We start from the raw sequence: 57,671 nt of genomic DNA on the forward strand, positions 1-57,671 counted from the left end.
AATTGTTGGAGGGTCGAAATTTATATTGAGATAATCAGGAATTAGTTAACGAGAAAAAGCACTATTGCACTGGTAATTTTTATTAAAGAATTTAGAAAATCATTTCTTAAAATTTTTACATATTTTTTATTTTAAGCACATACATAAAACTTTAACTATTAAAGAAGTAGTAGAAATAAAAATAGAATACATACTATATACTAAACTATATTTTTATTCGTTCGTCAATATATTGAAGTAAGTGATTATTTCTTAAACTATTGAGATTGATTTTTTAAAAATCATCTAAGTTATCAAACACTTATACTTTTATTTTAGTATTTTTATAAAAAATAATAGTTTTTTATATATCAAAAAACATCATTGTAAAAAAACATCTATCTAAACTGATATATTATTTATGTAAACTTTAGTTAATAGCTCTCTATTGGAGTATAAAACTTTTAAATTTATTCAGACTATAAATATACAAAATTACATAAACATAATTTTAAAAAATATAATTATCAATACTCTTGTTTACAATTAATAGTAGTTCATAAAATGAGCAATATCTGTTATTTAAGTGATTTTAATCTTGATTAGGAGTATCAACTTCTAACGACAACTTATAAATTTGACGACGGTTTAAAGAAATTAATTCTGCTAAGTGACAACTCGCTTGTGACCGCGTCATTCCCATAGCTAACAATTGTTTTAATTCCTTCTTTAATTGTTCTTCAGTTAATGTTAATTCAGACATTGTATGGCATCCGGCTACGATTAGGGTAAATTCTCCTTTAAGGTATTTTGAATCTTGAAAATAGTTAATTGCTTCTCCCAGGGTTCCTCTCCATAATTCTTCATATAATTTCGTTAGTTCTCTAGCTACTGTAATTAAACGGTTTTTTCCGAAAAAATTTCCTAAGTCGTTTAAAGTTTGTAACAAACGATGGGGGGACTCATAAAAGATTATGGTACGAGTTTCCGTCTTCAAAAATGTTAAACGATTAACCCTGCTTTTATCTTTTGTGGAAAGAAATCCTTCAAAAACAAAGCGATTTGTGGGTAAACCAGAAACTGATAGCGCCATGATGGCAGCATTTGCTCCAGAAATAGGAATAGTAGCAATACTTTTATCAATACAAGCTTTAATCAATTCATACCCCGGATCAGATATACCTGGCATTCCTGCGTCAGTGACCAAAGCAATAATTTTTCCTTGTTGTAGATAACCAATTAACTCATCTTGACGAGACAATCGATTATGGTGGTGATAACTTATCTGAGGGGTGTTAACGTGAAAGTAGTGTAGGAGTTTTTTCGTGTGACGGGTATCTTCTGCAGCGATCAAATTCACTGATTTTAGAATATGGATCGCCCTTAATGTCATATCTTCCAAATTGCCAATGGGAGTCCCGACAACATAAAGAGTACCTGTTTGTAGAATTTCATTGCTCATTTTTACGACTCATGAATGGATTATTTATCGGTTTAACAACTCTGGACTTAATTTATCTTACCGAGCACTTTCCCCATAGTAATGAAAAAATTGTAGCTATTGATGAAACGATTTCTGTAGGGGGCCCAGCAACGAATGCGGCTATCACTTTTAAACATTTTAGTGATCAAGCAACTTTATTAAGTGTGATTGGTAATCATCCTATTAGTCAATTAATTTATGCTGAATTAAACGATTATTCTATAAATGTTTTTGACTTAAATCCTCATCACAAAAAACCTTTGCCTACTTCTTCAATTATTGTTAATACAATGACAGGTGAACGGGCTGTTGTTTCTATTAATGCTACTAAATCTAAAGCGATTATCAATAATGGACTTTCTGCGAGAATTTTGCAAAATGTTGACATTATTTTAGTCGATGGGCATCAAATATCTACAAGCATTATGATAGCTAAAGAAGCGCAACGGTTAAAAATACCTGTTGTTTTAGATGGAGGAAGCTGGAAACCTGGACTATCTAAAATTCTTCCTTATGTAAATTATGCGATTTGCTCTGAAAATTTTTATCCTCCTAACTGTCTTAATTCTCTCGATGTGTTCCATTACTTAAAAGATATTAAAATTCCTTATATTGCTATTACTAAGGGAGCAAAGCCAATTCAATATTGGACTAAAGAAGAATCAGGAAATGTTGAAGTTTCAAAAATAAAAGCGATAGACACATTAGGAGCAGGAGATATCTTTCATGGAGCTTTTTGCTATTTTATTCTTCAATACAATTTTAAGGATTCTATAATAAAAGCTTCTCAAGTTGCGTCTATTGCTTGTCAGTATTTTGGAACTCATCAATGGATGTCTAAAATAGTTAATGGTTAATGATTATTAAATTAGGATTTAAACTGCTCTCTTTATTTATTTTTTTACAGACAATAAAGTTTTTTGACAGTTATCATTTTTTGTTGCATCTTATGGCTATAATTTTATCTTTATGGTGTAAGATAAAAAATCCTTCTAGAGTTGAAGAAAGAGAAACAAAGGGGTGTTTACCCAACTTTAGAGGGAATTGCCATGAAGAGAATTATCAATATATTGATGGGCATGATAGCTCTAGTTTGCGTAACTACCATAGTCAACGCTCAAACCATTCGTCAATCGAACTTAGAAGAGAGAGCTGCTAATCTAAACTTGGGGTACAATGAACCCTATCAATCGGGTACTATTGTCGGAATTATTTCAGGACCTTATGGCAGTGTTTTATTCGTGAAACTTGAAGATAATACAAAATTGAGATTTCACCATCCAGGAACGTCAATTGATAGAGGTGATAGTGTTTTTGTGTTTAAGAAAAATGGCAAATATTTTCTACTTGAATCAGCGATTCCAGAATAAATAAGAGATGAGCTAGAACGCATTCAAGAATACGTTTTAGCTAAAAATATATTCAACATACTATTTATTGAAGGATATTAATCAGCCTATTGAAGCTTTGTATGGTGAATATTGCTTAATTTGGAGTAACGTCTTAGTCTTTTTAAGACTATCAGACTAAAGATCATAGTGAATATATTTTTGAAATATTGAATTTGTCGTTTCTTAAAAAGATGATAACAAAAGACATAAAATTCACAGCAAAGTCCATAAGAATAGATTTTTATAAATACAAAAAATGGTAGGATGAGTGGTTTCATTAATTATCACTCTAATGATATATTTATTTAATTTTTGAACAGGTTAACCTCTAGTAGTCGCTTTTTTAACTATTTTTCCATTTTGCATTGAATTTAAAATTTTTACACATACATTTTAACTTATTTAAATAAGTATTTAGAGCAAAATGTTTTGTAAGATTGATTATTCGTAAATAACTCGCTGACTATTAGGCTCATTCTCTGTTTGTATAATTATACTTTAATCAATGCCAAATATTTTCTGTATTGGTTAGTCATAAAACTTATGGCACTAATACAAACAAAACTAACTGCACTAGTTTAAACTAATAAAACTTAAAAATTTATAAGCTAAATAGTTAAAAAACATCTAATTATTTAGAAAAAGTTATATTTTTACAGCTACTTTGTCAATAAAATTAACTATAAAGAATTTATTATTTATTTTTATTAAAACAATTATTAATCAAGTTAGAAGGTTAATTTAAATTCTATTTTTATACCTATTAACCTGAATCTTAGTATCTTTCTTGTTAGGTATGTTGGTAATATAACTATATATAGTAAAAAACTACCACAGGCTAATATTTATAGAATAGAGACGAAAAGAACAAAATGGTTACTCTATAAGGCTTTTGAATTTTGTTAAACATCAATGCCTAGCCTTATCTTAGGAACTCCTAAAATATTTATATGGAATCATCAATGAGTTCATACAATATCTTTTCTAAAAAATACTGAAGATTAGTTCAATCTCTATTCTGGAGATAACATTCTCTTTTATCCTCAATACACTTTTAATCTATTTATAGATTTTTATCTCTCAATAATACCGCCGCCTAAGACAATCTCTCCATCATATAAAACTGCCGCTTGGCCTGGAGTAACCCCAAATTGAGGATCATCAAAAATTAATTTGATACGATGATTACCCAAAGGGATAACATTAACTGAAACTGCAGGAGAACGATAGCGAATTTGGGCTTCTACCTGAATAGGAGAAGAAGGTTCAGGGATTGAAATCCAATTCATTCTATTTACATGACAATCAGAACACCTTGCATTATTACGATTAGCAACAATAACCTGGTTCATTACGGGATCAAGTTTTATTACATATAATGGTTCAGTTGCCGCAATGCCTAGTCCTTTACGTTGTCCAATAGTATAGTGGTGAACTCCTTGATGTTTCCCTAATACTTTGCCGTCGATACTAACAATATTCCCTTCTTTTTGAGAGATATGCTGATCCAGAAATGTTTTCATAGATCCATGAACTTCAATTAAACATAAATCTTGACTTTCAGGTTTACTTGCGGTTTTCAAATTCAGTTCACTAGCAGTTTTTCGAGTTTCTTCCTTAGTTTGATTTCCCAAAGGAAAAAGAACTCCCGCTAACATTTCTTGGGAAAGATTATAAAGAAAATAAGATTGATCTTTATGACAATCAACTGCTCGCAATAATTGATAGCGTTGATTAACTTCATCGTAGCGAACACGTGCATAATGTCCCGTTGCTATATGATTGCACTTTAATTCCTGTTTAGCATACTTTAACATAGGACCAAATTTGATCACCTTATTACATTGGGAACAAGGAAGAGGTGTTACACCTGACTCATAACCTGAAACTAAATAATCAATAATATTAGCTTGAAATAGATCACGAATATCAACAATATGGTGAGGAATTCCTAACTGCTCGCAAATCAAAGCTGCATCCACCATTCCCTCTGAACAACATTGCCCTTTCCCTTTCATTAACCATAAGGTTAAACCAATCACTTCATAACCTTGATGCTGAAGACTAGCAGCTGCAACAGAACTGTCAACCCCCCCTGACAAACCAACTAAAACTTTGCTCATTATACTTTCGTTTCTCGTAACTTTATTTCATTCAGGATAACTCATCATATATAGTCATTGGCTTATGACTATTGGTGTTATTCGATAAGCCTAGCTTTAATAGTGAATATTTTAAATCAGGTATCAGACATGAAGTCTTTACAGAAAGAGTCTTAATTCTAATAATAATAGCTCTTCTAGACCGAGTCTAAAAATGAGTAGGGAGTAAAACTTAAAATTTATGTTGTGACTATATTTTATGCATATAAAAACAAAATTATAAACTTTACTTTATATAAATAAAATAATTTTTTTTGATTCTGTTAACACTGTTAAATCTAATAATCAAAAGAGAAAAGTAAAAATATTAATTAATTACAAGTAGTTATAAAACTGAGATTCTTTATAGTAAAAAATAAAACAATAATTATGCTTGATATATATTTTTATATGTTATTATGTTTCATAAATAAGTGGTATATTTTTATATAAATGCAGCCAATTATCATACTAGCAAACAAAAACAACCACAGAAGTAACTTTAAAAGTTATTTAAAGTTACTTCTGTGGATTTAAAGATTGAATATTTTTCAAGTAAATTGTTGTTAGTTTATTTTAAAAAACTAATTTAATCCGTCTTATTTAAATCCTAATATTAAAAAATTAAATTACATAAACAAACTTAACTAACAAAGCTTACTAATAAATATAATTTTATTGGTAATATAACTTAAATATTTGTTCCTACAAAAAGTAGATAGATTTACTAAATAATAGATGCTTTTTAACTACTTTATTAAAAAATCCTAGAGAATATACATTCGAAAATCAAGTTAATTAAAAAACAGGCGTATAGATAAATTGACTTTAGTGCTCTTACAGAAAAAGTTCTATTCATTTTATATTTTCTAGGTTGGCTATGCTAGCCCAAAATTTAGAATAGTAGATTTATAAAACAAATAAATTTCAAATATTTGGTAAACAACCTAAATATTTGAAATTTGTCACCATTTTTAATAAATAATTAGAAACAAATAGCTCGCATTTCAGTATTTACTAAATAGTGTGATCCCTAAAAGCACACTGAAAGTGAACGCAACCTTAAAGACTAGCCCGAAATTCCCTCTGTCCATTATGATCCAAAGGGATAAGGCCGGATGAAATTGCCGGATATTTCCTTAAGCTTAAATTCTTAGGTGTTTTTTCTCCCATAACTCTATGGATTTTTCTAGTAACATTGCCAGTCAACTGAATGCTGAAACAATTCTGCCAGAAGGAATTGTGATTATTACTCTCCTCTTTATTTTGGTAGGAGACCTCATATTTGGCCGTAGTTCGAAAACCTGGCTACCTTATGCTGCCATGCTTGGGTTGTTTGCTTCGCTGATCGCTCTTTGTTTGGCTTGGGATACTGCTACTCCCATCGGTTTCTTAGGTTCATTTAACGGAGATAACCTCAGTATTATTTTTCGGGCTATTATCGCCCTGTCTACTTTAGTAACTATTCTGATGTCAGTCCGTTATGTAGAACAAACAAGGACATCTTTGGCTGAATTTATAGCCATCATGTTAACGTCTACCCTAGGAGGAATGTTCTTATGTGGGGCTAACGAGTTGGTGATGATTTTTATTTCCCTAGAAATGTTAAGTATTTCCTCTTACTTAATGACAGGGTATATGAAACGGGACCCTCGTTCCAATGAAGCAGCTTTGAAATACCTTTTAATTGGGGCTTCTAGTTCAGCTATTTTCCTATATGGGGTTTCTCTTCTCTATGGTTTATCTGGAGGAGAAACTAACCTAAATGAGATTGCCACTAACATTACGAATGTAAGTGGAGGACAGTCTTTAGGAATACTCATTGCCTTAGTTTTTGTTATTGCAGGAATTGCCTTTAAAATTTCTGCAGTTCCTTTTCATCAATGGACTCCTGATGTTTATGAAGGTTCCCCCACTCCCGTTGTTGCTTTTCTCTCTGTGGGTTCTAAAGCTGCAGGATTTGCCCTCGCAATTCGTCTATTAGTGACTTCTTTTACTGCAGTTGAAGAACAATGGCATCTTATTTTCACTGCTTTAGCCATACTCAGTATGTTGTTGGGAAATATAGTAGCCTTAACTCAAACTAGCATGAAGCGGATGTTAGCCTATTCTTCTATTGGCCAAGCCGGTTTTGTCATGATTGGTTTAGTGTCAGGTACTAATGAAGGGTACTCTAGTATGGTGTTTTATTTACTAATCTATCTGTTCATGAACTTGGGGGCATTTACGGGAGTTACTCTCTTTTCCCTACGGACTGGAACTGATAAAATTAGCGAATATGCCGGACTTTATCAAAAAGACCCCTTACTTACTTTAGGATTAAGTATTTGTTTACTTTCTTTAGGTGGTATTCCTCCGTTAGCTGGCTTTTTTGGCAAAATTTATATTTTCTGGGCAGGTTGGCAAGCGGAACTTTATGGGCTAGTTATCCTTGCCTTAGTCGCTAGTGTGATTTCTATCTATTATTACATCCGCGTAGTAAAAATGATGGTGGTGAAAGAGCCTCAAGAAATGTCAGATGCTGTAAAAAATTATCCCGAAATTTGTTGGAATTTATCGGGAATGCGTCCACTACAAGTGGGCTTAGTTTTGAGCATGATTGCTACTTCTTTGGCTGGAATTTTAGCGAATCCTTTGTTGACTTTGGTTGATAACTCGGTCACTAGTACCCCAATTTTACAATCAGTTATTATCCATGACCAAATATCTCAACTTAAGACTACAGCCGATTTGGCTAACCAATGATTAATTGTCAATAGTAGGTGGGGTGGGCATTGCCCACCTTATCTTTACAGCTGTCCAACTCATCCTTTATATTGAAGCGTAGCCTCCAGTTTTGTTTTTCTTAATATCTTTATGTTATTCCCAAAGATCTTTAAGCTGGTAATAAGTTTTTTGAAAAAAATTCTAGGTAGTATTTTCCAGTACTAAAACTACAATTAATACTGTTTGACAGACTTCCCTATTTTAGTATTACAAACTAAGTTTGCTAGTAAAATTATTTCTCTATAGTAACTTTAACTTGATAGAAGATTTAAGAAGACGAAAATTACTATATATCGTGATAGCCTAGTACATAAATAATAAATAATTGAAGGTCCAATATTCGTGAATTATTTGATATAATTAATCATATCAAACAGATTTGTATAATTTATAAAATACATTTTTTATATCGTATAAGTTACAAGCTATTGAGAAACTTGAGTGAATTAAAAAGTGCTAGTTGCTTGTCTTTCTGTAGTTTACTCAATGTATCGATTCAAGGTTTCTAAGTCGAAGTATAGCCTTTCTCTCTTTTGTGAGGTAGACTCTAATGTGTTTCTCCATATCTATTCCCTCAGAATAAATAATAATCTTAAATCCGTAGGATTACTATTATTGGAGCAAGCAACAGATAATAAGCAAAAAACAGTTAATTAGAATTTCAATAAACTGTACTTGGTCAAAATTAAGAGAAATCTTTACACTAAAATACTATAGCTAAAAACAACTTAACGACTACTAATAAGGATAAACAACGAATGGAAAAGCTTTATGAAGGAAAAGCCAAGATTATTTATGCTACTGATGATTCGGAAATCCTTACTACTCAATTTAAAGATGATTTGACAGCCTTTAATTCTTTAAAAAAAGGAATGGCACAGGGGAAAGGAGCTATTAACTGTCATATTTCCTCAGTTTTATTTAAATTGCTAGAATCTAAGGATATAGCTACTCATTTTATTGATCAAATTGCTGATTGTGAAATGCGCGTCCGTGCTGTTAAAATTATCCCGCTCGAAGTAGTAATTAGAAATATTGCTGCGGGTAGCCTATGCCGACAAACAGGCTTAATTGAAGGTAAAATTTTACCTTTTCCTTTGGTAGAATTTTATTTAAAAAATGACGAGCTTGGAGATCCATTATTAACACGTGATCGTCTACTAATACTGGAATTAGCTTCCCCAAAACAACTTGAACAACTCCAGTCTATAGCATTGAAAATCAATAAATGTTTAACAGAGTTTTTTGCCAGCTGCCAGATTACTTTAGTAGATTTCAAACTAGAATTTGGTTTAGATTCTCAAGGAAATCTCCTCCTAGCCGATGAAATTAGTCCTGATACTTGTCGGTTATGGGATCAACAAACAAAAAATTTACGAGATAGAGTTTTGGATAAAGATCGATTTCGACACGATTTAGGAGAAGTAGAAACGGCTTATCAACAGGTTCAACAAAGGATTTTAGAAAAATTAGGTATTAGACAAAGACCCTGACATTGGAACCTTTATAAGTAGCCCTGGTCACTAGATTCGATAATTTAGCTCGGTTGCTTAGGCACTCTGGCAGCTATTATGAGTCAATAACAAAAACATAAATAAAATAAACAACACTGTAGCTTGATTGGGTGTGTGGAAGTGTCAAACGAGATTAAAAAATTACGGTTATCTCCTATGGTGGTAGTTCCTGTCGTGACTGCCACTATGTTAAACTTAACCCAGTCTATTAGGGGAGAGACTATAGCCCCTTTAACTGAAACAAGTGTTAAAGAGAAGAATCTAAAAACTATCGTAAGTGTGGCAAAATTACAGTCCACCATGCTGGGGGACCCTAAACTAGTAGAACTAACATCTATTCCTATATTGGAAGACTCAACTGAAGGCAATTTAACCTTGCCGACGGACTTAAAAGCTAGTCAATTAGCTGTTTCCCAAGAGAATCAGCGATTAATAATACCTGTAACCCCAAAAGATTTAAATTTTCAAACTTTGTCGGCTTTAGAACAGGGGACTACATTAGTTTCTAAGTTAAAAAAGTTGATCTCAGCAGATTTAACTTCTTCGGTGGATACTCAAGGGCAAACTGAAGTATCTGGAACAGGATTGCCTAAAAAGGAAGACTCACCAGCCTTAAAAGAAATTAACACCCCTATCATACCGTCCCCGTCAGATGATTCTTTAATTGAAGAATCATCCGGGAAAGAACCCAGAGTTTTGGTAGTAGAAGTCGTAGTTAGTGGGGTTGATGAGGACCTAGAAAATCTAGTCTACAACACTATTCAAACTAGTCCAGGGCGAACAGCAACTCGCTCTCAATTGCAAGAAGATGTCAATGCAATTTATGCCACTGGATTCTTTTCTAATGTTAGAGTCACCCCTGCCGACACACCTTTAGGGGTACGCATTACTTTCGGTGTGAAACCTAATCCAACATTGAGTGAAGTGGTCGTAGAAACAGGCACAGATAAGGAAGCTCGAGCATTACCGCCCAAAGTTGTTAAAAATATTTTTGAGGATCAGTATGGGGCAATTCTTAACCTACGAGAATTACAAAACGGTATTCAAAAACTTAATGAATGGTATTCTAAACAAGGCTATGATCTAGCACAAGTTATTGGTTCTCCTGAGGTTGGGGATAATGGAATTGTAACGCTGGTGGTCTCTGAAGGGGTAATTCAAGATATAAAAGTAAGATTTTTCGATGCAGAAGATGAACCCATCAATGGTCGGACACGCGCTTTTATTGTGACTCGTGAAATGCAACTTGAAGCAGGGAATGTTTTCAACCGCAGAATCGCTCAAACTGATCTGCAAAGAGTCTTTGGTTTAGGGTTGTTTGAAGACGTCAGAATTTCTTTTAGTCCTGGGGAAGATCCGCGAGAGGTTATTGTTAACGTAGATGTAGTGGAAGGAAATACAGGCTCTCTAGCTGCGGGAGCTGGGATTAGTTCTACTAGTGGACTGTTTGGAACAATCAGTTATCAAGAACAAAACTTGGGGGGAAACAACCAAACTATTGGGGGTGAGGTTCAAGTTGGAGAACGGGAACTACTCTTTGATGTCAATTTTACCGATCCATGGATTGCCGGCGATCCTTTTCGTACTGCTTATACGGTTAATGGATTTCGTAGACGGACTATTTCTTTAGTGTTTGACGGAGATGATTCTTCGATTAGGACCCTTAACGATTTTGATAGTCCACGGGTGGTTCGGACTGGAGGTGGGGTGACTTTTGTACGCCCTTTAGCAGATGATCCCTTCAGCGTACCTGATTGGCGAACCTCTCTAGGCTTTAACTATCAACGGGTTCAAGTGGAAAATGCAGACGGTGATATTGCACCTTGGTCAGCTCCTCTTAATGGGTTTCCCTCTCAGCCGTTGGCCTTTAGTGATGAGGGAAAGGATGACTTGTTTACTATCAGTTTTGGAGCTTCTCAAGACTTCCGTAATAATCCCTTACGTCCTACAAGTGGTCATCTGTTGCGCTTAGGAGTTGAACAAACTATACCTTTAGGTTCAGGCAGTATTTTCTTTACTCGACTACGAGGAAGCTATAGTCACTATATCCCGGTAGATTTTATTGATTTAGGTTTTATTGAGGAGGATCAACCAAGACCTCAAGCATTGGCCTTTAATTTTCAAGCGGGCACAGCTTTCGAAGATTTACCTCCTTATGAAGCCTTTGTAATTGGGGGTAGTAACTCAGTACGGGGTTATGATGAAGGAGAATTAGGAAATGGACGTAGTTATTTCCAAGCAACAGCCGAATACCGCTTTCCTATCATTCCAGCAGTTGGAGCAGCTCTCTTTGTTGACTATGGGACAACGATTAAGTCTCAACGTTCAGTCAGAGGCTTTCCAGGTACGATTCGAGGACTACCTAGTGATGGTTACGGTTACGGTCTTGGTGTTCGCATTCAATCACCAGTTGGACCGATTCGGGTTGATTATGGGGTTAATAATGAGGGGGATTCTCGTCTCCACTTTGGCATTGGAGAAAGGTTTTAATGAAAAATTAGGTTTTGATTTTATTGTTTTTCTTATATTTTCCTCAATTCTTAAAATAATTTTAATTAGAGGACAAAATCATCGTTTTTGTTCGATAGAAGTTAAACAACTTAATTTTTAAATCAATGTAGTTTTTATCTAAAAATACCCAATAAAAATCTCATAATCTATTTCTATAAAGTCCAATTTATAACGAAAATATATTATACAGATAGTTGATTATTTGCTAATTTTTTTTGCTTAGTAAAATGAATAAATATAATAATTAACAAAGAAATATAATCTATTCTAGAATTAGTATAAAAAATAAGTCTTTAATAACAAAAGTAACACTATAAGATATTAGAGTGTTGCTTTTGCTAATTTGAACTTCTTATAAATTATTAATCAATTTAATATTGAGTTTACTAAAATTCTGTTACTTATAAGTCAAAATAAGCAGGTGATTAACAGCGTACGTCAGCTTATTTACCAAAAGATTTGAGATAAAACTCAATCAAGTTCAAGGTATTTTTCAACTGATAGACAAATTTTTTTAGAAATCACCCTGCTTTACTTGCATAGAGGGAATGCCATCTTTGGTATAGATGCATTAAAGTGAAATTCAGTCCTTTAAGATATCCATTGAGAAAAACTACTAGAAGCAGTTTTAGGGGCTAAGAAGGCTTCTAGTCTCCATATTATTACGATCAAGATTAACGGTCTGATAAGTGGCTGAGGCATTAGAATTAGATATGAAGACTGGATATGAAGTAAGTAAGAGAGATATAAATCAATAATAATTGATAATAGCCTATTTTTTACCTTTAGATAGTAGTGGGGATAATTATGAGTTCTACGCTTAGAGAAATTGTTACAGTATCGGGAATCGGGCTACATTCTGGAGTAGAAACTCAGGTAAGTATTTTACCTGCACAATCGGGAGAAGGTCGCTATTTTGTAAGGGTAGATTTACCTGGAAATCCTATAATTCCTGCCGAGGTAGCTTCAGTTAGCGAGACGACTTTATCAACGAAATTAAGTCGAGGAAATGTAGCTATTCGTACGGTCGAACATCTTCTCTCCACGTTAATCGCCATTGGGGTCAAAGACGCTCGTATTGAAGTTGATGGGACAGAAATACCGCTATTGGATGGATCTGCGCAAGAATGGCTTAAAGCGATAATTTGTGGGGGTGTTACTCCTTCTTCATGGTCCACAAATTCTACTTTATTAGAACCGATTTGGGTTAGGGATGGAGATGCTTTTGTGGCTGCTATCCCCGCGTTTGAGACTCGCTTCACCTATGGAATTGATTTTCCTTACCCTGCTATTGGCAATCAGTGGCATAGTTGGAATCCTAATATAGACTCCTTTGAAAAAGATATTGCTCCTGCTAGAACTTTTGGTTTTGCTGATCAAATTGAAAAACTACAAAAAATGGGTTTAATTCAAGGAGGAAGTTTAAAAAATGCCTTAGTGTGTGATCACGAAAAATGGTTAAATCTTCCTTTGAGATTTGAGAATGAGCCAGCCCGTCATAAATTATTAGATTTAATTGGGGATTTAAGTTTGTTAGGAACCATTCCTCAAGGACATTTTTTGGCCTATAAAGCAAGTCATAAGCTTCATATTCAATTAGCTATGGCGATCAAAAAAAAATTAAATACTTAAGAGTAAAAATAAATCGACCTGATAAATAACCACAGCTGCGATTTAGATTCAAACTCTAATATGACTTAACTATTTTCTAGGAAAGCAAAAAAGTTTTCCATGAGGGGAAAGCAGAGTTATCATTAGACATAAGTTTGTTCCTACTAAAACTAGTGCTCTGTATTGCCAAACTATGGTCCATTATCATACAGTTCGCATCAATCATCGTCAAGAAGGAAAAGAATATACCCTGGAAGTACCCGATGATCGCTACATTCTTCATAGTGCGGAAGAACAAGGTAATCAATTACCTTTCTTGTGTAGAAACGGGGCTTGTACTACTTGTGCTGTGCGTATTTTGTCAGGAGAGGTCTATCAACCCGAAGCTATCGGGTTATCTTCAGAATTAAAAGACAGAGGTTATGCTTTATTGTGTGTTAGTTACGCTCGATCTAGCTTAGAGTTAGAAACTCAAAACGAGGATGAAGTTTATGATCTTCAATTTGGACAAAATTTTGGGAGGGGAAAAAAAATTAAGAATTTTTATAGATAATGATTCAATAACTGAAGAAGAATAGCCATATCTATCCTCAATTATTGAAAAGAAACAAAATTGTACACAATAGCTTAAAAGCTTCTCTTTAGAAAAAAACTTATCCATCGTTAAATTATCAACAGCTTATTATTAACTGCTAATTATGCACAAACAAGTCCAACATGAACTGGAAATACTCTTAGAAGTTGCTACGGAAGCAGTAATGACCGCTGGAGTAGTTTTGCAAGATCTTTGGGGTAAATTAGAAACAATTGAAGAAAAAGATCGTTCTGGAGATTTAGTTACCGAAGCCGATAAAACGGCAGAAGCAGCTATTTTAAAAATTCTACGTCGTCGAGTCCCTCAACATCAAATTCTAGCTGAGGAGTCTGGTCTTTTAGGAATAGATGAAAGTAATTATCTTTGGGTAGTTGATCCCCTTGATGGAACTACAAACTATGCCCATGGTTATCCTATTTCCGCTGTATCTGTTGGGTTACTGGTAGAAGGAATTCCCCAAGTGGGGGCTATCTACGATCCTTTTAGAAAAGAGCTATTTAGAGCAGCTAAAGGATTAGGAGCTACCCTTAATTATCGTCCTATTCAAGTTTCTAAAACTACAGAATTAAGTAATAGTTTGTTAGTAACAGGATTTGCTTATGATCGCCGAGACACTCAAGATACTAACTATCCTGAATTTTGTTACCTAACTCATATCACTCAAGGGGTACGCCGTACAGGATCAGCAGCCCTTGATTTAGCTAATGTAGCTTGTGGCCGCTTCGATGGGTATTGGGAAAAAGGGTTAAGTCCTTGGGACATTAGTGCAGGAGTTATTATCTTGGAAGAAGCAGGGGGAAAAATATCCGCTTATGATGGGAGTACTTTAATTCTTAAGTCGGGGAAGTTATTAGCTACCAACGGGCATATTCATCATGTTTTGAGTCAAGCTTTGAATGAAGCGCTTCCTTGGCTACGAAATTTTTATCAGGCAAAATCACTATAGTCGAATAATAGGTAGTCCTAGCTATATGGACTTAGAATTTTGTATGAGCTTTCCTATGAAATGAGGACTGTTTGAATGTGCTATCATCAATCGACAACACAATATAATGTTCGACTTTCCAACAAATGTAGATATCAAGCAAATTAACTTTACTTAAAAGTCACCTTTTGTGTGTATTCTAATAGCTACAAAAATCAAATAGAAAACATTAAGCAACTAAAGATGAATAGAGAAATATTGTGATGAATAACCGTTAATCTCAGCTCAAATACTCTGTATTTAGGCGAAGGAGATAAGGTTACAACTATCCAAAATACTAACTTAATTTATCTAAACTAAAAGTTAATTAAATACTTAATTGCTGAACAGTACCAGGCTTAGAGTTAACATTTTTATAAAAATTGCCCAACTTAATGAATACGTCCAAGGAAAAACTATGGTTGAATCTTTATACTGAACTGCCTAAATCTTAGTCTGGTTTAGATAATCATTAACAACCGCTGGAGATTTAAAAACTCATGTTTCTACTGTTGATTCTGTTAATCGTAATTCTATAATGACTTGGGACATTATAGAATTACGAGAGGCTCTTAAAACTGAACCAAATAATTACGTATTCCGTTCGCCATAATTAAGGTCCACGGCGATCAAGCTTCACCAAGAAACTCTAAACATCTGGTAGTTATTTAAACGAAACAATCCTTTAATCAACTGATGAACAATTAATTGAGGGAGAACTTTTTGACTCTTCATTTTGTTCAAAAAAGTAGTTTATACTTAGCTGGTAAAAGATAATCCTACGCTAGGCTAAAAGACGGGACTTTAACCTCCCTGTTTAGAGGAAACAATACAAGGTAATAAGCATAAAAAACTATGATTCATCAACCACCTGCTGGAGCAAGGGACTTACTTCCCCTCGAAGTTGTACAAAAGGCTTGGATTAATGATCATCTTCAAAAAGTCTTTGGACAATGGGGATACCAACGTGTCGTTACCTCGACTATTGAATGGTTAGAAACGTTGACGGCTGGAGGAGCTATCGATCCTTCAACAGTCATTCAACTGCAGGATAGTTCTACAGGGCAATTAGGATTGCGGCCGGAACTAACTGCCTCAATCGCCAGGACTGTCGTTACTCGCATGGCTGACACTGCTTATCCCCAACGCCTTTGTTATCGTGCTAATGTTTTTCGAGATCCTCCGGTAGGTCATCACGGAAGACAGTTAGAATTTTATCAAGCCGGGGTAGAATTACTTTTCTCGGGGGGAGTGTTAGCGGATGCGGAAATTTTATTATTAGTCGCTGATTGTCTTGAACAGTTAAAAATTCCCTATTGGCATCTCATTTTAGGAGAAGCTAGTCTCACTAGATCGCTTCTTAAACCCTTTCCAGGTTCCCTCAAGAATCAGGTTCGTCAATGTTTGGCCCAACTTGACTATGTTACTTTGGAAAATCTTGATTACCCTTCTATTGACTTACAAGAACGAGGAAAATTATTATTTGATTTGCGGGGAACTCCTACTCAGGTGCTCCAAAAAGTTGTTCAATTAGAGTTAGATAAAGAGGGACAAAAAAGTGTTAATAATCTGAAGTCCCTAGTCGAACTAATTGAAACGAGTTGGTCAAAACCATTTCCATTTACCTTGGATTTAAGTTTAATTCAAACCTTTGACTACTATACAGGAATAGTATTTAAGGCTGTTGGACAAAATAATAGCCAATTGAAAATTTTAGGTCAAGGAGGACGTTATGATGAACTTCTTGGGGTTTACCATCCTCGAAGGATGTCAGCCCCAGGTATCGGATTTTCTTTCAATCTTGAAGACATATATACCTGTTTATTAACCACTACTATTTTGCCGCAAACTCCTCCTCTAATTGATTACCTAGTAATTGCTCAAACTTCTCAAGCTCAACCAATGGCCTTGAATTATGCTCAAAAACTTAGACAGTCCTCAGAAAAACTAAGAATAGCCCTAGAATTGGGGGGACGTTCTCCTGAAGAAATCCGTAATTATGCGCTGCGAAGTTACATTAAAAGTCTCGTTTGGATAACTGACAAAGAAGAAGTAAAAATTGAAGTTTTGAATAATTAGACCGAAAATCAACTCTGATTTCAGTGATTACTTTTCAAGTCTATTATTTAGAAATAAACTACATATCTATCTAGAAAACTCATCAAAATGTTAGCTAAACGAATTTTGCCTTGTCTCGACGTTAGTGCCGGTCGCGTAGTCAAAGGTGTTAACTTTATTAACCTTCAAGATGCTGGAGATCCTGTAGAATTAGCTAAAATGTACAATGATGCAGGAGCTGATGAATTAGTTTTTCTTGATATTACTGCCACTCATGAGGGACGAGATACTATTATTGATGTTGTTTATCGTACAGCTGAAGCTGTTTTCATCCCTTTAACCGTTGGAGGTGGCATTCAAACCTTAGAAAACATCAAAAATCTGTTGAGGGCTGGAGCTGATAAAATTAGCATCAACTCCGCCGCTGTTCGTAAACCAGATTTTATCAACCGTGCTAGTGATCGCTTTGGTAAACAATGTATTGTAATTGCTATTGATGCTAGGCGACGTAGATATCCTGGTAACGAGGGCTGGGAAGTTTATGTGAGAGGAGGACGAGAGAATACGGGGATAGATGCTATAGAGTGGGCACAAGAAATAGAAAGACGGGGCGCAGGAGAATTATTGGTAACTAGTATGGATGCGGATGGAACCCAGGCTGGATATGATTTGGAATTAACTAGAACTATCGCTGAACGGGTAGAAATTCCAGTAATAGCCTCTGGGGGAGCAGGAAATTGCCAACATATCTATGAATCTTTCTCTAAAGGTCGTGCTGAAGCCGCTTTATTAGCTTCTTTGCTTCATTGCGGTCAATTGACTATTAGTAATATAAAAGAATACTTACGTGATCGTCAAGTTCCCGTTAGAGATATGTAAATACTACTCAACTTAAACAAAATTATTTTTTGAACTCAACTGAGTGTTAAAAACTTAGATTTGGATGATAAGAGTAAATAACTATTTTTTTGTTAAGGAAAATAAAAATATCGTAGTAGCTCAAGGAGCTAACCTCAAAAAAAAAGCTCTGCAAAACCGGATTGACCTCCAAAATTAAAGAGTTTTCCATTTAGTTTTGGAGGCTATGGTTAATGTATGACTTGTATCATAGAAACTGTTGAAAGGATAAAACAGTTTGCCGCCATAAACAGGTTGTGAACAATGCGTACTTAAGAACAAGCCAGACAACCACAGCTTATATGACCAAACTGTGGTTAGTGCAGCAGTTAAACTTAAAACCAAACCTTGTTCATTCCCTTTAAGCGTACTCCTTATGCCGACAAAGATGCACAGAGAGAGGTTATTATGGGGAAATATAGGAAACAAATGTTAACTGCTAACTAACAGAATACTTTTGAATCGATGAGCTGGTTTATGATTCCTTCAAAATACCAGAACAAGACAATTATAAATGCCTATTACTATAGTTCACAAGAGTATCGTTAAAAACGATACTCTTGTGAACTATTAATATCTTTCCACTGTTAAACACGATTGCAAGACCATACCAGTCCCCACAAAGAAATAAAATAACTGAATAAAAGTGGTCAATTTCTATTTAAGGATATAAAATAAGGGAATTCATATAAGTTAATAATTATAATTTCATATTTGCTATTATATCCGTCTTGATTTTTGCGGTGTTTCTACTAATTACCCATACACAAACTATATTGAGTATTTAAAATTTTAGTAGACATTTCACTGTGAAATATTCTTATTCTACATAACTAACTTCAAGACGTTCCAACATTGCTTTCCTAGCTAGTTCAGTGAGAGAATCGTCAATAGGATCTAAGGTAATTTCAACTTGATATTTCTTTTGTAAAGCTGTTTGAATTAACCAGTCAGCAATAAAAGGATTTTTAGGTAACAAAGGTCCGTGACAATAAGTAGCGATAACATGACGATAAAAAGCTCCCTCATAACCATCTTCCCCGTTATTTCCATATCCTTTAATCACTTTCCCTAATGGTTCGACTTTTCCTAAATAGGTTCGTCCTCCATGATTTTCAAAGCCGATGATAATCGGAGGTTTTCCTAATTGTTTTCTCAAAGCTTCTGCTAGGGGACTAGGAGTGACTTCAAACACAACATCACCAACACAACGAGGCATATCCGCTCCGGGGTGTTTACTAACTAAATCCAGCAATCCTAGTCCATCAATGCGCCGTCCTACAGCAGGTTCATAGTAATGACCTAAAAGTTGAGGTGAACCACAGGTAAATACCCCAGGGATTCCTTCTTCAATTATGTCCTTAAAAACTTCTGCCTTAGCACCTTGTAAGTCCCGCATCACAATCTCTTGTTGGCGATCCTGCGCTCCACCCCCGACAATGACATCAACTTTTTTGAACGTCGAGACTTCTGTTTGCTGAGTTATGGGGATAATGGTAACACTGAGCCCACGCCATTGACAACGACGTTGAAGACATATGACATTACCGCGATCACCATAAGTACTCATTAAACTAGGGTACAGCCAACCGATACGTAATTCTTTAGTTTGAAACATAGGTTAAAGCCAAAAGTTATCAGAGCATTTTATCTTAGTTCTTTCAAGGCTATCCACTTTTGAGTTGATTTATTGTGCTCTTCTTTTGTTTTCAATAATCATAGTTAACTAACTATGGTAGAACTAATCTTATATCTGTCCCAACCACTTATAAATTTATTCTTATTCTTTAATATTTACCTAACTGTACTGCCATGAGTTTATAAGAAACTCTTGAGTTTGTTCAACTAGACGTTGAGCAACAGCAGTCAGATGATTAGAAAGCGCTAAGCTTTTATAGAATCAATGTTAGGAATTGTTTATATGTAGTGTTAATATTGTCTTTTTCAATTTTTATGTGGTTCTCAATAGATTCAAGCAGTCATGTCCTGAGAATAATAACTATTAATTAAGTTCTTACTTTATGAGCTTGTTATGATTGTTCTTTCAACATTAGCATAATACGTCACATAGTTAATCTTTAGGGAATGGTCTTCCTGAAGAGCAAACACTCTATATATTGGGAAACTAATGAAGATAATTAACTATTATCGATAGATATATGCATAGCTATGTTGACCAGTTCTTTATTTATCAACCTTCAAGGGCTCAAAACTATAAATGACTTGTTGGGTTTCTTCGCATTATTCTCGTACTATCTATCCACTGAACTCACTATTACGATATTTGGCAAAATTATACCTAAGGTATACCAGTATCTTACACACACTAGAGCCTACAAATAGTCAATATTAAAGATTTGTTTTTTGATATAGAAGAAATGAACAATCAGATATATAGTGCAGTTCACTATATTGAAAATCATTAAGATAGTGGGTAAACAATCAATTCATATTGAAAGAATCAGAAAATTTCTTAGTATGAGAAGCTCAAAACTAATAGAGATATTGATATGATTTAGTGTAAATTTGACACCAATTTTGAACATTGTTAAACAAAAATTAAAACTTTTCTATTTTGCTTGCGTGTAGGAAGTCCTGTTCTGTAAACAGGCGGGACGAATAAAACCGAAGGAGAACAACCGAAAAGCCTATGGATAAATGGATGATGACGATTATAGAAGTATATGAACGAAAGTAAGCAAATGACAATATGATTGCAGTTCTATCTAGAAAAGCCTAGTGATATAGTAATGCCTTGTTGTAAGCCAGAAAAGTAGGTAATGTTCGTTTTAATGACACGGCACAAAGGGCTCTCCTAGAAAAACTTCAAGAAGAAGTAACAAAATCAATAGGAATGTAATCGCCTAAGTTAATACCTAATTGTGTAGCACGCCCCCCGCGTAATTCAATCACCATATCGATATCAGTGTTAAGAGTAGGTCCGTAGGTGGAACAGGGGTCTTCTTGACAAGGGGGGACATTGGTGATTATTTGTTTTACTTCTCCATTGAATAGAAAAATCATGTCTAAAGGAAAGTTAACATTCTTCATCCAAAATCTTACCGGTCTTGCTGGCTCAAAAATAAAGAGCATTCCTCGATTGTCTGCTAAAGATTCTCTATACATTAAGCCAATACGTTGTTGTTCTGCAGTTTTAGCAACTTCTAATGCAATCACTTGTTCATTGATCGTGATCGTTGCCTTGGCTTCTACAGGGCGTTTTTTACCCTGGGTTTGAGCGGTTATTTCTAATACCTTCTCAAGGCTACTAGAGCGAAAGTCAGTCCACTCTGAAAAAAAATCTCCAAAGGATAAAATAGCAATGATAAAAGTTGAAGTTAAGGCAATCGATAATTTCATTGCAAATCCCATCTTAAATCAATGTTTATAAACAGTTACAGTTGAATAGGAGAAAAGAAATACAAAGTAAAGTTTTTTCCTTGTCTCCTTTCTTTCTCATTATCCTTCTCTTAGGACATAGCCAACACCGCGCACAGTGTGGATTAATCGTTTTGGATTTTTACTCTCTATTTTTAAGCGCAAATAGCGAATATAAACTTCAATAACATTAGATTCCCCTTGAAAATCATATCCCCAAACATTTTCTAAAATTTTATCCCGTGTTAGTATTTTCTTAGGATGAGACATGAGGTATTTAAGCAATTCAAATTCCTTCATTGTCAAATCAATAGCTATTTCATCCACAAAAAGTTGGCGGTTATGCAAGTCTAACATTAAATTGTCAAATTGAAGTTTTTCAGTAACTGTCTTAGTAGTAGCTAAATAAAAATGGACTAACTTGAGTAGGTTTTCAGTATGATAAGCTGTTAAAATATAATCATCAGCTCCTGCCTCTAAACAAGCTACTCTTTCTTCAACGCTGTCTTGATCAAGTACCATAATAATCAACGCCTGGTTCTGGTTCTGAGCCTTTCTCAACTGATGGCACAAAGTTAATCCGGCTTTTTTGGAGCGGTGACGATCAATAACTATCATAGCTGGTTGTTGTTTCTCGACTTCGATTAGGGCTTTATGAGCGTCAGATACAATCACCGGGGTGTAACCAATTTCTATTAAATCAGCTTTCGCACGTTGATTAAAGGATTCATCAAGCTGTACTAACAAAATACAACGATTCATCGTATTAGAGGTTATTAAACTCATAAGTGATATTTTTTATGTAAAAAACTGTCAGTTTAAGTCATTTATTCTATAAAAATTTCCGTTACTACTCGATCTTGAGTATTGCCGCTGACAATAATTTTGTTATCGTGTATAGTGCCTACAGCTTTTTCTCCAGTTAAATTAAAGTCCGGATTAGTTTGTTCGTAAATGATATTTCCCAAAGCTTCGATGATCTGAGTACTAACATTCCAGGTAAGATTGTTTGAATATAGTTTAGCGGCATTAGCGGTGCTATTGCCTTGAACTCCGCCTCGAAGATAAGCAATATTATTAATCAAATCAACCTCAGCCTGATTACCGGCAATAACAACTCCCTGTTGATAGTGAATTAATTTGACCGGTTTGTACGAGGTGACTTGGCGCGCTTTGTATTTCCAAATAAATTCGTTAGTTGCTACTTGTACTGGAGGTTCAATTGATTTGAACTCAATATTTTCTTGAACAATGACCTGTTTAGTGTTGAGATGAACTTCAGCACGGTTAGCGACTAGTTTATCAGTGATGGTTTTATCTTGGAAACAAACTATATTAAGTAAGCGATCACCCATGACCTTTTGTTCAGGAATATTCCAGAGTAGATGTTCTGTTTTTAGTTGCATCCGAGGCTTTTTCGAAGTAGCAATAATATCTCCTATAAATTCAAGTTTTTGCTTAGTAGCATAATATTTACCCTCCTTAGCAGAAGCCATAAGTTGAGGATGAGAACCCCGTAAATTTTTTCGTATTACGAGGATCGATTCTTGGGGTTTCCACTCCACCTCGTCACTCTGCATTACCGCATTGTTACGAGGATCAACAGCGACAATATTTTCTTTGAGATAAATTTCTTGTCCATCTTGAAAAATCTCTCCTTGGTCAGCCTTAATGCGAAGAACAATCTTACCATTTTGAAAAATATTGCCTTTGACGACAGTTAATTTAGCCTTTTTACGATCAGGACTATATGCAGCTTCATCTACTTGAATTTTCCAAAGCATTTCTCCTTTAGGATTAGATTGTTCTAAGGTCGCGTTTTCAAGGATTAATTGACTTTCTACATTGGTAGCTTCCTGCTGTGGTTTATCAGAATTGATCTGGGATTGATTGTTTTCTTGACAGGCAGTGATAGCCGAGAGTAGAAACAGCACTCCAACTATTAGAACCCATCTGGGTTGGAGATGCTGCGTCTGAAAAAAATTTGAGCTATCCATTTGGTTGAAGTTATGTGAGTCTAACCTACCTACCTTATCCTGGTTTATTACTATCTAACATCCCGACCCCTGAAAAACTACCATAAGACATATTGGGTTTGGGAGTTTTTTGAATATCTTCTTTTATTTGGTCAAGATCAATGTAACGATCAGCGACATTGATTAAACTATCACTAGTCATCGAACGCAAGCTAACAACTTCGATGCGCGCTCCTCGATAGCTAACTGAGTCAGCCGCATAGGCTAAATCTCCATCACCACTGACGATTACAGAGGTATCATAAGCTCCTACTAAAGCCATGAGATCAACAGCAATTTCTACGTCTAAGTTAGCTTTTTTTGAGCCGTCAGGTAATTGAACCAGATCTTTAGCGATTACTCGATAACCATTACGACGCATCCACAATAAAAAACCCTGTTGTTTATCGTTGGTACGATCAACTCCTGTATAAAAAAAAGCCCTTAATAACCTAGAGCCTCCTGTCAGGCGACACAGCAACTTTGTATAGTCAATTTCAATTCCTAATTGAAGAGCAGCATAAAATAAATTGGAGCCATCAATAAAAATAGCAACACGTCCTCTATTTTCTAATACCTGTTCTGGAGTAAATATAGAATCATCTTCAAATTCTTCAAACATTTGTCTTATTCCTGGTTGATTATTGAGAAGGTATGGTTTATGAAATGGATTTGTTATTTCTGGCTTATATTTCATGGGATTTGTAAATTGGTAAAAGGTGTAATAGCAACATTGTTTCCCTAACACCCGGTTTGGCCAGATTTAGGTAGATTCTTCCTCGGGAAGGTTAAGCCTAACAAAAATAGGTTGGGATTTAGTTAAGGTTTGACTAACTTCAATTTTTCCCCACTGACTATGTTGAGCAAAGGGAACATTTTGACGGACGTGATCGCCGTCATTAAAATCGACGGATAACCCCAATTGCTGGTATATTTTATTACTTAAATTGGGAATTATTGGGGATAATAAGTAAGCACTCAAGCGGACTGATTCTAACACAGCAGCTAGAATAGTTTCGACTTCCTTTTGTTTTCCTTGTTTAAATAAACTCCAGGGAGCTTGTTCATCAATGAATTTATTACTTGCCTGAATTAAACTAAAAATTTCTTCACAGACCTGATTAAACTTGATGCTTTCATAGGCTTGAGTTACTTTTATCCCCAAATCTTGACCAGTAGTTTTTAATGGATGATCTAACGGAAGATTAGCTGCTCTAGGAATTATCCCTTTACAATATTTTTGGGTCATCCCAAGAGTTCTACTGAGCAAATTTCCTAAATCATTAGCTAAATCAGCATTGAGTACATTAACAAAACGGGTTTCATTGAAATCTCCATCTCGTCCACATTCAATTTCTTTAAGAAAATAGTAACGTACAGCATCGGAGCCATAACGGTTCACTAAATCCAAAGGATCGACTGTATTCCCTAAACTCTTACCCATTTTTTGACCATCTTTAGTCAAAAATCCATGACCGAAAATTTTTTCAGGCAAAGGCAATTTTGCTGACATCAACATGGCTGGCCAATATACTGCATGGAAGCGTAAAATATCTTTCCCGATTAAGTGAAGATTAATGGGCCACCATTGAGATAAAGCGTTCTCTAGAGTCGGTTCCTGATCAGAGTCAAGCAAAGCAGTCACATATCCTAGAAGAGCATCAAACCAAACGTAAATGGTATGATTAGCATCGACTGGAATAGGAAAACCCCAATTGACGTTAACACGAGAAATTGAGAAGTCTTGCAGCCCTTGACTAACAAATTTTAAGATTTCATTCCGGCGAGTTTCTGGTTGAATAAACTCATAATGTTCTTCATATAAGGTTTCGAGGTCCTCTTGATATTTGGACAAACGAAAGAAATAGTTTTCTTCATCACGCCATTCGGCTTTTTTGTTGGGATGAAGAGGACAACACCCATCTTCTTGTAATTCCCTTTTTTCTTTGAACTCTTCGCAAGGAACACAATACCATCCCCTTTGTTGAGCTAGATAAATGTCGTCATTGTCGTAGACACGTTGAAAAAACTCCTTGACAATTGCTTCATGACGTTGATTAGTTGTGCGGCTAAAACGATCATATTGGATATTCAGCTTTTGCCACAGATCTTCAAAACCTGCAACAACCTTATCGCAATGTTGTTGCGGATCAAGTCCTTTGTCTGCTGCAGTGCGTTGAATCTTCTGTCCATGTTCATCGGTTCCCGTGATAAATAGGACAGTAGAACCTTTCAGTCGTTGAAAGCGTGCTATGACATCAGCCACCATAGTCGTATAGGCACTCCCCATGTGAGGCACGTCGTTAACGTAATACAAAGGAGTAGTTAAAGAAAATGTTTGTGACTTAGTCTTGTCTGTGATCATTTAAACTTACACTGTAAAAATAAACGGCATTTACCTATGCTATTGACACATTTTTTTTACTGTTATGTTTATCCCCACTTGGAATTAAGTTGTTAGTTATTTGTATCACTTTTAGTTCTAGCCTAATAGAGGACTCTCTATAAATAAAAATAACCTTAAGCTAAAATTTTACAGACAATTTTTTTGTTGTTTTAGATTCCAGCTTACTTTAAGAGGTACTGTTTAAATCTTTCTCTAAGCTAACGTAATCTATCGTAATAGTTTCTCGAATTTTTATATAAATAATCTAAGATTTTTTGTTGATATTTTGAGAACTAATAATTTTTATCAAGTTAAATCGGTTGTATATATAGCTCAAAACAAAATTATTATCATTTTTTGCTTTATGTTTAGTTATTTAAAAATAACTAGTCAGACTTGAATAGAGACAAGTAGGATAGAGACGCAGATAACTCATATAAAAATCATTTACTACCAAATTTAGGAAGTCATTAGTTACAGCTTGATCTAATTAGGTTATTTTTTCATTAATTTAGAGAGATATCTTTTGTTTTAGTCACTAAGATAAAATAAATGTTTTTCGGATGACTATAACGCCATAGGTTAAGACATAATTCTTTCTGGCTAAGGGATTAGATTAGTGTAATTATAGTAAATAACTCCCTTATTCAGACAAAACTATTAAGGGGAGATTTACGAAAAGTTATGGCTGAGTTTTTAAGCAATCTGAATGATTAGGGCATGGTGGGCTAAAAATTAAACTATCTCCATTAAATTAACAATTATTTTAGATACTTATTATTTATTAATAAGTATCTAAAATAATTGTTAATTACAAATGTTTCGCGATAGACTCCTTAATCTCAGGCTAAATACTTTACAATATTAGAATTAGTTTTACTGACACCATAATAAAATTATTGAGTACCAGTTAAATGATATAGTTTTGTAACTATTGATTAACTCAAAGTTGAAACTGAAAGCAATCCGTGGTGAGAAACTTTACTTCATCGTCTAAGATTTCTAGATTATAGAGAAATTATAAAAGTGGTTAAGTGTACCTAACTCCTCATGTTTATCCCAAAAGTAGAGTTAATTACCTAAGGTTGTAGGATTGTCTTAATTGCAAATTGTAAATTATGCACCACTGCCATCAGATGATAAGACATAATTTATGTTGTTTGCCAGTTAACCTCATGAATTGATTTGATCTAAAACTAATCCAGATTATAATTTGGGAATATTTTCGAGGATATCTACTTCTAGAATAAAAAATTCCTGATCGAAAATAATAGAGATCAGGAATTTTTTAATAAATAAAAACCTTGTTGGAAATTTAAGAAGTGGCCTGACGTTCTTTGACTTCGGCAATCACGTCTTCAGCTACATTGTTAGGGCAAGGTGAATAGTGAGAAAACTCCATAGAGAATTGACCCCGGCCTGAAGTCATTGTACGTAAGTCTCCAATATAACCAAACATCTCACTTAATGGGACATCAGCCTTGATTCTAGCTCCCATAGGAGTCGAATTTTGAGATTTAATCATTCCTCGACGACGGTTAATATCACCGATTACATCTCCCATATAATCTTCAGGAGTGAATACATCCACATTCATAATAGGTTCGAGGAGTTGGGGTCCTGCTTTTGGAATGGACTGACGATAACCAGCTCGTGCAGCAATTTCAAAAGCAATTGCAGAGGAGTCAACAGGATGAAATCCGCCGTCTGTTAATGTTACCTTAAGATCTACACAGGGGAACCCAGCTAGAATTCCTTTCTTAATACTGTTTTCAAAGCCTTTCTGAACTGCCGGCCAAAATTCTCTGGGAACGTTACCTCCAGTCACCTTGGACTCGAAGGAGAAACCACTACCAGGTTCTCCGGGTTCGATAACATAGTCAATTTTCCCGAATTGACCTGACCCCCCAGATTGTTTTTTGTGGATATAGGTATCATTGACGATTTTTGTAATAGACTCACGGTAAGCGACTTGGGGTTTACCAACTGAGACCTCAACCCCATGAGTTCGTTTGAGGATATCTACCTTAATATCAAGGTGAAGTTCTCCCATCCCCTTCATAATAACTTCACCACTTTCTTTATCGGTTTCTACATAAAATGAGGGATCCTCTTGAACCATCTTACTGAGTGCTATTCCCATTTTTTCATTGTCTCCTTTCTTTTTCGGAGAGACAGAAACGGAAATTACAGGATCAGGGAAGATCATAGGTTCTAAAGTGGCTGGAAACTGGGGATCACAAAGAGTATGGCCTGTTTGGACATTTTTCATTCCTACAATTGCAACAATATCTCCGGCCTGTGCAGTTTCAATTTCTTCACGAGAATTAGCGTGCATTTCCACCAAACGGCTAACCCTTTCGCTTTTTCCTGTAGCGGTGTTGAGCACGGTATCTCCCTTGGAAAGGGTTCCAGAATATATACGGGTGAAGGTGAGTGCGCCGAAACGATCATCCATGATCTTAAAGGCTAAGGCCCGTAGTGGTTTATCGGGGTCGACAATAGCAAATGCTCCTGTTTCGTTACCTTCAAGATCAACCTCCGGTTGAGGTTTGAGTTCGGTAGGATTGGGTAGATAGTCGATTACAGCATCAAGAACTAGCTGTACTCCTTTGTTTTTAAAGGAGGAACCGCAGTAGCTGGGAAAAAAGGCAAGTTCACGGGTTCCCTTACGAATACAGGACTTAATTTCATCGATGGTCAGTTCTTCCCCTTCAAGATATTTTTCCATAATCTCGTCATCCTGTTCAACTGCCATTTCGATCAACTGTTCACGGTAAAAGGTGACTTGATCAGCCATATCGGCAGGAACTTCTTTAATTTCATAATTCATGGGATCTCCAGAATCATCCCAAATCCAAGCCTTTTCAGTTAATAGATCGATAACTCCACGGAATTCGCTTTCTATTCCAATGGGAAGTACCATAACTAGGGGTTTAGCGACAAGGATATCTTCTACTTGTTTGATAACTGAAAAGAAATCGGCTCCTGTGCGATCAAGTTTATTGATGTAAATAATTCGAGCGACTTTGGAATCGTTAGCATAACGCCAATTGGTTTCTGACTGTGGTTCTACTCCACCTGAACCACAAAATACTCCAATTCCTCCATCAAGTACTTTGAGAGAGCGGTAGACTTCAATGGTGAAGTCAACGTGACCTGGAGTATCAATAATATTGAGTTGGTGATCTTTCCAAAAACAACTGGTAGCGGCAGATTGAATGGTAATCCCACGCTCCTGCTCCTGTTCCATGAAGTCTGTGGTAGCCGCGCCTTCATGAACCTCACCTATTTTGTGAATTTTTCCAGTTAGTTTGAGAATTCTTTCAGTGGTGGTAGTTTTTCCCGCATCGACGTGAGCGAAGATGCCAATGTTACGGTAACGAGTTAGGTCTTTGTTCATACTAGGTCTACAGGGTTTAGGTCTTACAAATGGTATTTAGGGGAAAATAGGCGTTTTACTCATAGCCAGCGCAGGAGGCTGGAACTAAACCACTCGGAGCGTTACACATTCGAGTTATGTCTATGACGACACCAAGAATTGTTAAGCAATTTTACACTTAAATTACAGTGAAAGTTTGTTTCCTCCTCTAGTTGTTCTGACTATGTTTAAGTTCATAGACATAAAAAAGTAGATTCAGCTTTTTGAATAGATAGTTTACAATCATTAAGATAACTATTCCAGTAATCGCAACCTTAAAAGTTTAAGGGAAGTCATTCTGAACACAGAAAAGTAGGTTTAATAGCTTGTTTAGGAAGCTCTATGGCGGCTTTATGGAAGTAAAGAGAGATTACAATGAGTAAACCTAATCTCTGTACTGAACATAAGTAGCAAGGGATATGCAATTAATATTTTTTAGCTAATTATAGATGTTATAGTCCTAGGCATCGAAAGAGCTTTGTTTTACCTTGATAAGGGATACTTTCAATTAGCCCTTATCAAGGTAAAAGTATGAGATTTTGTAATAACCCCTAAACTAATACACATACTTTTTGCTACCAGGATTAATTCAGAATAGGTTTGGTACTGCCAACCCAACTATTAGGATAATAATTCCCGGACATCAGCTACTTTGCCGCTAATAGCTGCAGCTACTACCATTGCTGGACTCATTAACAGTGTTCGCCCGGTGGATGAGCCCTGACGGCCCTTAAAATTACGATTAGAGGAGGAGGCACTGATTTGATCTCCTTGTAACTTATCAGGGTTCATAGCCAAACACATTGAACATCCAGCCTCACGCCATTCAAATCCAGCTTCAACAAAAATTTTATCAAGACCTTCTGCTTCTGCCTGGAGTTTCACCCTTTCTGAGCCTGGAACGACAAAAGCTTTGACTCCTGGAGAAACCCGATATCCTTGAGCGAATTTAGCTGCTTCTCTTAAGTCGCTAATACGACCATTAGTGCAACTTCCTATAAAGCAAACATCCACCTTAGTGCCTTTGATGGGAGTTCCTGGAGAAAGTTGCATATATTCACATGCTTCTTGAGCGATCGCGCGATCGCCATCGGATAGACTCTCAGGGATAGGAATTTTTTCTTTCACACCAATTCCTTGACCTGGAGTAATTCCCCAAGTTATTGTGGGCTCAATCTCCATTGCATCAAATACTACAATATCATCATAGATTGCATCTTCATCAGAACGGATATTTTTCCACCATTGTACTGCCTTATCCCAATTGTTTCCTGTGGGGGCAAAATCCCGGCCATGAAGATAGTCAAAGGTAACTTTATCAGGATTTACATAGCCGCATCTAGCTCCCCCTTCGATAGACATATTACAAACTGTCATTCTTTCTTCCATGGACATAACCTCAAAAGTAGTCCCGGCGTATTCATAAGCGTAACCCACTCCTCCTTTAACTCCTAATTTACGGATGATATGGAGTATCACATCTTTAGCGTATACTCCAGCTCCTAAGGTTCCGTTAACTTCAATTTTACGGACTTTTAGTTTAGACAAAGCTAGAGTTTGGGAAGCTAAGATATCCCTAACCTGAGAGGTTCCTACTCCAAAGGCAATTGCCCCAAAAGCCCCGTGAGTCGAGGTATGAGAGTCTCCACAGGCAATGGTCATGCCTGGTTGGGTCAACCCTTGTTCTGGTGCAATAACATGAACAATTCCTTGATTTCCCGAGCCAATACTATATAAGGGGATACCGTTCTCTTTAGTGTTGGTTTCCAAGGCTTGGATCATTTCTTCAGCCAAATAGTCAGCGAAGGGGCGAGACTGATTTTCTGTTGGGACAATATGATCGATAGTAGCGACAGTGCGATCACGGTACAATACTTCTAGTCCTCTTTCTCGTAACATAGCGAATGCCTGGGGACTAGTGACTTCATGAATTAGATGAAGTCCAATAAAAAGTTGAGTTTGTCCTGAAGGTAAAACTTTGACGGTATGGGCATCCCAAACCTTGTCGAATAGGGTTCCTTGACTCATGTAGGTAGCCTAAATACTTAGAAGATACATCGTTTACATGTTATCCATGTATGATAACGTTTCTTTGCTTCTGAAGCTGATCTTTGTTCCTAACCAAATATTGAGTGTAACCTTTTTTATAGTAAAAATATAATGAGAGTTCGTCTTTTTTTAAAAAACTTTATTTAGAGTTTTTTTCGTAGCTGCTAATATAGTGCCGTTTATAAAACAACCTGAACACAATGGACCCGTCAGTATATCCATAACTGTCAATAAAGATACTTACAACTAACCCATGATTGCATTTTATTCTAAAATTATTGAGGGTTAAGTAGAGATGGTATACATCTTCTATGTTCTTCTGCCGTCTCAGAGTAGTATAGGGAATATCAATATTATTTAATTAATCTTAGTAACAATTTCCACAATCTACTTCCTAATTTTTCTAGCCAGGACATAGTCATATCAAGCCATTCTAGAATATTTTCTAACGGATGTTCAACATATCCCGTAGATTCAGCTTCAGTTTCAATCCAATTTGATGTTTTTTTCTTAAAATTATCTTGAATATCTACTTGTTGTAAAGCTGAATAAGTATTAGAAATAATTGTAGCAGTTGAGTTAAGCTCTTTATTTTTCTTTTGCTTATTCTTGTGTTTTTTAATAAAAGGTATTCTTAAGTCTTTTTTCAAAAATTTGGCTGAGTAAACTTCTTCTTTGGAAGATTGAGGTAAAGCAATGAACTGTTTGGATAAATTAGAAGTTGTTTCTTCTAAGTAAAGATCATTCCAAGATAAGCAAGGATCATCGCTTTCTTCAGTTAAGTTAGCGTGATGCAAACTAACACTTGGAGATAAAAACTGGGACTTGATAGTTTTAAAAGATTGTTTGGATTTGAATTGAAAACCAGAAGTTTTTTGTCCAAAAAAGTAATCAATAGCCGCAAAAATCAACATTCTTAGCTGAAAAGGATTATCTTTTTCTGCCATTAAAGATCGGCTTGTCCATTTTTGAAGTTTTTGTTCTAATTCTTGAATTGGTTTAATATTAGATTTGATAATATATTTTTTAAAAAATTTAGGTTTGTCTTGTGAGGAAGATAATTCTTTTGACCTATTTATCGAATAACTATTAATTGATTGATTAACTTTATAGGATAATTTTTTAAAATGTTTGTAAAAATAGTTTTTTGACTTTTGAATAACCTCTTTAAAGTATTTAATGTTCACCTTGAATGATTGTTTTACTTCACTGCTGACTGGCTGATGTTCAATTCTAATGTTTAAAAAAGATTCTCCAAATAGATTAAGTTTTATTGCCATCGGACTTGTTTGCATCCATCTCATTCCTTGCCAAAACCAGCGTACTGGAGGTAAAACATTTTGGGGATTAGTGGAAAAGCTAGAGATTAGACTAGGAGTTTTGCGAGACTGAGTTAGTTTGAAGCGACGACTATACAAATAGTTCGCAGTTTCTACCTGAATGAGCTTTTGAAGAATTTTTTGTTGACTAGGGGAAAGAACATCAACAGTCTGATTGTTTGATTTGACTAACACTAGATAGCAGCTATCTAAAATACTAGCAACTCCTTGAATTGTGAATTTATGACTCAAATTACTATCATCAGTTTCTGTTTGTGTAACTTTTCCTATCGATAAGAATTCCGAAGAGGCTAACCAAGGTTTAATTGTTTGTAAAACTTTATTAAGGGGACGATCACTATCCAAGGGAAGATAAGAAATTTCCTCGGAGGATAAGGAAATTCTTTCAACAGTTTGTCCCAATTGTCGTCGAACCGTTCTACCTGCTTGTACAAGTAAGTACAATGGGAACACAAGAATTTGTGTTCCCCATTTAGCGGTAACTCTCAAATGTCGAACAACACGGCCAAAATTGTCTCGTAGTTCTAAAGAGTGACGATTTACGAAATTAAAAAGTTTACTTTTATAGGGACTACCGGAGGAAGAAGGCATAGGCGTTTTGAGTCGTTAACCTCAGCTGCCTTTTTATTATGCCTGAAAGTTGAGATAAAGGAACCCCATTCAACCATAACTTTGATTGGTATTTAGAAATACCAGAGAAAATCTGAAGACAATTGTCAATTAATTGGATACTAGTGTTAGGAACTTGTATAGGTTCGGTCAAGGTTACTTTTTCGTTTCAACAAAAAAACATTCGCATAGCTATCCTGTCAATATTGCTCTCAAGTTTAGATAGAACAGGGCTAATATTGTATTGCGTCCCGTGTTAAATCAGGTATTTGTTTAAATAAATACATTAAAGTTACATCTAACTATTCAAGTTAGAAAAGCAAATTTAGTCAAAGCACAGTAGCCAATTAGACCTAGCATTATGATAAGACATAATGATATTTACGTAAAAATAATTATGTCTTATCTCTTATTTTAGTAATTTTTTTATATAAATAAAATTACTTATAATTCCGCTAAATAACAAAGTACACTAGCTATTTTTAACAGTTATTATCTATTTCACTATAGTCGAATCCATTCAATCCATTTCTTAGCGTAAAATTTATAAAAAATAAGTATTAAAATACAAGAAGATATTTTTATAGTCTAAACATATTAAAAAAATCAGATTAGTTATAAATAGTTAGTAGATTTGTTTTTCTAAATGTTCTTTTTCTAGCTAATAGCAATTTTAATTCTAATCAATTTATTTATCAAAGTCTTACCCAGTTTAAAAAGACTTTTGGTATTTGTCTAGATTAGAAGGGGTAAAATGCTATCCTATCATCATAAATTTAATACCTAAATATTCTAGTTTAGTCAAAAATTTACTTATTTATTTAAACGTTTTTCCTAATGCTTCTACGTTAGTAATAAATGAGCAATCTTTAGTAATAAATGAGCAATCTATTGTCTTTGTAGTCTTTACTTAATTTCTGCGAATCTTACGATGAAGATATCCCAGTATTTATACAAATAAACTGTGAATCCATTGTGTTATCTTTATTTTCCAGAAGTTTGATTTCTGTTCGATAAAGAGCCTTTAGGTGAATAAGATGAGGAACGTATTGATGAACTTTCATGTAATTGTTGACGACCATTACGAATAACATTAAGCATGTTGTTAAGTTCTTGTTCCAGCTGTGTCAGTACCCCATCAGTATAACTATCAGCATCCTCCTGGAGTTTTTGAGATTCTGCAAGACTTTGTTGACGTAACTTCTGTATCTCCTCCATTGTCACTTGGTGTAACTGTTCCATTTCTGCTACACTCTGCTTCTGCATTGTCTCACAGTCTTGCTGAACCTGTTGCCGTAGTTGATTGGCTTCTTGTTGTGCTTGTTGGATGATTCGCGTCTCATCTAAAATCTGTGCTGCTTGTTGCTTAGCTGATTGAATAATTTGTTGTGCATAAGCTTCTGCTTCCGTTAAGAGTTGCTCTTCTTGCTCGAGAACCATTAAAGCTTGACGAATTGATTGAGGAAGCTTCTCTCCGATGAGATCGAGTTGATCAATTAATTTTGCTTCATCAATCATTGTCCATCGTGTTAAAGGGATATGAAAACTTTCGTAAATCATCTCCTGAAGATGAGCAAGTTCTTGCTGAATATCAAAATCAACTTCTCGGCGATTGGTCATAGCCTTATTTTGATGGTTGACCGTTTCATTACGGGATGGGGGATTTCGGCGTAGCATAGAGATTAAGTTAATAGACTCTCAAAAAGTATAAATTATGATTGACTTTCACGATAGTACCAATAAATATCTCTAGCTACATTGCCAGGGACTAAATGGGATATAGGTCCGCCAAATTGTGCAATTTCTTTAACAGTACTGCTGCTTAGGAAGCTATATTCAGTAGTTGTCGCTAAGAAGACAGTTTCTATTTCTTCGGAAAGTGTTTTGTTGGTATGGGCCATTTGAAGTTCTTTTTCAAAATCCGATAAAACTCTCAACCCTCTTAATAAGACCCCAGCGCTATGTAATCTAGCATAGTCTACTGTAAGTCCAGTAAAACTATCGACTCTAACATTAGTTAAATGTTGGGTGCATTCACGGATTTGTTCAACACGCTTTTCTGTCGAAAATAATGGATGTTTATTAGGATTACATAACACAGCAACAATAATGTGTTCAAATAACTTCCCCCCCCGTTCAATAATATCAAGATGACCGAGGGTAATAGGATCAAAGCTGCCAGGATAAATTGCAATCACGAGATTTAGTTTATAAAAGAAATCAGGTTATCCTTCTACCTAAAACTTCCCCTGATAAAGAGACACAAGTCTAAGATACAATTAAAACATAATATTATCTATAAAGCTTTATAAGCTCAACTGTCTCAGCAGTAGAATTATACTCTACTTTCTTTAATTGAGATAGATAATGAGACACTTAAGATTCATTAAAATTATAATTTTTGTTCTAAATTTATTAAAAAAACTTCCTTTAACCCATGTGGTTAAAGGAAGTTTCCGATTTAATGAAATTCTCAATTGAGAAATATTATTACTGTGAGAAATAACCCAATTAATTAGTAAGCTCCATTATTCCTAGGAAAAACGACCACCTCAATGGTTTTAATCATTACCCAAAGATCCATTAACCAATTGCGGTAGTTTACATAGTAGACATCGATTTGAACCCGTTGGGGATAAGGAATATCATTTCGTCCCGAAACTTGCCATAAACCGGTAATTCCAGGACGAATTGTGAGAACCTTATCAATACGATTTCCATATTTACAGAGTTCTTCAGGAACTAAAGGTCGTGGACCTACAACACTCATATTCCCTTTGAGAACATTCCAGAACTGAGGAAATTCATCCAAACTAGTTAAGCGTAAAAACTTCCCAATCCAAGTAATTCGTGGATCGTCTCTTAGTTTGAAGTTATCTTCAAACTCAGCCCGCATCTGAGGGGAGTTAGCCATCATTGACTCTAGTACCTCATCTGCATTATGAACCATGGTTCGGAACTTAATACAACCGAACTTTTTAAAATTTTTACCAGCTCTCTCCTGGATATAAAAAATGGGGCCAGGAGAACTGACAGCAATCAATAACCCTAAAATCAAATAGAGCGGAGAAAAGAAAATCAAAATAAAGAGAGAAAAACTAATATCAAAGACACGCTTGGTAACATCTCCATCTAATAAAGTCTGTGACCATGACCTTTGATATCTTCTTTGGGATAACGAGGAAGTTAAACCCCGTCTCATCAAAGCCTGTAAGGCTTTGACAGAGATAAATTGGCTGTTAGCAGTCATCTTACTCCTTCACATCACATCACACCACACATTCCCGATCATAAAGCCATACAACTTAAATTATGGCAATTCTTATTATAGAAATCGGAAATTTTTCTCAGAACTTTTTTGGGTAAAGTTCTTCTCACAATCTTCTAAAAACGCTAAATAAGACGTTTTAAAGATTTTCGGAGTAAACTTAGCTGCCTGTTGACGACAGCTTTCCGATTTAATTAGATGTTGAGACTTTTCAAAAGTTTCAACAGTTTTAACTAAATTTTCTGAAGTCTGGGAAGAAAAAAGTATTCCTGTTCCCTTTTGGGGATATTGACGAATATCGAGTACAGTTTCTAGTGCACCACCTCCTCCATAAGCAATAACTGGGGTTCCACAGGCTTGGGCTTCGACTAGGGCAATCCCAAAGTCCTCACAAGCAGCATAGACAAAGGCTTTTGCCTTAGCCATGTATTGCTCAACGATCTGATTAGATTGGTTCCCTAATACCTTAATATTGGACTTAGCCAATTGGCGAATTAAGGGAAGATCAGGACCATCACCAATAATAACTAAAGGATAACCCAATTGATTAAATGCCCGCACTATTAATGAAATCTTTTTATAACTAACTAATCGGGAAACGCTTAGATAAAAATCTTCCTTGTGAGAGGTAAAATCAAATCGTTCAAGATTTACAGGAGGATAAATCACTTTCGCTTGACGACGATAGCAACGCCAAATTCGGCGTGCGGTGTGCTTAGAGTTGGCAATGAAGTAATCAACTCGATTAGCACTAGTTACATCCCATTGACGTAAACGATGTAAAAGATAGCGAGTTATAATACCGGCTACCCCTTTTCCAGCAGGAGAATATTGTAAATAATCAAAGGTTAGGTCCCAAGCATACCTCATCGGAGTATGGCAGTAGCAAACATGAAGTTGATGAGGACTGGTTAGAATCCCTTTAGCTACTGCGTGAGAAGATGACAAAATAATATCATAGTTCCTTAGATCAAACTGTTCTATAGCAATTGGCAACAATGGTAGATATTTTTGGACCCCATTACGTGCTAGAGGAAAATATTGTAGAAAACTAGACCCTACCGAGCGTCCATAGAGATAGCTTTGAGGATTGGTAGATTCAAAATCAATTAGGGCGTATAGATCCGCTTTAATATGCTGTAAAATTTCTTCAACTACTAATTCTGACCCCCCCGTTGCTTTGGGGGTCAACCATTCGTGAACTAGGGCATATTTCATAACTTTATATCCCTTTTTTTGGGTAAGGTCACAAAGGCAGGGGTCATCAAAAGAAAATAAGGTGAGTTTCAGGTAGTTCTATTCATGAAAAGAGAAGGAGCTCTTGCTAGCGATAGCTGATTACTAAGTTCATCATTTTTGTCTCTAAACATAAAAGACAGTTAACTTAATACCTTAGAATTCATCAGCTTCTTGATGGCTATTAATTGAGCCTGGATCATTGTCCCGTTTAGACCCCAATAATTCTAATCTATCTACGACAATCACAGGACTAGAACGATTCGCTCCAGTATTGCGATCAGTCCATGTTTCAATAACTAATTCTCCTTGAATGCCAATCAATCCTCCTTTTCTTACGTAGTTGGCTGCTATTTCAGCTGGTTTGTTCCAGATTTTGAGTTTAAACCAATCTGGAGTATCAGTCCTATTACTGCGACGACCAACTGCTAAAGAAAGCTCGCATAAAACTTTTCCTGAGTCAAAATACCTGACTTGTGGATCAGCACCCGCACGACCCACTAAATGAACAACGTTTAACCCCATTTATCTGTTAACTTTAGTTAATAATTTAATGTGAAAACATATTTATTGTAGAGGAAAATTGTCTTGATGACTTTAATTAACCTAAATTAAAACTGGCAATTGTTACCATATACCAAAAAAGTTTAGAGTCAAACTATATTTTGTAAACAATCAATAATCAGGGAAGAAATTTATAAGGTCATTAACAAGCAAGTATCATGATTGATAAATTATGCTTACAATTTGAGTGTTTATAACTATAAATTTGTTAATTCAGCTAGACTTACCATGGAGAAACATAATTACGATTCTATTGATATCTTTAAATCTGGAGTCGTCTTAAATTAGTCAGTTGATCACTCGATATAGGAGGTGTAACCCAAAATGCCAAAAATTGGTTTTTTTAGTCGTTTTTCTCTATCAAGAGATATGGGCATAGACTTAGGGACTGCCAATACCCTCATCTATGTTTCTGGTAAAGGAGTGGTGCTTGAAGAACCATCAGTAGTTGCTATTGATCAAGAGCGAAAACTTTCTTTAGCAGTTGGGGAAGAAGCTAAAAAGATGCTAGGTCGTACTCCTGGGAATGTAATTGCTGTACGTCCCCTACGCGACGGTGTGATTGCTGATTTTTTAAGTGCTATGATCATGCTTAAGGAATTTATTGCTCGCGCCCATGAGGGGAGTCCCTTAGGAAATCCAAGAATGGTGATTGGAGTGCCCAGTGGTATTACTGATGTAGAGCGCCGTGCAGTAATTGATGCCGCTAGAGAAGCTGGAGCGAGAGATGTGGGTTTAATAGAAGAGCCGGTCGCAGCTGCGCTTGGTGCCGGGTTGCCTGTTACCGAAGCTACAGGTAATATGATTGTTGATATCGGTGGGGGAACTACAGAGGTAGCAGTTTTAAGTTTACAAGGACGGGTACTTAGCGAATCTGTTCGAGTGGCAGGAGATGAACTAACTGAGTCTATCATTAACTATATGAAAAAAGTTCATAATCTCGTGATAGGGGAACGTACCGCTGAAGAAATTAAAATTCGTTTAGCATCAGCCTATCCACTGCGACATGAAAATGAGCCCATTATGGAAGTACGTGGGTTGCACTTAATGTCCGGCTTACCACGGACTATAACGATTAAAGGAGAAGAAATTAGAGAAAGTATGGCTGAACCTTTGGCAGTTATTGTCGATGCCGTAAAACGGACTTTAGAGAGGACTCCTCCAGAATTAGCGGCAGACATTATTGACCGAGGAATTATGTTGGCTGGCGGGGGTGCTTTACTTAGAGGTCTTGATACTCTTCTAGGCCATGAAACGGGGATTGTAACTCACGTAGCTGAAGATGCTTTACGCTGTGTTGTAAAAGGAACTGGAGAAGTTCTCAAAAACCCCAAAATCTTAAATCGAGTTTTGAGTGAAAGCTCCCGTCTAGTTTAATAAACAACTTCTTAGGTAACTGCAGGCAATGACATGCTAGTAGGCAAGCAATGATATGCTAATAGTGCGGCGTTGGTATGTTCGATATGGCTCAAAATTGATGTGGGCAGTTGTGTCCGTGGGAGTCGGTTGGTTTTTTCGACAAACACAGGGTGCACCTATACTAGAACTATATTATTGGCTTAGTCTTCCTTTTAAACAAACTCCCCCTGTGCTACTACAAGAGCGACTTACTAATGCCAGGATTCAAGAGCTAGAAATGCATTTAGCCGAACTTGAACGACAAAATAAACAACTACGAAAACTTCTAGGATATTTTGAGACACAATCTCAATCGGTGATCACCGCGCCCATTATTGGGCGTAGTGCGGACGATTGGTGGAGACAAGTGATTTTAGGTCGAGGGAGCCAGGATGGAGTTGAAGTTGGTTTTATTGTCACTGGTATTGGAGGTATTATTGGTCGGGTAGTGGATGTTACTATTCATACTAGCCGAGTTTTATTAGTCAGCGATCCTACAAGTCGGGTGGGAGCCACGGTAAGTCGTAGTCGCACTATGGGGTTAGTGGAAGGAAAAGGCTCTCAAATAGTAGTTATGAGATTCTTTGAGAAAGTGCCTAAAGTTCATCCCGGTGACATTATTACTACTTCTCCAGTGAGTCGTATTTTTCCAGGAGGTCTACCTATTGGACGGGTTGAGTCAGTGAATTTCGAAGGTAGTCCTGCTCCTCAGGCAGTGATTAAACTAACAGCCCCAATCAATGACTTAGAATGGGCGATTATCACTCCTTTTGACAGCAAATGATGTTTCGGTTACGTTATTATCTTATAAATGGGTTGGTAATTGGTGGATCTATAACTCTATGTTTATTGTTGTCCCCCACTCGTTTACCTGGGACGCAGTTGTTGGGTATTGGTACTAATTGGGTGCTAATTTGGGTGGTGATTTGGAGTATCAATAGAACTGTTTTTCAAGGGGTAATAGCAGGACTTTTGTTAGGATTAATTCAAGACGGATTGACAGGAACTTATCCTTCTCATGTTTTTGGTTTAGTTTTAGTAGGATTTTTTACAGCTCGTTTACAAAAGCAACGCTATCTTCAAGAAGACTTTATTTCAATTGCTTTAATTGTCTTTGTTATGGTTTTTTTTGTGGAAACCATTACAGCAATTCAATATTTTGTGGGTAAAATGCGTCCTTTAGAGGAGATTAGTAGAGATTATCAACAGTTAGTTTTATCTTCTGCAATTTTGAGTAGTTTATGGGCCCCTGTGTTCTATTATCCTCTAAATTACTGGTGGGAAAAAGCTCCTCATAAAACTCAATATAAAGCAAATAGTAAAAAATAAAAAATTAGGGATATCTCATCCTAAATCAGTGACTAATAACTTCTAGATTTTAACTTTAAATTTAATTAAGCGATTCTTTCGCACTTGATTTGTTCATTATAAAAATATTAGAGTAGTTTCTAAATCAGAAAATAACTAAATCATATATTTATATAATTGATAGCTTTAATTTTTTTTAAGCTAGTTAGAATAGTATACAGGGAGTATATAGTTTATTTATAAAATTCTTTCTTTGTTAGAAAGAAATCAAAATATTGCATGATATTTACTGATAAATATTAACTAATACATAAGTAAAATAAAATACTAAATTATATAGCTAAAAAATTATTTAGATTGTAGACAACAAGTAGGTAATCTTTATTACTTTATGTTTATAAATAATTGTATAAGCAACACAATCACTGATAAATTTAGTTAAATACATAATAATTATCTTTATTTAAAGATAATTTACATAAAACCATTCAAAATAAACTATTGTAAAATAATTTAAAATCTTATTTTATAGTTTTAAATTAATAATTATTCAACGGTTACACTCTTAGCCAAATTACGAGGTTGGTCTACATCTAACCCCCGTCTAGCAGCAATATGATAGGCTAGTAACTGTAGGGGGATGACTGCAAGAATCGGAGATAATAATTCATCAACATGAGGAACAAATAGCAAATCATCAAATGTTGATCTTGCTTCATTATCATCAATAGCTGTTACTCCAATCAACCTTGCATCTCTTGCTTTTGCCTCTTGTGCATTGGATAATATTTTATCGTAAACTAGCCCAGGCATTGCAATCGCAACGACTGGAACTTTAGAATCTAACAATGCAATAGGTCCATGTTTCATCTCTCCTGCGGGATATCCTGCTGCATGAATATAACTAATTTCTTTTAATTTCAAGGAACCTTCTAAAGCAATAGGAAAATTAATGCTACGTCCTAAAAATATAAAGTCTTTAGTGTCAGTAAAGTCGTGAGCTAATTCTTCAATTTTTTTCTCTTGTTTTTCTAAAATAATCTCAATTTGAGACGGTAGTTCTCGTAAACCTTTAATTAAAGTGCTAATCTTATTTATTGTTAAGTGATGTTTACGATGAGCTAAATGAATAGCTAGGAAATAAAATCCCATTAATTGGGCTGTAAAACTTTTGGTTGCTGCTACTCCAATTTCAATACCCGCTTGGGTATTTATGATACGATCTACCATATGGGCTAGAGTACTTTCGGGGCGATTTGTAATTCCTAAGATTCGCGCATCGTAGGGAGGAACTAAGCCGATACGTCGTTGTTTTTCCATTTCTAACGCAGCTAAAGTATCAGCTGTTTCTCCTGACTGAGTTACACCAATAGTGAGGGTATTTGCCATCATCGGTGCAGGAGAATAACGAAACTCTGAGGCATATTGTACCATCGTAGGAATTCCTGCAACTTGTTCGAGCAAATACTTACCAACTAAACTAGCATTCCAACTAGTTCCACAAGCAACAATTTGAATATAATCAACATTGTCGCACAATTCTGTTGCTGACCCCAAATCAATAGGACTTATATCGTTATCATCTTGTGCACACCAATCATTTTGTAAATAGGTTTCCAAACAACTTCTAACTACTGAAGGTTGCTCATAAATTTCCTTTAGCATAAAGTGACGAAAACCTTGTTTTTCTACCGTAGTTGCTGTCCAATCAAGAGTTCTAGGAAGCTTTTTTAGGCGTTTTAATGTAAAGTCGTAGACTTCTACTCCTAGGGGCGTTAAGCGAGCAATTTCCTCATTCTCCATCGATAAGACTGCATGGGTATGAGGAACTAGAGCAGTGACGTCAGAAGCACAGAAAAATTCTCCTTGACCAAAGCCAATAATAAGGGGGGCTTGATTTCGCGCTACGATTAATTCATCAGGATAATCTGCACAAATAACCGCAATGGCAAAAGATCCTTTGAGACGATGAATTGTTTTTTGAACAGCTATAATTAAATCGTCATATTCTGAGATTCGGGGAAGAAATTGAGCAATTAAATGAGGGATAACTTCTGTATCGGTCTCGGAGAGAAATTTATAACCTTGACCTATTAATTCTTCACGCAAATCTCGATAATTTTCTATAATGCCATTTTGTACCACGGCTATTCGCTTGGTTGCATCCATGTGAGGATGGGCATTATATTCTTCTGGTTTACCATGGGTAGCCCAACGAGTGTGGCCAATACCAACTTGGGAAGGGTTAACATCCCGTTCCAATTTTTCGCGCAGATTATACAATTTTCCTTTAGCCCGTACGCAGTGAATGTTGCCTTCTAAAAGAGTAGCTATTCCTGCTGAATCATAACCTCGATATTCTAATCTTTCTAAACCGCCTATTAAAATATCCGTTGCGGTTTGAGTTCCAATATAGCCAACGATTCCACACATAAGTTTAAACTAGAAATTTATTAATCCCATTAATTATCAGTGATTAAGCTGATTGTGACTATTGATTTTTAGAGGTTGTTAGAGCTTAATAAACCTTAACTTCCAGGTTAATTCAGACATTAGAAGTCTAATTGACTAAATTATTAATGATTTAATATAATGAATAGACGTGCCAAACCAAGGTCATGTTTCACCATAAATACGACTCTAGAAGTACAGCTCTATAAAAAGTTAAAGGCAAAATAAATTCAAATTATAGTTAGTGATTACAATCTACCTATACTATTGTTATAAATTTAATTTACCTCCCATCGCTTAAAAGAGTTTTTTGCAAAAAATCGTAATTAGATTACCTCTGAACTAGATATTTTTTAGACTGACTCTGTGACAGATATCAGTGTTTAAAAATTATCGGTTTCTAAACGGGGAGAGGTTACTGACCCTGCGGGATTTAAAAAAAGATTTCCCGCCGCATCATTAGGATAAATACAGTTAATTTCCGGTTTAGTCTCAAGAGAACCGGTAAAACCGAAAGTATTCATACGATTTTTACAATCTCTAACCTGTTCTCCTGTAATCAATCTTTGTTGTTCAAGTAAACTCATATTAGCACGGCGTAATACGCATCCTGGTTGCATTGCTGGTTGAGTAACAAAGACACTAAAAGGGTTAAGAGTAATAAAAACTCGCATATCAGTAACAATGGCACTAGCTCCAAATTGAACGCAAAGTTCAGCGTCAGGCACACTTTTATCGATGACCTCCCGTGAGGCGACATTTTGGGGATCAAAACTAGCAGTGGAACTAACTCCAATGCCAACGCCAATTCCTAAGACAAAAACTCCCCCTAACAGGGCAATATTAGCGTAATTAAATTTTGAACCAGAAGAGTCTGGAGAAGAATGACGAGGTGTTCCAGAACGGTGAGAATAATCGCGAGGTCTACGTGCCATATAAATTTACAATAATTCTTTATTCAGAAAAACAAACGAAAAGAGACATTCCGAAATAAGACACAGGTCTTGATTACTTGATCGTATTTAACAAAGGACATTGATGATTCTAAAATAACTTAAACTTGAGCTAGATTAAAGATAAATGTTTTTTAGTTAAAGGCTACTCATTATTATTCATGATAACTAAAAAGAACCTCTTGTTTTCACTATTGTTATTTATTCCCCTTTCTTTTGCAGCTAGTTATTTCCACTGGGAATCGAAAGTAATTTTCATTACTGCTATTTTATCCATTATTCCGTTAGCTGCTTTGATGGGGGAAATAACAGAAGCAATTGCAATAGTGGCCGGTCCAAATTTAGGAGGATTACTCAATGCCACTTTTGGAAATTCCACTGAACTAATTCTGGCATTAGTTGCTCTCAAAGAGGGGTTAGTTGATGTAGTTAAAGCTACCATTACAGGCTCAATTATTGGTAACTTATTGTTAGTCATAGGTTTTGCTATGTTATTCGGGGGACTTCGTTACAAAGAACAAGAATTTCAACCGGTGGCTGCCCGATTAAATGCCTCTTCAATGAATTTAGCAATAGTTGCTATTCTCTTACCGACAGCCGTTCAATATACTTCCCCAGGAATTGAAGGACAAACCTTACAAAATCTCTCAGTTGCCGTGGCGATTGTTTTAATTATTGTTTACGTTTTAACTCTAATTTTTTCCATGAAAACCCATGCTTATCTTTATAGCTTGGTAATAACGGAAATGCAAGGTGAAGACTTATCAAAATCCAGGAAAGAAGACTTCGGAAAAATTAATGTGAAAAAGTTGGTATTTCTCCTATTATTAATAACTCTTGGGATTGCTATTGAATCAGAATTGTTAGTTTCTTCCCTGCAAGAAGCTACAAAATCCTTAGGACTCACTCCTTTATTTGCTGGAGTTATATTGCTTCCTATTGTAGGGAACACTGCAGAACATACTACAGCAGTAGCAGTTGCTATTAAAAATAAAATGGATTTATCTATGGCTATTGCAGTAGGTTCTAGCTTACAAATTGCTCTATTCGTTGCTCCAGTGTTGGTTATTTCAGGATGGATTTCAGGGCAATCAATGGATCTTGGTTTTAATCCTTTTGAATTAGTAGCTGTTGCCGTCGCCGTTTTAATTACTAATTCTATTAGTTCTGATGGTCGGTCTAATTGGTTAGAAGGAATCTTGTTATTAGCGACTTATATAGTGATTGGATTAGCGTTTTATTTCCATCCTGTGATTGATGGATTTTAAACTCGTAAAAATATGAATTAATTTAATTGAATACTATTGTATAGAAATAGAAGTCCGACTATAGCTTTGAAAGAAACTAAAATATAACTAGAAGTTCGATAACTAAATTAATTTGTCAACGCTGCCATGGCTATGATTATAGCCAGTAAAAACCTAGAAGAGCTTAATTTTTATAAAAAAATTATAATAGGAAAACTGTTGCAAAGACATTCACTGATAAGATTAATTGATTTTCAATTTTAGAAATATAAGTTTGGCGAGATCTAAAAACTTTGTTGTTGAAAACAACAGCTAATACATAATACCTGTAAGGTTGATTTTTATTAATCAGTTTGACTAATTATTTTTTATCTCCAATAGATAATATAGCTAGTCTAGAAGAACTATAATTTTTAAAAAATTACAGCAGTTAACCCTGTTTTAATTTTGCTCCCAGTTCCCACTTAATTCGATTTAGAATAGAGGACTGATCTAGAGATGATAGAATGCTTTTAACTACCGTCTTTGGACCTTTAGGCCCCCAGGAAGCTCCATTAGCTAAATAACGTTTTGTAACTTGTCCAATAGTGTAACACGACGTACCGGCAACAGCTCCTTGAGTAACGGCCACAGAGATATAGGGAAGCAAAGAAATCCCTCCTGTTACCGGTGTAGCTAATCCTAATACACTCTTAAGAGAACTCAAGCTAAAAGAAGCCAAAAATTCACTCCCTGTGATACTACCCATACTAATTCCAATTCTTTGAAGTAAAGCGATTGCCCCTTGTTGAGTCATATCCACTCCGTACAATCGGGACAAGGCCAAAATCATGGATAAATCTACCACTGCCCCCGTCAACAAATCGAAGACTGTCACCGGATTAAAAGCGATCGCCACAGCTTTTACTATTACTGCCTTTTGAATTAATTTATTGGCCGCCTCTTCCCGAATGATCAGCTTTCGTTCCACTATTTGTTCGTTGATTTCTGAGGCGTACAACATTGTATTTAGGGCTATCAGAGACTTTCCTTCCCGATGTAAAATTTCAAGAATTTTCAATTTCAGAGCTTCAATTTGCGGTTTTCCTCGCTTACGTTCTTGTTTTAAGTTTCCTCCTTGATTTTTTATCACTTCTGTCACTAAGGGAGAAGCAGCCACCATCACTATTTCATCGGGAGATAACAACTCTCTTACCCTATCATCCCGAATTTTTTGATAAATTGTCAGGCGATCAGCTTCAGGATACTGATCAATTTTGTTGAAGGCTAAAATCATTGGTTTTCCTACTTCCCGTAATTGGCATAGGGTCTCATATTCTAGATTAGTCATATCCCCGGCGATAATAAATAAAATTAAATCTACCTGCTTAGCTATCTTATGAGCTAATACTTCACGGGTTTGACCGCCGACTTCATCAATTCCAGGAGTGTCAATTAATTGTATTTGGGAACTTCCCCATCCAGGCAATTCCAGTCTTTGAATTCCCTCATGAGCATCATCAGAGTTAAATTGCCAATTGGCATTATCAACAGTTTTTGTCACTCCATGTAAAGGACCTGTTTCAAAAATTGCTTGACCTAAAAGAGAGTTTAAAATCGAAGACTTTCCCCGTCCCACCATTCCAAAAGCAGCTATTTGTACCAAAGACTGCTCCAATTTTTCTAACATTGTCGTTAGATGATTTAACTCAGTTTCTAATCCTACTTGTTCAGATTTAGTTAAATCAAGATGATTAACCAATCCTCTCATTGCATTTTGAGCTTTTTTGTAGTTAATTTCTTCCTGAATAGCATCAAAATTAATAATTCCTGGATCTAAGTCATCAGAATTCCAATAATTGCCAAAGTTGGATTGAAACATTGTGGTTAGAACAATTGGATTCAATAATTTACCGTTTTCTTATTCCATTATGACTGACTAAATTTATGATTGAGGTAAATTCTAAGTCTAATAAATCACTCTCATTACTTAATCCTAAGAGGAATTCCCGTTTTTTTACAGAAATAAAGTGTTAATTAATTGTCCTAATATTCGTCTTTTTAGGAATTCCATTTAACCTTAAAATATCATCCACAGTTGTACAATAATTTTTTAATCCAAAAGTTGCTGGAGTTACAGGAGATTTATAAACAAAATGGCGATAATTAATTGAAAAGCGATCCCAATCTTCCATCCGTAATCGAAAAATAGCAATAAAGAAATTTATTAAGGCAATATTTAGAGGAATGCGAAAATAAATCTTCTTATTAAGATAAGCACAAATTTGTTTAACTGCTTCATTAACTGTAATTGCTTTATTTCCTAATATTAACTGTTTAATATTACGTTCCCCAAGAGGATGATCAACTATATATTTAATAACTTGAGCAATGTCTTTAGCATGAATATAATGAAAACTTCCATCTGCTTTAAACCATCGAATCAAGTTAATCCATTTTACGACATCAGAAAAACCGCCAGATAAATGAGAAAAAGGTTTCTTCTCTTCTCCCCCAAATACTAAAGTAGGAAATATAACAGTAATTTTATTGGCAATAGACAAATCAGGAAGTTTAGTATAACAAATATATTTACTACTAATATAATTAGTGCCAAATTCTCTTGCTTCTGCAAGAAGTTTATTATTTTTGTCTAAAATACTTGCAGTAGAAAAATAGATAACTTGTTCACATGTTTCTACGTCAAATGAGTCAATTAATTCTAACATCTTGACAACATTAACTTCATAGGATTCTTGAACACCTCCCCAACTAGTTGCAGCTAAAATGGCAATATTTATAGTTTTTAGTAATCCTTTAAATTGATCTATATTCTCCAAATCTCCTCTTAAAAGATGAATATTGGGACGAGATTTGTAATCAAATTGTAGCTTTTCAGGGTTTCTAACTAATAAAAACAGCTCATGAGCTGTTTCTTGTATCAAGGACTCCGTCATGTAGTGACCAATACAACCACTTGCACCTGTCAAAAAAATTCGTTTCATTAATGATACCTAATAATCGACCGTTAACCTTGAGAGAAAAAAATTATAAATCTCCCTCACATGTGTCAATTTATTTTGACACTTTCACAAATAATAAATGAACTCACAAGTGTTTTAACAAAAAATCCACCTACTACCTCACGGAAGACTGTCTGATCTTTATCAGACGATTTAATTTTCCAAATTAATCCATTTGCCATTACTATCGTTTTATTTATTTATTTGGAGACTATCTATTTCGGAAAATGCCTCAGAATAAATCTATCAGCTAACTCAAATTACCGATTTTTGGGCAAGAAATACTGATAAATGTATTGAGTACATCATCGCGTTATGATGGTAACATGATTTTTAAACCGTCTAAAGAAGATCAAACTACAAACTAAATCCCATAAACAAGTAGGGGTAGGTATATAGGCATTACTGATGAAAATATTAATAAGGGGTAACCAATTAAACTAAAATAGCTGATAATTAATTGATTTGTTTAGCTGTTTCAAAGAAAAAACGTACATTATCTTCAGGGGTTCCCACTAAAATGCCATGTCCTAAATTCAGAATATGACCAACTTTTCCGGCTTTACGAACTGTATCAAAGATACGATCACGAATAAACTTTTTGGATCCAAATAAAACCACGGGATCAATATTGCCCTGTACTTTTACATTAGACCCTAACCGTTGTCTAGCTTCAGCCATGTCCACGGTCCAATCTATACTAATCATATCCACCCTTGATTTTACCATTCTTTCTAAAATCCCTGCACTGCCGCTTATATAAAGAATAAGAGGTGTATTAGGATGAGTTTGTTTTACTTGGCTTACTACCTGCTGTTGATAGGGAAGAGCGAACACTTCATAATCTCGGGGAGTTAATTGTCCTGCCCAAGAATCAAACAGCTGCACTACCTGCGCTCCACAATCAATTTGATAACGAATATAACTAGTGATCGCATCAGCTATTTTACTCAAGAATTTATGGAGGATAGACGGTTCAGTAAAAGCCATAGACTTGATTATGGCATAATTTTTAGAGCTTTTTCCTTCAATAGCATAAGCTGCTAAAGTCCAAGGACCACCCACAAATCCCAAAACTGTCGATTGATTACCTACTTCTTGTCGTAAAGTTTGTAAAATAGTTTCAATAAAAGGGAGAGAGACTTTAGGATCAAAGGGATGGAGTTTGTCAATCTGTTGTTGAGTCCGAATTGGAGAATTAATTATCGGTCCCTTACTTTCAGGAATCTCGAAGGGAATACCCAATCCAGGTAGAGGAGTTAGAATATCAGAGAACATGATGACCCCATCTGGTTTAAATGCCCGCCAGGGCTGTAGGGAAATTTCGATTGCTAAATCAGCATTTTCTGATCTATCACGAAAGTTGGGATATTTATCCCGTAAATCCCGATAAACTTTCATATAACGTCCTGCCTGCCGCATCATCCAGACAGGGGGACGCTCCAAAACCTCGCCCCGCAATGCGCGGAGCAAATACGGGATTTCTGTTGCTTGGGTCATCCTAGCTTCTCTAATCTAATAATTTTGGTGCACCAAAACTACGGGTGCTCCTGTCAGCTTATCATTCAAAGGTGGAATGTCTATACTGATAATTCACGAATATTTACCTTTAAATTTCATGGCTTTTCTAGGTTAGCCATGATAGGATAGCAACAGCAAATGACAGATAAAAACAGATAACAACAGACAATTTAAGGTCTTTCATTACACATTGCGAATCTTTCAAAATTACAAAAACTAAACTTGTATATGGGTTTTAGTTCTGGTATTTGAGGTGAAAGTGTACAGTCAAAATAATTATGTTTACAAAATGTTAGGTACTGGCTTATTACCTAACAACGTACGTAACAAACCAGTACCTAATATTTTGTTTTATTTGAGTTACCCTGTGTAATTAACTTTTTTAGTTATCCATATCTGTTGTTTGTATAAAACTTTCTATATAATTAATCGAAATACAATTAATTATATAGAAAGTTAATTATGTATCTAAATATAACAAGGAAGTCTATAAAACTAGTCAAAAGAATTATACGTAAAAAGTATGTCTATATATTTATAGGTATTTTTCTTACGTGTTTTCTAACATTACCTACTAAAGCTCAAGTTTATGTTTTTCCTGATTTGACCAATACCAATAATTGGTTGCCTCAATCTGAGAAGAATGCTGAGGTATCTGTTTGCATTAGACTAGATGGAATCTGCTTGTTTCAAGTAACTACTAAGCTAGAGAATGTTTCTGAACGAGTTGGTCTTATTCAAAACCGCTTAAAACAAATTAGTTATCTTTACTTTTCTCAAAAAACTCCTAAGGCGATAATTACAAAAAAAATGATAAATAATCTTCCTAATATTAATGTAAGTATTAGTGAACAAGAAATTCGTCTGATGACTGTCACAACTTTAGATGTAAAGAACGAAGGAGTTGACACGGCAACAAAAGCTAACTTTATAATTGAGCGATTGGAACAAGGGTTAAAACGTGGCAAGAAAGAGCGCGAAGGGATTTACCTACTAAAAAAAGGGTTTATATCAGCAGCTATTATAGGGTCATTACTGGTTATTAATTTTCTTCTATCTCGTTTAGTTAAACAATTAAGTTCCTCTAGAGATAGAGTTTACAAATATAGAAGTAGTCAACCAATTTCTACTGTTTTAACTCGGCGAGAGCAATGGAATATTAAAGAAGTTCAATACCGACTTTTACAGATTACTCAAGGCGGAATATGGTTTGCTGGAACGTTAATAATTATTGGGCTATTCCCTTATACACGTATTGGACAAATTTGGTTAATTAATTTTTTAAGGATTCCTATTAGAATAGGTATAGTTAGTTTAGGCACTTATTTAGTAATTCGTACAAGTTATGCTCTCATTGATAAATTTAGTTCTATTTTATTCAACCAAGATTTGTTATCGATAGATTCAAATCAAAGATTGCAATTACGATTGACAACTATTTCTCTTGTTGCTCGTAGTATTATTACTATCATTTGGATAGTAATAGGCATTATTGTTGCTTTATCAGTGATCGGAATTAATGTTGCTCCCTTATTAGCAGGGGTTGGTATTTTAGGTGTGGGTGTTTCCTTATCCTCCCAAAACTTAATCAGAGATGCAATTAATGGTTTTTTTATTATTGTTGAAGATCAATATGCAGTGGGAGATGTTATTCAAGTTGGAGATTTTTCTGGATTAGTAGAAAATATCAATTTAAGAATTACTCAACTTCGTGATCCAGCAGGAAGATTAGTTACTGTTCCTAATAGTGAAGTTAGAATTGTTGCTAATCTTTCTAGTAATTGGTCGAGAGCTGATTTAATGATACCAGTTGCTTATGAAATAGATGTAGATAAAGCGTTAAAAATAGTTCATCAAGTTGCTCAAGACATGATGCAAGATAAATTTTGGAAAAATAATATTTTGGATAATCCCGAGATTTTAGGAGTAGATAGTTTCGAAGAATGGGGATTGATTATTCGGGTTTGGATCAAAACTCGACCGCTTAAACAATGGGAGGTTTCACGGGAGTTTCGCCGTCGTTTAAAGGTAGATTTTGATAATGAGGGACTACCTCTTGCAATACGCCAACAAAAACTTTTTTTAACTCACGATTCTTCTAGTAAAAATGGTCGTCCACTTGCTTAGTTAAAGGTAAATTAATAATCGATTTTTTTGTATTTTATAAAAATATTCAATATAAGAAAACAGTTGTTTTATTAACAACAAATTAAACACGAATTATTTGTTGAACAAAAATTGTATCGTAATTTAATTTGTATTTTAACTTAGTCGTAGCTAAGTTAATTTTTTTTCTTTTTTAATATAATTATATTAATACTTTTTTAAAAATATTTAATAATATTCTTACGGTTTCGTTTGACTGCGGTCTTTTTAAAAGTAAAAAAAGTTTAATTGAATATTTAAAAAATATCATTACAATGACATTTTTTAGGGAGATTTAGCTGATCACTTATTATAACTAATATAATTTAATTGCGTCAATTTTAATATAATTAACGTTAACAAATAAGTAAATAGTTTATTATATATAAATAATTTATTTGCTAATAAACTATAAACTATTAGAGCATTCATTTAAGTTAATAATAATTAATTGTAATAGAGGTATATTTATTATTTTGGTTTTTATTAACTTAAATAAGCGATAAATATATCCTTATAGAGTAAGCCTTAATGTTGATATTTTTATCATCATATCATAACAAGAATTATTCTCAATATATCAAGTTATGTTATTTTATGGCTATTACTTTAATTAGTTTATAAGGTAGTGCAATATATATTGTCATTAAATAGATTGCAAATACAGTTATAAAATTATAAATTTATTATATTTAAACTCGAATACAGCACTCGGTCACTAACTTAGAAGCAGCAACAGTTTTAGCAACGAAGAGTTAATTCAGCTCCGCTCCAAAAACTATTTGTCCCCAAAAATGAGACTCTAAAAGTGACCGAGACAACTTTTAAAACTGAATTAAGGGAATTCGTCGTGTTGGACGTTCTACATCTCCTAGATGGGAATCATGTTCTTCTAAGATGACATTAAGAGCTTCTGTTTTAGCTTCATAGACGGTTTGATCAAATTGATATCTAGTCAGTTCTTCATTCGATTCCTCTGTGGCTGCATATTGTCCGCCAACACCTCCTAACCATTCTTCGCGGGTTTTTGACTCAGTTCCGTTCAAATCCTGAACGGTGCCAGTATGAATTTCAAGGGGTTTAGGGTCAGTAATGATCTCCTCCTGAGCAAATGCAGACATGAAACCTGGCATTGTTCCTATTCCTAAAATAAATATCCCCATGCAAATTCTGATTGAATGAGTTAAACTCTTACAAAGATCCATATTTTTTACCTAAAGTCCATAAAAACTCCTCAGCGACTTTACTCGCCTAACTCCTCAAGATACTTGTTGTAAACACCACACCTAAATTAAATTTCTAAGTTTAACAGCCTCTGCTTCTATCAACTTTAGAATAAAAAGCAGTCAGTAAGGCTGTAATCAAAGTCCTTCACACACCTTAATTGTCAAAGACAATAAGTTGTAAGTCTATTAAGAGAAACAAAAACTTTTCATTTTTGACGTATCTTGTTAATCTCTTCAAGGAGATTAACAAGATACGTATGGATACTTCTAGTTGACTGGTTCTATGCTCTCGCTTGAAGATAAACGAGTATGTTGCTCCGCTTCTATCGGGGTAAAATTAATATGATTGAACAAAGTAGTCAAGAATGCAAAAAGCAAAAATGGCAAAGATAGCACTAAAGCAAGTCCCACTATAGCCAAAACATAAATCTGACGAGTATTACTCCACAACTCTAAAGTACTGACTAAAGTTAAGAAAATAACAACTAACCAAATTATAACCTGTCCGTAAATATCCCCAAAAGTATACACCACACGATAATTTTGAGCTGTTTTATCCATTGTTGAAGTCCGATGAAAAATCTTCTCCTGATGTTCTACTTCACGTTAATGCGAGGACTTGAATTAAGCTTACTATTTAAAGATTTTTATAAAGTCTTGCAATATCCCTTTACATTTTTAACTTTATATATTTATACATACATTACTTAATACTGCTAGTAAATTTTGATCATTGACCTAGATCAATTCTGATTAAATTCAGGATTTTTTGGGAAAATCATCAGAGGTCGTAATAGGCTATAAAGCAAAAGCTAATGATAAATACTGGGAGGTTATTTTTTTTATGCCAGGAGACTCAATTATCGAAAATCGGGACTATACCCTGATAATCGACAAAAGTGCCAGTATGGCTACCTCAGATGATACTAATGGCAAAACTCGTTGGGAAATTGCCCAGGGTTCTACTTACGCCTTGGCTCAGAAATGTGAAGAGATAAATCCTGATGGGATTACAGTTTATGTTTTTTCTGGTTGTTTCAAAAGATACGACAATGTGACCTCAAACAAGGTTACTAAAATCTATGAAGAGAACGAACCGATGGGACAAACGAACTTAGCCACAGTTCTTCAAAATGGACTTGATAACTATTTCAAGCGCAAAGCGACAGGTGTAGCCAAACCTAATGGAGAAACTTTTCTTGTTTTCACTGATGGGGAACCTACTGATCGCAAAGCGGTTATTCAGGTCATAATCGAGGCATCTCAAAAAATTGATCGTGGTGAAGAATTAGCGATTTCCCTAATTCAAGTTGGTCATGATACGAAAGCAACTGCATTCTTCAAAGCATTGGATGATAAATTAGACAAAGTAGGGGCTAAGTTTGATATTGTCAATACAGTAAAGTTGGATGACATGAAAAATATGTCCTTAAATGATGTGCTACTTAATGCCATCATCGATTAGACTATTTGAATTAAAAGAAAGAGCTCATCATTAACATAGAAAATCTATAAATAATAATGATGGACTCTTTTTGTTGATAAAATAAAAATATCAAGTATCTTTTCAGACTAAGAATTGTAAATAGATAGTCAATAACCTGCAAAATTGTTCTTCTAATTGTGTTTTACAACTAAAAAAAGATTGACTGTGATCAAAATTTGGCTTCTCTAATGTTAGAAGTTTTACAAAAAAGTTCAGCTTTTTTCATTATTAGTTCGTGAAAGCTAGACTAAAACAAACAACATCTATAATTTAACTGTTTACTAACGATTGAAAAAGAGACACGATAACTCGAGTCTCCTATTTTATTTTTAACATTGTCTGAAACCGATTACAGTTGAGGGACAAACTGTTCTTTTTCAGGAACTTCAGTATATTCAGCCACAATTTGTCTAAACTCCTCACCATCAATGGTTTCTTTTTCGATTAACAATTCTACCAAACGATCAATCACTTCGCGGTTATCTCGAATAATTTGCAGTGCCAGTTGGTGTCCCTCTTTAGCAAGAGTCCGAACTTGATGATCAATCCGCATAGCTACTTCCTCAGAATATTCTGAACGGTTCATCAAACCACCGCCAAGGAAGACTTCTCCAGAAGAGCTCTCTAAAGAGATAGGTCCTAAGTCACTCATTCCAAAGCGAGTCACCATTTGCCGTGCAATCTCAGAAACTTGCTGTAAATCGCCACCAGCACCAGTGGTTGTTTCATCATAGCCAAAAACTTCTTCTTCAGCTGCACGACCTCCCAACGCCCCAACAATACGTGCCATGAGCTGTGCTTTCGTGATTAACCCTTGTTCCTCATCAGGGGTAAACCATGTCAATCCTCGCGCTTGACCACGGGGTATTAAAGTTACTTTCTGAACGGGATCATGGTCTTTCACTAAGGTTCCGACGATCGCATGACCAATTTCGTGGTAGGCAATAAGTCGTTTACTCTTACTATCAACGAGGGGAGTTCCCTCCATCCCAGCTACAACGCGATCAACTGCGTCATTAATTTCTAATAGAGTAATTGTTTCCTTACGACGACGGGCCGTTAAAATAGCAGCTTCATTGAGTAAGTTTGCTAAATCTGCTCCACTAAACCCCGGGGTACGACGAGCAATCGCCTCAATAGACACATTGGGATCGAGTTTTTTATTACGAGCGTGAACTTCTAGAATTTCAATTCGCCCTTTAAAGTCAGGAGCATCTACAATGACCTGACGGTCAAAACGACCTGGACGCATCAAGGCAGAGTCAAGGACATCAGGACGGTTGGTAGCTGCAATGATAATAATTCCTGTATTGCCTTCAAACCCGTCCATTTCTGTCAACAATTGATTTAGAGTTTGTTCTCGTTCATCATTACCGCCGCCGATACCCGCACCTCGTTGACGACCGACAGCATCAATTTCATCAATAAAAATCAAACAAGGGGCATTTTCCTTGGCTTTCTTAAATAAATCACGGACACGAGAAGCACCTACTCCCACGAACATTTCCACAAATTCTGAGCCAGAAATACTGAAGAAAGGCACTCCTGCTTCACCTGCAATCGCTTTTGCTAACAGAGTTTTACCAGTTCCAGGAGGTCCGATTAAAAGAACCCCTTTTGGAATTCTTGCACCAACTGCAGTAAAACGTTCAGGTTGTTTAAGAAAAGTAACAACCTCTTGCAATTCCTCTTTAGCCTCGTCAATACCAGCTACATCATCGAACATTATGTCGGTTTTAGCTTCCATTTGGAAACGAGCACGAGATTTCCCAAAACTCATCGCTTGGCCTGGCCCGCCTGGCAAATTATTAGACCGACGGAAGAGAAAGAATAATGCTCCAATCAAGAGAATGGGGAACAGTAAATTTCCTAAAAATCCCCATAAGGCTCCCTCATTACGAACTGGATGGGATTCGATATCAATGTTTGCTTTGCGTAATTTAGCTATCAAATCAGGGGTATTAACCGGTAAATCAACTCTTGATCGCTGTACTCGATTTTCTAATTCAGGATTAACTGCTCGAACAATTGCAGTTCTTCCTCCTTCATAAAGGTCAACTTCTAAAATACGACCTGAATCGAGATACTTTAAGAAGTTTCCATAGGTCATGCGAGCATTAGCTGTATTGCCACCCATGTTGATGCCAAAGGAAAAAAACGTCCCTTGCCAAATAAAAAATCCTACTACTAAAAGGGGTAGACTCCAAAGCAATAGGGTTCTCCAAGAAATTTTCATAAGTTAATGTTTCTCTTCATGGTTAATCAAAAAAATCATAAAAGTGTAATATTTCACTCTTATCAAGTTATCTGACATAAATAATGTTTACTTACGTTAAGTTTAGTTAGTTCATACTAACTAAACTTAACGTAACTCTCATATTTTTGACAACTGTAGTTGGAATAAAAAAAGAAAGTGGAAGTTAAAAGTTCGTTTCTTTTACTTCTAGTAACACCTTTCTTTTCTTCTTTTGTCTATTTTTCTTTATCTTTATCTGCCTGAGCTTTTGAGTTCGTTAAAATATCCCATGCAGCTCTAGCAGCTTCATTGAGACGATCACCAAAACTAGTAACTTCTTTAACAATCGAATCCCAATCTTTTTCAATCTCTTTTTTAATTTGTCTTATAGCATCTTCAATTTGTTCTGGTTCAAATATTTGTCGGTTTTCGATATCTTGGCGAGCTTTACGCACTGCTTCTAAATAATTGTCTAGAGCAAATTCCCCAGCTTTTTTAACTTCAGAAAAAGCTTTAGTTTTA

General features: G+C 35.3%; 42 protein-coding genes (1 of these 42 only partly in view). 16 read left to right on the forward strand and 26 right to left on the reverse strand.

Going from position 1 to position 57,671, the window contains the following annotated elements; translation table 11 throughout:
* Window positions 1–571 precede the first annotated feature (571 nt).
* Window positions 572–1,441, reverse strand: a complete 870-nt coding sequence (gene rsmI / locus OXU93_RS01845; protein WP_267384138.1) for a 16S rRNA (cytidine(1402)-2'-O)-methyltransferase — start codon at window positions 1,439–1,441, stop codon at window positions 572–574.
* 11 nt (window positions 1,442–1,452) lie between these two features.
* On the opposite strand from rsmI, the gene OXU93_RS01850 reads away from it, so the two are divergent.
* A complete protein-coding gene (locus OXU93_RS01850; RefSeq protein ID WP_267384139.1) occupies window positions 1,453–2,319 on the forward strand; it encodes a sugar kinase in 867 nt (288 codons plus the stop codon).
* A gap of 192 nt (window positions 2,320–2,511) precedes the next feature.
* A complete protein-coding gene (locus OXU93_RS01855) occupies window positions 2,512–2,832 on the forward strand; it encodes a hypothetical protein (RefSeq protein ID WP_267384140.1) in 321 nt (106 codons plus the stop codon).
* Window positions 2,833–3,926: 1,094 nt separating this feature from the next.
* Here the strand turns inward: OXU93_RS01855 and mnmA are convergent.
* Window positions 3,927–4,976, reverse strand: coding sequence for a tRNA 2-thiouridine(34) synthase MnmA (gene mnmA, locus OXU93_RS01860; RefSeq protein ID WP_267384141.1), 1,050 nt, complete (start codon window positions 4,974–4,976; stop codon window positions 3,927–3,929).
* Window positions 4,977–6,173: 1,197 nt separating this feature from the next.
* Here mnmA and OXU93_RS01865 point away from each other — a divergent pair.
* From OXU93_RS01865 to hisF, 8 genes are all read left to right on the forward strand, one after another.
* Window positions 6,174–7,739, forward strand: a complete 1,566-nt coding sequence (locus OXU93_RS01865; RefSeq protein WP_267384142.1) for an NAD(P)H-quinone oxidoreductase subunit N — start codon at window positions 6,174–6,176, stop codon at window positions 7,737–7,739.
* A 779-nt stretch (window positions 7,740–8,518) separates the two neighbouring features.
* Window positions 8,519–9,253, forward strand: coding sequence for a phosphoribosylaminoimidazolesuccinocarboxamide synthase (gene purC, locus OXU93_RS01870; RefSeq protein ID WP_267384143.1), 735 nt, complete (start codon window positions 8,519–8,521; stop codon window positions 9,251–9,253).
* Window positions 9,254–9,430: 177 nt separating this feature from the next.
* On the forward strand, window positions 9,431–11,764 hold the full coding sequence (locus OXU93_RS01875) for a BamA/TamA family outer membrane protein (RefSeq protein WP_416378790.1): 2,334 nt from the start codon (window positions 9,431–9,433) through the stop codon (window positions 11,762–11,764).
* A gap of 828 nt (window positions 11,765–12,592) precedes the next feature.
* A complete protein-coding gene (gene lpxC / locus OXU93_RS01880) occupies window positions 12,593–13,417 on the forward strand; it encodes a UDP-3-O-acyl-N-acetylglucosamine deacetylase (protein WP_267384145.1) in 825 nt (274 codons plus the stop codon).
* A gap of 172 nt (window positions 13,418–13,589) precedes the next feature.
* Window positions 13,590–13,949, forward strand: coding sequence for a 2Fe-2S iron-sulfur cluster-binding protein (locus tag OXU93_RS01885; RefSeq protein WP_267384146.1), 360 nt, complete (start codon window positions 13,590–13,592; stop codon window positions 13,947–13,949).
* A gap of 145 nt (window positions 13,950–14,094) precedes the next feature.
* Window positions 14,095–14,937: an inositol monophosphatase family protein gene (locus OXU93_RS01890; protein ID WP_267384147.1), complete on the forward strand. Its 843-nt coding sequence runs from the start codon at window positions 14,095–14,097 to the stop codon at window positions 14,935–14,937.
* Between the two features lie 873 nt (window positions 14,938–15,810).
* Window positions 15,811–17,034: an ATP phosphoribosyltransferase regulatory subunit gene (locus OXU93_RS01895; RefSeq protein WP_267384148.1), complete on the forward strand. Its 1,224-nt coding sequence runs from the start codon at window positions 15,811–15,813 to the stop codon at window positions 17,032–17,034.
* Between the two features lie 87 nt (window positions 17,035–17,121).
* A complete protein-coding gene (gene hisF, locus OXU93_RS01900; protein WP_267384149.1) occupies window positions 17,122–17,892 on the forward strand; it encodes an imidazole glycerol phosphate synthase subunit HisF in 771 nt (256 codons plus the stop codon).
* Window positions 17,893–18,730: 838 nt separating this feature from the next.
* Here the strand turns inward: hisF and OXU93_RS01910 are convergent.
* From OXU93_RS01910 to OXU93_RS01980, 15 genes are all read right to left on the reverse strand, one after another.
* Window positions 18,731–19,528: a type 1 glutamine amidotransferase gene (locus tag OXU93_RS01910; protein WP_267384150.1), complete on the reverse strand. Its 798-nt coding sequence runs from the start codon at window positions 19,526–19,528 to the stop codon at window positions 18,731–18,733.
* 1,208 nt (window positions 19,529–20,736) lie between these two features.
* Window positions 20,737–21,270, reverse strand: a complete 534-nt coding sequence (locus tag OXU93_RS01915) for a DUF192 domain-containing protein (RefSeq protein ID WP_267384151.1) — start codon at window positions 21,268–21,270, stop codon at window positions 20,737–20,739.
* Between the two features lie 99 nt (window positions 21,271–21,369).
* On the reverse strand, window positions 21,370–22,074 hold the full coding sequence (nblR, locus tag OXU93_RS01920) for a response regulator transcription factor NblR (protein WP_267384152.1): 705 nt from the start codon (window positions 22,072–22,074) through the stop codon (window positions 21,370–21,372).
* Between the two features lie 41 nt (window positions 22,075–22,115).
* Window positions 22,116–23,285: an LPS export ABC transporter periplasmic protein LptC gene (gene lptC / locus OXU93_RS01925; RefSeq protein ID WP_267384153.1), complete on the reverse strand. Its 1,170-nt coding sequence runs from the start codon at window positions 23,283–23,285 to the stop codon at window positions 22,116–22,118.
* A gap of 34 nt (window positions 23,286–23,319) precedes the next feature.
* Window positions 23,320–23,925, reverse strand: a complete 606-nt coding sequence (locus tag OXU93_RS01930) for an NYN domain-containing protein (RefSeq protein ID WP_267384743.1) — start codon at window positions 23,923–23,925, stop codon at window positions 23,320–23,322.
* A gap of 141 nt (window positions 23,926–24,066) precedes the next feature.
* Window positions 24,067–25,668 (reverse strand): methionine--tRNA ligase, encoded by a 1,602-nt coding sequence (gene metG / locus OXU93_RS01935; protein WP_267384154.1) that lies wholly within the window; start codon window positions 25,666–25,668, stop codon window positions 24,067–24,069.
* A gap of 1,336 nt (window positions 25,669–27,004) precedes the next feature.
* The gene (fusA, locus tag OXU93_RS01940) at window positions 27,005–29,092 is read right to left on the reverse strand and encodes an elongation factor G (RefSeq protein WP_267384155.1); all 2,088 of its coding nucleotides are present in this window, start codon (window positions 29,090–29,092) and stop codon (window positions 27,005–27,007) included.
* 639 nt (window positions 29,093–29,731) lie between these two features.
* Entirely contained in the window at window positions 29,732–31,138 is a 1,407-nt protein-coding gene (gene leuC, locus OXU93_RS01945) for a 3-isopropylmalate dehydratase large subunit (RefSeq protein WP_267384156.1), read from the reverse strand.
* Window positions 31,139–31,512: 374 nt separating this feature from the next.
* Window positions 31,513–33,090 carry a hypothetical protein gene (locus OXU93_RS01950; RefSeq protein WP_267384157.1) on the reverse strand — a complete coding sequence of 526 codons (1,578 nt, stop codon included), beginning with the start codon at window positions 33,088–33,090 and terminating at the stop codon, window positions 31,513–31,515.
* Window positions 33,071–33,262 (reverse strand): hypothetical protein, encoded by a 192-nt coding sequence (locus tag OXU93_RS01955; RefSeq protein ID WP_267384158.1) that lies wholly within the window; start codon window positions 33,260–33,262, stop codon window positions 33,071–33,073. Before OXU93_RS01955 ends, OXU93_RS01950 begins: the two co-directional genes overlap by 20 nt.
* Before the next feature lie 830 nt (window positions 33,263–34,092).
* Window positions 34,093–34,785, reverse strand: a complete 693-nt coding sequence (locus OXU93_RS01960; protein WP_267384159.1) for an ATP synthase F0 subunit B — start codon at window positions 34,783–34,785, stop codon at window positions 34,093–34,095.
* A 35-nt stretch (window positions 34,786–34,820) separates the two neighbouring features.
* Window positions 34,821–35,306, reverse strand: a complete 486-nt coding sequence (coaD, locus tag OXU93_RS01965; protein WP_267384160.1) for a pantetheine-phosphate adenylyltransferase — start codon at window positions 35,304–35,306, stop codon at window positions 34,821–34,823.
* A 317-nt stretch (window positions 35,307–35,623) separates the two neighbouring features.
* Window positions 35,624–36,358, reverse strand: coding sequence for a sugar transferase (locus OXU93_RS01970; protein ID WP_267384161.1), 735 nt, complete (start codon window positions 36,356–36,358; stop codon window positions 35,624–35,626).
* 75 nt (window positions 36,359–36,433) lie between these two features.
* Window positions 36,434–37,594 (reverse strand): glycosyltransferase, encoded by a 1,161-nt coding sequence (locus OXU93_RS01975; protein ID WP_267384162.1) that lies wholly within the window; start codon window positions 37,592–37,594, stop codon window positions 36,434–36,436.
* A 174-nt stretch (window positions 37,595–37,768) separates the two neighbouring features.
* Window positions 37,769–38,137, reverse strand: coding sequence for a single-stranded DNA-binding protein (locus OXU93_RS01980; protein WP_267384163.1), 369 nt, complete (start codon window positions 38,135–38,137; stop codon window positions 37,769–37,771).
* Between the two features lie 372 nt (window positions 38,138–38,509).
* Here OXU93_RS01980 and OXU93_RS01985 point away from each other — a divergent pair, with 372 nt between their 5' ends.
* Genes OXU93_RS01985 through mreD form a run of 3 tightly spaced genes read left to right on the forward strand, consistent with a single transcriptional unit; the run spans window position 38,510 to window position 40,903 of the window.
* A complete protein-coding gene (locus OXU93_RS01985; protein ID WP_416378791.1) occupies window positions 38,510–39,553 on the forward strand; it encodes a rod shape-determining protein in 1,044 nt (347 codons plus the stop codon).
* Between the two features lie 55 nt (window positions 39,554–39,608).
* A complete protein-coding gene (mreC, locus tag OXU93_RS01990) occupies window positions 39,609–40,358 on the forward strand; it encodes a rod shape-determining protein MreC (protein ID WP_267384165.1) in 750 nt (249 codons plus the stop codon).
* Window positions 40,355–40,903, forward strand: a complete 549-nt coding sequence (mreD, locus tag OXU93_RS01995; RefSeq protein WP_267384166.1) for a rod shape-determining protein MreD — start codon at window positions 40,355–40,357, stop codon at window positions 40,901–40,903. The genes mreC and mreD overlap by 4 nt, the downstream gene beginning before the upstream one ends.
* Window positions 40,904–41,428: 525 nt before the next feature.
* On the opposite strand, the gene glmS is transcribed toward mreD, so the two are convergent.
* A complete protein-coding gene (glmS, locus tag OXU93_RS02000; RefSeq protein ID WP_267384167.1) occupies window positions 41,429–43,315 on the reverse strand; it encodes a glutamine--fructose-6-phosphate transaminase (isomerizing) in 1,887 nt (628 codons plus the stop codon).
* Between the two features lie 401 nt (window positions 43,316–43,716).
* Complete coding sequence (locus OXU93_RS02005; RefSeq protein WP_267384168.1) at window positions 43,717–44,268, reverse strand: DUF3172 domain-containing protein; 552 nt, start codon at window positions 44,266–44,268, stop codon at window positions 43,717–43,719.
* 179 nt (window positions 44,269–44,447) lie between these two features.
* On the opposite strand from OXU93_RS02005, the gene cax reads away from it, so the two are divergent.
* Window positions 44,448–45,554: a calcium/proton exchanger gene (gene cax / locus OXU93_RS02010; protein ID WP_267384169.1), complete on the forward strand. Its 1,107-nt coding sequence runs from the start codon at window positions 44,448–44,450 to the stop codon at window positions 45,552–45,554.
* Between the two features lie 409 nt (window positions 45,555–45,963).
* Here the strand turns inward: cax and OXU93_RS02015 are convergent, their stop codons facing one another.
* From OXU93_RS02015 to hemE, 3 genes are all read right to left on the reverse strand, one after another.
* A complete protein-coding gene (locus tag OXU93_RS02015; RefSeq protein ID WP_267384170.1) occupies window positions 45,964–47,394 on the reverse strand; it encodes a GTP-binding protein in 1,431 nt (476 codons plus the stop codon).
* A gap of 151 nt (window positions 47,395–47,545) precedes the next feature.
* The gene (locus tag OXU93_RS02020; protein ID WP_267384171.1) at window positions 47,546–48,517 is read right to left on the reverse strand and encodes an NAD-dependent epimerase/dehydratase family protein; all 972 of its coding nucleotides are present in this window, start codon (window positions 48,515–48,517) and stop codon (window positions 47,546–47,548) included.
* A gap of 474 nt (window positions 48,518–48,991) precedes the next feature.
* Window positions 48,992–50,035 carry a uroporphyrinogen decarboxylase gene (hemE, locus tag OXU93_RS02025; protein WP_267384172.1) on the reverse strand — a complete coding sequence of 348 codons (1,044 nt, stop codon included), beginning with the start codon at window positions 50,033–50,035 and terminating at the stop codon, window positions 48,992–48,994.
* Window positions 50,036–50,659: 624 nt separating this feature from the next.
* Between hemE and OXU93_RS02030 the strand changes: the two genes are divergently transcribed.
* The gene (locus OXU93_RS02030; RefSeq protein WP_267384174.1) at window positions 50,660–52,183 is read left to right on the forward strand and encodes a mechanosensitive ion channel family protein; all 1,524 of its coding nucleotides are present in this window, start codon (window positions 50,660–50,662) and stop codon (window positions 52,181–52,183) included.
* Between the two features lie 842 nt (window positions 52,184–53,025).
* Here the strand turns inward: OXU93_RS02030 and OXU93_RS02035 are convergent.
* Both OXU93_RS02035 and OXU93_RS02040 read right to left on the reverse strand, forming a co-directional pair.
* The gene (locus OXU93_RS02035) at window positions 53,026–53,406 is read right to left on the reverse strand and encodes a hypothetical protein (protein WP_267384175.1); all 381 of its coding nucleotides are present in this window, start codon (window positions 53,404–53,406) and stop codon (window positions 53,026–53,028) included.
* Window positions 53,407–53,694: 288 nt separating this feature from the next.
* A complete protein-coding gene (locus OXU93_RS02040) occupies window positions 53,695–53,988 on the reverse strand; it encodes a hypothetical protein (protein WP_267384177.1) in 294 nt (97 codons plus the stop codon).
* Window positions 53,989–54,271: 283 nt separating this feature from the next.
* Between OXU93_RS02040 and OXU93_RS02045 the strand changes: the two genes are divergently transcribed.
* Window positions 54,272–54,892, forward strand: coding sequence for a vWA domain-containing protein (locus tag OXU93_RS02045; protein ID WP_267384744.1), 621 nt, complete (start codon window positions 54,272–54,274; stop codon window positions 54,890–54,892).
* Between the two features lie 370 nt (window positions 54,893–55,262).
* On the opposite strand, the gene ftsH2 is transcribed toward OXU93_RS02045, so the two are convergent.
* Both ftsH2 and OXU93_RS02055 read right to left on the reverse strand, forming a co-directional pair.
* Window positions 55,263–57,149 (reverse strand): ATP-dependent zinc metalloprotease FtsH2, encoded by a 1,887-nt coding sequence (gene ftsH2 / locus OXU93_RS02050; protein WP_267384179.1) that lies wholly within the window; start codon window positions 57,147–57,149, stop codon window positions 55,263–55,265.
* A gap of 236 nt (window positions 57,150–57,385) precedes the next feature.
* Window positions 57,386–57,671, reverse strand: partial view of a hypothetical protein gene (locus tag OXU93_RS02055; protein ID WP_267384180.1) — the 3' portion only. The gene runs 140 nt beyond the window's last position; the window shows 286 of its 426 coding nt (coding positions 141–426); the start codon falls outside the window, past its right edge; it ends in the stop codon at window positions 57,386–57,388.

Origin of the sequence: Cyanobacterium sp. uoEpiScrs1 (genome assembly GCF_947331815.1) — a bacterium.
Classification (GTDB): Bacteria; Cyanobacteriota; Cyanobacteriia; order Cyanobacteriales; family Microcystaceae; genus Rippkaea.

What these genes read in the sequence shown, in the direction of transcription:
- OXU93_RS02040 (WP_267384177.1), bottom strand. Translation starts at nt 53,988, where the DNA reads ATGGATAAAACAGCTCAAAATTATCGTGTGGTGTATACTTTTGGGGAT.
- OXU93_RS01885 (WP_267384146.1), top strand. Translation starts at nt 13,590, where the DNA reads ATGGTCCATTATCATACAGTTCGCATCAATCATCGTCAAGAAGGAAAA.
- OXU93_RS02035 (WP_267384175.1), bottom strand. Translation starts at nt 53,406, where the DNA reads ATGGATCTTTGTAAGAGTTTAACTCATTCAATCAGAATTTGCATGGGG.
- leuC (WP_267384156.1), bottom strand. Translation starts at nt 31,138, where the DNA reads ATGAGTCAAGGAACCCTATTCGACAAGGTTTGGGATGCCCATACCGTC.
- OXU93_RS01855 (WP_267384140.1), top strand. Translation starts at nt 2,512, where the DNA reads ATGAAGAGAATTATCAATATATTGATGGGCATGATAGCTCTAGTTTGC.
- rsmI (WP_267384138.1), bottom strand. Translation starts at nt 1,441, where the DNA reads ATGAGCAATGAAATTCTACAAACAGGTACTCTTTATGTTGTCGGGACT.
- mreD (WP_267384166.1), top strand. Translation starts at nt 40,355, where the DNA reads ATGATGTTTCGGTTACGTTATTATCTTATAAATGGGTTGGTAATTGGT.
- OXU93_RS01930 (WP_267384743.1), bottom strand. Translation starts at nt 23,925, where the DNA reads ATGTTTGAAGAATTTGAAGATGATTCTATATTTACTCCAGAACAGGTA.
- OXU93_RS02020 (WP_267384171.1), bottom strand. Translation starts at nt 48,517, where the DNA reads ATGAAACGAATTTTTTTGACAGGTGCAAGTGGTTGTATTGGTCACTAC.
- OXU93_RS01850 (WP_267384139.1), top strand. Translation starts at nt 1,453, where the DNA reads ATGAATGGATTATTTATCGGTTTAACAACTCTGGACTTAATTTATCTT.
- lpxC (WP_267384145.1), top strand. Translation starts at nt 12,593, where the DNA reads ATGAGTTCTACGCTTAGAGAAATTGTTACAGTATCGGGAATCGGGCTA.
- glmS (WP_267384167.1), bottom strand. Translation starts at nt 43,315, where the DNA reads ATGTGTGGAATCGTTGGCTATATTGGAACTCAAACCGCAACGGATATT.
- mnmA (WP_267384141.1), bottom strand. Translation starts at nt 4,976, where the DNA reads ATGAGCAAAGTTTTAGTTGGTTTGTCAGGGGGGGTTGACAGTTCTGTT.
- OXU93_RS01895 (WP_267384148.1), top strand. Translation starts at nt 15,811, where the DNA reads ATGATTCATCAACCACCTGCTGGAGCAAGGGACTTACTTCCCCTCGAA.
- OXU93_RS01950 (WP_267384157.1), bottom strand. Translation starts at nt 33,090, where the DNA reads ATGCCTTCTTCCTCCGGTAGTCCCTATAAAAGTAAACTTTTTAATTTC.
- mreC (WP_267384165.1), top strand. Translation starts at nt 39,609, where the DNA reads ATGCTAATAGTGCGGCGTTGGTATGTTCGATATGGCTCAAAATTGATG.
- OXU93_RS01980 (WP_267384163.1), bottom strand. Translation starts at nt 38,137, where the DNA reads ATGGGGTTAAACGTTGTTCATTTAGTGGGTCGTGCGGGTGCTGATCCA.
- hemE (WP_267384172.1), bottom strand. Translation starts at nt 50,035, where the DNA reads ATGACCCAAGCAACAGAAATCCCGTATTTGCTCCGCGCATTGCGGGGC.
- OXU93_RS01865 (WP_267384142.1), top strand. Translation starts at nt 6,174, where the DNA reads ATGGATTTTTCTAGTAACATTGCCAGTCAACTGAATGCTGAAACAATT.
- cax (WP_267384169.1), top strand. Translation starts at nt 44,448, where the DNA reads ATGATAACTAAAAAGAACCTCTTGTTTTCACTATTGTTATTTATTCCC.
- fusA (WP_267384155.1), bottom strand. Translation starts at nt 29,092, where the DNA reads ATGAACAAAGACCTAACTCGTTACCGTAACATTGGCATCTTCGCTCAC.
- OXU93_RS02015 (WP_267384170.1), bottom strand. Translation starts at nt 47,394, where the DNA reads ATGTTTCAATCCAACTTTGGCAATTATTGGAATTCTGATGACTTAGAT.
- OXU93_RS01915 (WP_267384151.1), bottom strand. Translation starts at nt 21,270, where the DNA reads ATGAAATTATCGATTGCCTTAACTTCAACTTTTATCATTGCTATTTTA.
- nblR (WP_267384152.1), bottom strand. Translation starts at nt 22,074, where the DNA reads ATGAGTTTAATAACCTCTAATACGATGAATCGTTGTATTTTGTTAGTA.
- OXU93_RS02045 (WP_267384744.1), top strand. Translation starts at nt 54,272, where the DNA reads ATGCCAGGAGACTCAATTATCGAAAATCGGGACTATACCCTGATAATC.
- purC (WP_267384143.1), top strand. Translation starts at nt 8,519, where the DNA reads ATGGAAAAGCTTTATGAAGGAAAAGCCAAGATTATTTATGCTACTGAT.
- OXU93_RS01875 (WP_416378790.1), top strand. Translation starts at nt 9,431, where the DNA reads ATGGTGGTAGTTCCTGTCGTGACTGCCACTATGTTAAACTTAACCCAG.
- hisF (WP_267384149.1), top strand. Translation starts at nt 17,122, where the DNA reads ATGTTAGCTAAACGAATTTTGCCTTGTCTCGACGTTAGTGCCGGTCGC.
- OXU93_RS01890 (WP_267384147.1), top strand. Translation starts at nt 14,095, where the DNA reads ATGCACAAACAAGTCCAACATGAACTGGAAATACTCTTAGAAGTTGCT.
- OXU93_RS01960 (WP_267384159.1), bottom strand. Translation starts at nt 34,785, where the DNA reads ATGCTACGCCGAAATCCCCCATCCCGTAATGAAACGGTCAACCATCAA.
- OXU93_RS02005 (WP_267384168.1), bottom strand. Translation starts at nt 44,268, where the DNA reads ATGGCACGTAGACCTCGCGATTATTCTCACCGTTCTGGAACACCTCGT.
- lptC (WP_267384153.1), bottom strand. Translation starts at nt 23,285, where the DNA reads ATGGATAGCTCAAATTTTTTTCAGACGCAGCATCTCCAACCCAGATGG.
- OXU93_RS01970 (WP_267384161.1), bottom strand. Translation starts at nt 36,358, where the DNA reads ATGACTGCTAACAGCCAATTTATCTCTGTCAAAGCCTTACAGGCTTTG.
- OXU93_RS01975 (WP_267384162.1), bottom strand. Translation starts at nt 37,594, where the DNA reads ATGAAATATGCCCTAGTTCACGAATGGTTGACCCCCAAAGCAACGGGG.
- OXU93_RS01910 (WP_267384150.1), bottom strand. Translation starts at nt 19,528, where the DNA reads ATGTTTCAAACTAAAGAATTACGTATCGGTTGGCTGTACCCTAGTTTA.
- ftsH2 (WP_267384179.1), bottom strand. Translation starts at nt 57,149, where the DNA reads ATGAAAATTTCTTGGAGAACCCTATTGCTTTGGAGTCTACCCCTTTTA.
- metG (WP_267384154.1), bottom strand. Translation starts at nt 25,668, where the DNA reads ATGATCACAGACAAGACTAAGTCACAAACATTTTCTTTAACTACTCCT.